The organism is Solwaraspora sp. WMMA2056 (assembly GCF_030345095.1).
Taxonomy (GTDB): Bacteria; Actinomycetota; Actinomycetes; order Mycobacteriales; family Micromonosporaceae; genus Micromonospora_E.
Genome location: NZ_CP128360.1, coordinates 4718350 through 4776020, shown reverse-complemented (window position 1 = coordinate 4776020; position 57671 = coordinate 4718350). Strand labels below are relative to the sequence as shown.

Below are 57671 nucleotides of genomic sequence, written 5' to 3'. Positions count from 1 at the left end.
CGAGACCGTCGTGATCGAGGTGGACGGTCACCAGCTCCGGCTGACCCCGCAGATCTGCCAGACGGCCCGGGACAACGTCCGGCGGGCCGGGCGACTGCACAACCTGGCCCGCCCACTGTTCGACACCGAGATCGTGCACGCCCTGGCCAGCCAGATCGCCGAGGAGATCGGCGTCGATCCGTACGCCGACGATCCACTCGGTGGCGACGACGCGCCCGGCGACCCGCAGGTGCTCGCCGAAGCTGATCTCGCCGAGATCCGCCGGGAGTTGCGGACGGACCCCGCGCTGCGGTCGGCCCTGGACCGGTTCTGGCCGGTGCTGACCCCGCAGCGGCTGCTGACCGACCTGTACGCCTCCGAGGAGCGGCTCGCCGCCGCCGCGCCGCATCTCGACGCCGCCGGCCGGGCGCTGCTGGCGCGCCCACCCGGTGGCGGCTGGACCCCGGCGGACGTGCCGCTGCTCGACGAGGCCGCCGAACTGCTGGGTGAGGACGACAGCGACGCACGGACGGCGGCCGAACTGCGTCGTCGCGCCCGTCTGGAGTACGCCGAAGGTGCCCTGGAGGTGCTGCGCGGGTCGGAGTCGATCGACGTGGAGGACGAGGCCGAACCCGAGATCCTGGCCGCGACGGACCTGCTCGACGCCGAGTCGCTGGCGACCCGCCAGGTGGCGGGCGACCGGCGGACCGCCGCCGAGCGGGCCGCCGCCGATCGTCGCTGGACCTTCGGCCATGTCGTGGTCGACGAGGCGCAGGAACTGTCGGCGATGGCGTGGCGGCTGTTGATGCGTCGCTGCCCGAGCCGGTCGATGACGATCGTCGGGGACGTGGCGCAGACCGGCTTCCTCGGCGGTGCCGCCGCCTGGTCGGACATTCTGGAGCCGTACGTGGCCGACCGGTGGCGGTTGGCGCAGTTGACCGTCAGCTACCGCACGCCGGCCGAGATCCTCGCGGTCGCCGCCCGGGTGCTCGCCGCGATCGATCCCGACGTCAGCGTCCCGCAGGCCGTCCGGGAGTCCGGCGTCGACCCGTGGTGGGAGCAGGTGTCCGGGCCGCAGGAGCTGGCGGATCGGCTGGTCGAGCTGGTCCGCCGGGAACTGCCCCAGGTCGGGTCCGGCCGGTTGGGGGTGATCGTGCCCGCCGGTGGTGCCGGGCCGCTCGGCGAGGCGGTCCGGGCGGCAGGGGCCGGCGAGGTCGCGTTCGGGGAACAACCGGATCTGGCCGCGCCGGTGGTGGTGCTGACCGTGGCACAGGCGAAAGGTCTGGAGTTCGACTCGGTGATCCTGGTGGATCCGGGCGCGATCCTCGCCGAGTCGGCACGGGGACGAAACGACCTGTACGTCGCCCTGACCAGGGCGACGGCCCGGCTCGGCGTGCTCTACCCCGGAACGCTGCCGATGGTGCTGCGCACCGGTGACGAGTAGGCGTCGGCGGCGCGCCTTCACCTGCCGTTGTCGAACTGTTACCCAAGCGGGCGACCGTGCCCCGGGCAGGGTTACCAGCGGGGTGAACCCCGGTGAAAGGCTGTGAAATGCGACAACGTTGCCGAGGGGTGCGGCCACCACGGGCCGCGTGGTGCGTGGGGCTGTCGGTGTGGGTGAGACGGGCGGCGTAGGGTGGTGGACGGCAGTTGTCCGCCAGGTGGCGGGCCGGCGAACCAACGATGACGCCGGCTCGGCCCGTCGGTGGTCGATCGCCCACCCTGTACGGCACGAGACTCGACAGTTGGGAGGTGGCCGGCATGACTGACGTATTGGCATACCTTGACGCCGGATCCGGCAGCTTGATCGTTCAAGCGGTGGTCGCCGGTGCGGCCGGGATGGTCGTCGCGACGAAGCTCTACTGGCGCCGCCTGGTCAGCCGGTTCCGCAAGCAGCCCGCCAAGAAGGACTGAGCGGCACCACTCGATGATCTCCGAACCGACGACCTCGACGTCACACGACGAGCCCGGATCCTTCCGGGATCCCGGGAACCAGGTCTTCTACGCCGGCGACCGGGTCCTGCGGGGGCTGGGTCCGCAGGCCGCGAAGGACTGGTCGGCGGTCGCCGCCAGCACCTTCCTGCCGCCGCTACTCGCCGCCGGCACGGTGATCGGCACCGAAACCGCCGAGGCGGACGAGGTGCCCCCGGAGGCCGCCGGTCGGTGGACGACGGTGCTGCGCCACGAGCGGGTGCCGTTCGTGTCCTACCCGTACGAGTGGTCGTTCGCGATGCTGCGCGACGCCGCCCGCCTGCACCTGGAGATCCTGCAGGCGGCGCTCGCCGACGGGGTGACCATGACCGACGGGTCGGCGTACAACCTGCAGTGGCGTGGCGCGGGTCCGGTCTTCATCGACGTGGGCTCGTTCCAACCCGGTGCCGCCGGCGAACCGTGGGCCGGGTACCGGCAGTTCTGCCAGACCATGCTCTACCCGTTGATGCTCCAGGCCCACCTCGGGCTGGACTTCCAGCCGTTGCTGCGGGCCCGCATCGACGGCATTGAGCCCGGTCAGATGCGCCGGTTGTTCGGCGGTGCGCGACGGTGGCGCGCCGGGGTGTTCAAGCACGTGCACCTGCATGACGCCATCCAGGCCCGGCACGCCGGCACCGCCACCGGCCAGGTCCGCGAGGAGATCCGCGACGCGGGTTTCTCCACCGAACTCGTGCAGGCCACGGTCCGCGCGGTCGCCCGGTTGGTCGACCGCCTGGACTGGGCACCACCGCGCAGCCACTGGGTCAACTACCAGCAGACCTGCACGTACTCCGACGACGACCGGACCGTCAAGACGGCCTTCGTCGATGCGGAGCTGGCCAACCGGCGGCCCGCGACGGTCTTCGATCTCGGCGCCAATGACGGCACCTATTCGCGGGTAGCGGCGAAGCACGCCGACTACGTGGTCGCTGTGGAGAGCGATCCGGCGGTCGTCGACGACCTCTACCGTCGGCTGCGCGGCGAGGGGGAGCGCCGCATCCTGCCGATCCTGATGGATCTCGCCGATCCCTCACCCGGCGGGGGATGGGCCGGCGACGAGCGTGCCCCGTTCCTCGCCCGGGCCAGGGCGGACACCGTGCTGGCGTTGGCCGTCGTGCACCATCTGGCGATCGGACGCAACGTGCCGTTGCCCCGGGTCCTCGACTGGCTGACCGCCATGCTGCCCGGCCAGGGCCGCCCCGGCCAGCTGATCATCGAGTTCGTGCATCCGGACGACCCGATGGCTCAGCAGTTGCTCGCCAACAAGCCGGCCGGGCTGTTCCCCGACTACCACCGCGCCGAGTTCGAACGCCTGTTGGCCGACCGCTACGAGATCACCCGACGGGAGGAGCTCCCGTCCGGGACGCGGACCCTGTACGCCGGGGTGGTCCGTGGCTGACGCCGACCCGAAGCCGGCCAGCCCGGTGACTGGCGACCCGCCGGCCGACCCGCCGGTCGGGGCAGATGCCCGGTCCGGCGGGGAGCTTCGGCGGCTGCTGGAGATCGTCGCGCTCTGCGGACTGGTCGTCGCGCAACCACTGCTCGACGTCGTCGGTCGCAGCCCCGACTTCTTCCTGTTCCACGGGGCCGGGACGGTCGAGATCCTGCTGCTGGTGGCCTTCTACACGGTCGTGCCGCCACTGGTGTGCTGGCTGCCAGGGCTGGCGGCCGGGTTGGCGGGCCCGCAGGCGCGCCGCGTCGCGCACCTGGTGACCCTCGGACTGCTGCTGACCGCGTTCGCCGTACAGATCGGCAAGCAGGTGTCACCGCTGCGCGGTGCGCTGCTGCTGGGTCTCGCCGCGGCGGTCGCGCTGGGTGGCGTGTGGGCGTACCGCCGCTGGAGCGGAGTCGGCCAGTTGCTGCGGCTGGCGTCGGTCGGTCCGATCGTGTTCGTGTCGTTGTTCGTGTTCGCCTCGCCGGCGTCTGCGGTCGTGCTCGCCAGCGGCCAGGAAAGCTCCGGGCCGGGGGCCGCCACCGGTGAGCCACATCCCCCGGTGGTGGTCCTGGTCCTCGACGAGCTGCCGCTGGTGTCGCTGCTCGGCCCGGACGGGCGCGTCGACGCGCAGCGCTTCCCGCATTTCGCGGAGCTGGCGGGCGGATCGACCTGGTACCGCAACTCCACCGCGGTCGGCGGTTGGACGCCGTACGCGTTGCCGGCGATGCTCAGTGGTCGGTACCCGCAGCACGAGGTGGCGCCGCACTACTCCCAGCACCCCGACAACCTGTTCAGCGCTCTGGGCGGCACATACGACATCAAGGCGCAGGAGAGCATCACCGAGCTCTGCGCGCCGCAGGTGTGCCCCGCCACCGACCAGACCGCGACGGACACCCTGCCGGTGCTGCTGCGGGAGACCGGGCAGTTGCTGGGCCAGATCCTCGCGCCGGTGGACAACCATGACGATCCGACCGCCAGCTTCCGGGAGCCGACGGCCCGTGACGCGGGGCTGACCGGGCCGGCGAGCACCGCCGACGAGGCCGTACCGAGCGACCCGAAGTTTCGGTTCCACACCCTCAACGACCACCAGCCGGCCCGGTTCGCCCAGTTCATCGACAGGCTGTCCCGGCCCGACGACGGTCCGACGCTGCACTTTCTGCACCTGCTGATGCCGCACGCGCCGTGGAACTACCTGCCGTCCGGGGTGCGCTACGAGGCCCCCGGTGACTTTCCGAACGAGGGTGCCGGCTGGGTGCAACTGGCCCGGCAACGTCACCTCGCCCAGCTCGGCTACACCGACGGGCTGATCGGTCAGACCCTCGACGCGCTGCGCTCCAGCGGCCGCTACGACGACGCGTTGCTGGTCGTCACCGCCGACCACGGGGTGAGCTTCACCCAGGGGGCGCAGGGGCGTGGCATGGGCGCGGTCGAGGCCGCACCGGCCGAGGTGCTCTGGGTGCCCACGTTCGTCAAGGAGCCGGGTCAGCGCAGCGGCCGGGTGGACGACCGCAACTGGGAACACGTGGACCTGCTGCCGACCATCGCCGCACACGCCGGCATCACGCTGCCCTTCGACGTCGACGGTATCTGCGGCGGGTGCCCGCCCCGGCAGCGGGCGGACAAGGAGTTCCGCGACGTACCTGGCCAGCCGGTGACGGTGCCGGGGCCGGCGACCTTCGACGCGTTGCTCACCGGGCGCGGGGGGCCGCCGTTGCCGGCGCCGATGCTGCCGGAGCTGGTCGGCCGGTCGGTCGGTGACCAACCGGTCACCGACGACGGGGTACGGGCGGAGGTTCTCAACGCCGACGACTTCAGCGGCGTCGACCCGGCCAGCGGCGAGCTGCCGATGCTGGCGTACGGCGAACTGCCCGCCACCGTGCCGACCGGCGCACCGCTCGCGGTCGCGGTCAACGGCGAGATCGCCACCGTGGTGCCGGCGCTGGCCCCCGACGCGAAAGGGCGCCGCTTCGCGGTGCTGCTGGAGGATGAATCGCTGCTGCGCGCCGGCGACAACCGGCTCGAGCTGTTCGAGGTCGTCGGCGGCGGTACGCAGCTCGTCCGACGCTGGTGACCGTACCAAGTCCTGTGGTTTGCCCGACTTCGCGTGGGATGCGCCACTTGATCGGGTGACGCATCCCTCACCCTCGCCCTGTCCCTGTGGCAGCGCCACGCCGCACGATTACGGTAAAAAGTGAGGCACTCGACGAAGATCTGCCGGCGAAGCGAGGGACCATATGACGGATGTGAAGCTCGACCATCCTGGTGGCCAACTGTCGATGCCGGTGCAGCCGGCCGTCGACGGGCCGCCCGGGATCGAGATCGGCGCACTGCTGAAGGAGACCGGCCACGTCACGTTCGACCCCGGGTACGTCAACACGGCGTCGTGCGCGTCGGCGATCACCTACATCGACGGTGACGCCGGCATCCTGCGCTACCGGGGCTACCCGATCGACCAGTTGGCGGGCAAGGCCTCGTTCCTGGAGGTCAGCTACCTGCTGATCTACGGCGAGTTGCCCACCAGTGACCAGTTGGCCGCGTTCAGCGAACGGATCTCCCTGCACACCCTGCTGCACGAGGAGATGCGCCGGTTCTTCGACGGGTTCCCACGCGACGCCCACCCGATGGCGGTGCTCTCCTCGGCGGTGAGCGCCCTGTCGACCTTCTACCAGGACAGCCTGGACCCGTTCGACACCGACCACGTGGAGATCTCCACGGTCCGGCTGATGGCCAAGGTGCCGACGATCGCCTCGTACGCGCACAAGAAGTCGATCGGCCAGCCGCTGCTCTACCCGGACAACTCGCTGGGGTACGTGGAGAACTTCCTGCGGATGACGTTCGGCGTACCGGCGGCCCGGTACGAGGTCGATCCGGTCGCCGCCCAGGTGCTCGACATGCTCTTCGTGCTGCACGCCGACCACGAGCAGAACTGCTCGACGTCGACCGTACGGCTGGTCGGGTCCAGCAACGCGAACCTGTTCGCCTCCGTGTCCGCCGGAGTCAACGCGCTGTTCGGTCCGTTGCACGGCGGTGCCAACCAGGCCGTGCTGGAGATGCTGCAGGAGATCCATGCCTCCGGCGGTGACGTCCAGGACTTCGTCCGGCGGGTCAAGGGCAAGGAACGCGGCGTCAAGCTGATGGGCTTCGGCCACCGGGTGTACAAGAACTACGACCCGCGGGCCGCGATCGTCAAGCAGGCGGCGCAGGACGTGCTCGGCCGGCTGGACAAGCCGGATCCGCTGCTGGACATCGCGATGCAGTTGGAGGAGATCGCGCTCGCTGACGACTTCTTCGTCTCCCGCAAGCTCTACCCGAACGTCGACTTCTACACCGGCCTGATCTACAAGGCCATGGGGTTCCCGCCGAAGATGTTCACGGTGCTGTTCGCGCTGGGCCGGCTGCCCGGCTGGATCGCACAGTGGCGGGAAATGATCGCCGACCCCAGCAACAAGATCGGCCGCCCCCGGCAGTTGTACGTCGGACCGGCCGAACGCGGCTTCGTGCCCATCGCGCAGCGCTGAGCGGTCTGCCGTACCGCGACGTGCCGCTGCGGTGGCCGACCCCCGGATCGGGGCGGCCGCCGCAGCGGCACGTCGCGTTTCAGTCCGGGGCGTCGGCGTCGACCGGCACCGTCGAGGGTGCCGGTTCCGGGCGTAGCCAGACCGCCGCGAACGGTCCGACCGCGACGGTGGCGCTGACCGGCTGGCCGGCCAGCGCAGGACCGTCCGCCGTGACGGCACCGCAGTTGCCGACGTTCGATCCGCCGTAACAGTCGGCGTCGGTGTTGACGACCTCCCGCCACCGGCCCGGCACCGGCAGTCCGATCCGGTGCTGGTGGCGCGCCGCCCCGGAGAAGTTGACCACGCACGCCAGCACACCGCCGTTGGCGTCGTAGCGCAGGAACGAGATCGTGTTGGCGTCCCGGTCGGTGTGGTCGATCCAACGGAATCCCGCCGGCACCGTGTCCTGCTCCCACAGCGCCGGGCAGTCCCGGTAGGCCGCGTTCAGATCCCGCAGCAGGTGCTGCACCCCACCGACACCGGGGTCGTGGGCCAGCGACCAGTCCAGGCCGCGCTGCTCGCTCCACTCCTGCTCGTCGGCGAGCTCGCAGCCCATGAAGAGCAGCTGCTTGCCCGGGAATGCCCACATGTAGGCCAGCAGGCCGCGCAGGCCGGCCAGCCGCTGCCACCGGTCACCGGGCAGTTTCGCGGTCAGCGAGCCCTTGCCGTGCACCACCTCGTCGTGACTGATCGGCAGCAGGAACTGCTCGGTGTGCGCGTACGCCGCCGGCCAGGTCACCTCGTCGTGGTGGTGACTGCGGTGCACCGGGTCCCGCGCCAGGTAGCTCAACGTGTCGTGCATCCAGCCCATGTTCCACTTGAGTCCGAAACCGAGGCCGCCGGTGTCGGTCGGGCGGGTCACGCCGGGCCAGGCGGTGGACTCCTCGGCGATCATGACGATGCCCGGGTGCAACCGGTACGCGGTGGCGTTGAGCTCCTGAAGCAGCTCGATCGCCTCCGTGTGGGAGTTTCCGCCGGAGTGGTTGGGCAGCCACTGACCCGGGCCACGGGAGTAGTCCAGATACAGCATCGACGCTACCGCGTCGACCCGCAGCCCGTCGATGTGGAACTCCTCCAACCAGTACAGCGCGTTGGCCACGAGGAAGTTGCGCACCTCCCGGCGACCGTAGTCGAAGATCAGGCTGCCCCAGTCCGGATGCTCGCCCCGGCGGGGGTCGGGGTGTTCGTACAGCGCGGTACCGTCGAACCGGGCCAAAGCCCAGGCATCACGCGGGAAGTGCGCCGGCACCCAGTCCAGCAGCACCCCGATCCCCGCGCCGTGCAACCGGTCCACCAGGTGCCGGAACTCGTCGGGCGCGCCGAACCGGGAGGTGGGGGCGTAGTAGCCGGTCACCTGGTAGCCCCAGGAGCCGCCGAACGGGTGCTCCATCACCGGCATGAACTCCACATGGGTGAAGCCCAGGTCGGTGACGTGGTCCACCAGCTGATCGGCCAGTTGCCGGTAGCTGAGCCCCGGTCGCCACGACCCCAGGTGCACTTCGTAGATCGCCATCGGGCGGGCGTGGTGGTCGCTGCGGCGGGCGGCCAGCCAGTCGGCGTCCTGCCAGACGTAACCCGACTCGTACACCACCGAGGCCGTCCGGGGCGGCACCTCGGTGGCGGCGGCCATCGGGTCCGCCCGGTCGGACCAGGAACCGTCCGCACCCTGGACGCGGTACTTGTACCGCTGCCCGGCGACGACGCCGGGCACGAAGCCGGCCCAGACGCCACCGGAGCCGAGCCGTTCCAGTTCCTGTCCTTCGTACGGACCCCAGCCGGGTCCGTCACCGATCACGCGGACCCGGCGGGCGTTCGGCGCCCACACCGCGAACCGGCATCCGCCGGGTCGCGGGTGGGCGCCGAGCATCCGCCACAGCTGCTCGTGGCGGCCTTCGGCGAACAGATACAGGTCGAAGTCGCCGATCGTCTCGGTCAGCGGGGCCTCCCGGGTAGGGGTCACCTGCTCCCCGCGCCAGCGAGGAGGTTTCCGTCCGGGATGACGATAGTGGCCCGACCCTGCGCCATCCGAGAGGCTGCCCGTTCCGTGGCGAACGCCGATGCCTGGGCGATGGCGGCGGCGTAGGTGGCGGCGGTGCGGTACGCGATGGCCGCCCACCCGTACTGGTCGGTGACCATTCGCCGGGCCCGCCGGGCGACCTGCCGGGCGAGGTCCGGATCAGCCAGCAGGGCGTCGACCGCCGAGACCAGCCCGTCGGTGTCCTTGGGCTGGAACGTCATCCCGGTGATGCCGGGCTCGACGATCTCGGCGAGGCCGCCGGTGGCCGCGACCGCCAGCGGCGCGCCGGCGGCGGCACCCTCCAACGCGACCATGCCGAACGGTTCGTAGATGCTGGGCACCGCGAAGCAGTCCGAGGCCGCCATCAGCGCCGGCAGGTCGGTGCCACCGAGGAAGCCGGGCAGCGTGACCGCGTCACGCAGACCGAGCCGGTCGATGTCGGCTTCCAGTTCGCCCCGGTACGGGCCGTCGCCGGCGATGACCAGACGTAGCCCGGGGTGGCGTTGGCGCAGCCGGGGCAGGGCGGCGATCAGGTGCTGCACGCCCTTTTCGTAGACCAGCCGGCCGACGAACGACACCAGCGGGCCGTCGCCGGCGAAGCGCGCGCGGGCGTGGGCGACGGCGTCGGCCGGGACCTGCCAGCGTCGGGTGTCGACCCCGTTGGCCACCACGTCGACCCGGTCGGCGCGGGCACCGAAGAGGTCGATCACCTCGTCGCGCATGTAGCCGGAGCAGGTGATCACCCGGCCGGCCTCGTGGCTGAGCCAGTGCTCGATGGAGTGGATTGACTTGTTCATCTCGTCGGGGAGCCAGCCCTGGTGGCGGCCGGCTTCGGTGGCGTGGATGGTGGCGACGAGGGGGATGTCGAGGTGTTCCTTGAGGGTGATGGCGGTGTGGGTGACGAGCCAGTCGTGGGCGTGGATGACGTCGTATTCGGCGGACTGGGTGGCGCGTAGGGCGGCGCGGGTGAGGGTGTGGTTGAAGGCCATGGTCCAGGCGAGGAGGCTGGGGGTGGCCAGGGGGAACAGGGGTGGGTCCTCGGCGGCGCGGATGATGCGGACGCCGTCGGCGTATTCCTCCAGGGGTGCGCCGGGGGCGTGGCGGGTGACGACGGTGACCTCGTGGCCGGCGTTGGCGAGGGCGACGGAGAGGGCGTGGACGTGTCGGCCGAGGCCGCCGACCAGTACCGGCGGGTACTCCCAGGACAGCATCAGGATGCGGCGGCGACCGTCGGCGGAGTCGCCGCCGACGCCGGTCGGCGGGTGCGGGCGTGACGTCGGGACCGGACGGCACGGACCGTCCTGGGTGACCAGTGCGTTGGCGAGCTGGTCGCCGATCCGCAGGGTCATCGCAATCTTCTCCATCCATACGAGGTGGTGCGGGCGCCGGCACCGGCGGCGGCAGGGGCGGGAGGTGCTCCGGGTGTTACTGGGGCGTGGTGTTGCTGGTGCGGCGGTGTCTGCTGCGGGTACGCGCGAAGGGGCGCCGGCCGTTCGGCCGACGAGGTGCGGTAGGGGTGGCCGATCGGCCGGTGGTGGTGGGCTCGCGCTGCGGTGCGCGTCGTCGCCCGTACTCAAGCAAACGGCATGGCGACCGGATTCGCATCCCGGAACGGCCGGAGGTGACCGAAGACACGGCCGGGGCGCGGCGTGCGGGTGCCCTGGCGGCGGCGACGTGTCCGGGAGCGGGCGGTGGCGGTCAGCGCTGGCACAGCGCCGGGGTACGCGGCGGCTGGTCGTCGGCGACCGGTTCGGCCGGTACCGTCGGCGGCGCCGCCGACGGTACCGACGGCGGCGCGAGCAGCAGGATGCCTGCGCCCGCGGTGGCCCCGGCCGCGAGGAGCAGCGTCATCGCGACCGGCCCGGTGGCGAAGCGTTCCTCGAACAGCACCACCCCGATGATCGCCGAGGCGACCGGGTTGGCCAGGGTGACGGTGGCCAGCGGGGCACCGAGGCCGCTGCCCCGGTAGGCGAGCTGGGACAGCAGTACACCGGCGACCGCCATCGCCGCGATCGCCGGCACGGTGGGTGTGAGCAGGGCCGACGGCCCCCCGTCGGCGTACTCCCGGGTGACCGCGTGGGTCAGCGCCGAGGCGATCGCGAACGCCACGCCGGCGGCAGCGGCGTACATCAGGCTGCGGGGCACCGGCCGCCGGACGAGGATGGTCCCGGCGATCGTGGCGACCAGCACGGCGGCGCTGGTCAGCACGAGGAGGTCGGCATCGCCGGCGTCCATGCCGTCGCCACTGCCGGGAACGGTCAGCACCAGCAGCAGTACGAGGCCGACGACGGTGGCCGTGGCTCCGCCCCACTGCCGCCGGGTGATCCGCTGAGCGCTGACGGCGGCACCGATCGGCAGCGCCAGCACGAGGGTGAGTACACCGAGCGGCTGTACCACCGACAGCGGTCCGTAGGCGAGGGCGGCGACGTGCAGCCCGCCGCCGGCGGCGTTCAGTGCCACCGACAGCCACCAGCGACGTGCCCGCAGCAGGGCGCGCAGGATGTCCCGCCACGGGGTCTGTGCGCCGAGGCGCACCGCGAGCCGTTCCTGGGCGATGGCGCCGAGCGCGTAGGCGCCGGCTGAGGCGACGGCGAACGCCACGGAGATCAGCAGCGCGGTCACGGTCCGGCCTGTCGGCGCGGCGGGCGGGTCATGGATCCATGATCCCGTACGGCGGCTGCGGTGGCCTCGGTCCGTCGGCTCGACGTCGTATCCGTCTCACGCAGTACTCCTGGCTGTCGGGTCCTCCGTCAGGTGGAGGGGCGCACCCGGTGGATCACCTAGGTGGTCGGGGCCGGGTCGGGCCGGCTCACCGCAGGGCCAGGACGACGCCGGCGATCGCGGCGACGACGAGTACCCCGAGGAACGCCTGGAACAACAGCGCGGGACCGAGATGTGACCAGACCGTCGGCGTCCTCGGTGTCAGGAACTGGCCGGTGGTCAGGTTGACGATCCGTTCGACCCGGGGCGGCAGTTCGGGGTCCTTCTGCCGGCGGACCGTCACCTGGACGTGGTCGCTGGGGTCCAGTGCGCTCTGCGGTACGTGTCCGTGGATCTCCATTTCGCACAGGACGCCGCTGGTGTCGCGGATGTGCAGCGGCGTGACCAGGAACTCGGGTCCGGTCCGTAGCTGCTTCCACTTGCGGCGGGCGGCGGTGGAGCCGCTGCCCGCCAGTCGCAGTGTCGCCAGGGCAGCGCCGAGGACCCGGGGGACGCCGGCCGCCGCGAGGACGCCGATCAGGATCGGCTGGCCGACTTTGATCGGTCGCGAGTAGCCGCCCTCCAGGCGGACCACGTGCCCGGTGATGATCGGTCCGGGCCGGTGTGCGGCCCGCTCAGGAAAGAGCTCGGGATCCATGTGACACCACCCAAAGTCGCCAACTATTCACAGATTGTATCGATTGTTGAAAGTGAATGCCGTGAATGAATGATGCTCATGGGGTGATTGAGGCTTGATTTGCGGTGATTTGTACGACCAGCTGGGTATGTCGGCCCGGAGAGGAGGGGGTGCGTCATGGACCTGTCGTTTCTGCAACCGCTGTACTCCCGGCCGGGCCCCTGGGCCTCGGTCTACCTGGACGCGTCACGCGACACCGAGGACGCGGTGGAGGCGCTCGAACTGCGCTGGCGGGCGCTGCGACAGCAGCTCGAACAGCAGGGGGCGGACCAGTTGTCGGTCGCCGCGCTCGGCCACGCGGTGCTGCGCCACGTTCCCCGCGCCGGCGAGTACGGCCTGGCGTTGAGCGCCACGGACGGCGAGGTGGTCCTGCAGAACTACTTGCCTGCGCCGCCACGTCACGATCTGGCCGTCGTGGGACCGCTGCCCCACGCGATGCCGCTGGTGGCCCAGCGCGGCGAGGAGATCAGCTGGCTGCGGGTGCTGGTCAGCCGGACCGGTGCCGACATCGACGCGGTCAGCGCCGGCGGCCTGCCCCGGCAGGCGAATGTCACCGGTCCGGCCAGCCACCCGATCCGCAAGGTCAACCCGGGGGCGTGGTCACAGGCGCGGTTCCAGCGGGCGGCCGAGGTCAGTTGGCAGCGCAACGCCGGGCACAGCGCGGCCGCCACCGCGGCCCTCGCCGACCAGGTGGGAGCAGAGGTCCTGGTCGTGGCCGGAGACCCGCAGGCCCGCGAGCTGCTGATCAGCGAACTGCCGCGACGCTGGCAGTCGCGGACGGTGCAGACCGACGTCGGTTCGCGCGCCGTGGGGGCGGACCCGGAACCGTTGACCGAGGTCACCATCCAGGCGATCGCCGAGGTCGCGGCCGCACACACCGGTCAGGCCCTGGACCGGTACGGCGCCCAGCGGGGCCGTGGCGACGGGATCGGTGCCGTGGTCGACGCCCTGCAGCGGGCGCAGGTCGACACCCTGCTGCTGGTCGACGATCCGTCGTCGACGCAGAGGCTGTGGATCGGGCCGGAGCCGACCCACATCGCACTGGATCCGGACGAGTTGACCGCCATGTCGGTGGCCGCGCCGCGCGAGGTGCGCGCCGACGCGGCGTTGCTGCGGGCGTTGGCCGGCACCGACGCGGACCTGGTGCTGGTAGGCCCGGGAGAGGCTGACCTGGACGGCGGCGTCGGTGCGGTGCTGCGCTATCTGGATCCGGCGACCGGATGAGACGCGGCACCGGTGCGACGACCGGGTGGGCGTGGAATTTTCGCGCCAGTTACCGCCTATGGATTGGGTGGCCCCGTCACTGGCAGTAAGGTCCGGCATAGGGATCGGTGTTCCGGCGAGGGGGGCCTGGTCGGTGACCGAGCCCGGATACCGGAACGTGCAGCTCAGAGCCGGATCACCGGGAGGGGCGGAATGTCCGGACAACGACGTACCGCGACTCGTTCGGAACACGCACTGGAAGATCTGGACGGGGCCGCGCTGTCCTATGCGGCCCGTTTCGCGGAGCAGTCCGAAGGCCGGCGACGGGACCACCTGCGGGAGGAACTGGTCCAGTTGGCGTTGCCGTTCGCCGGCCGGCTCGCCCGTCGCTACCGTGGCCGCGGTGAGCCGTTGGAGGACCTGGAGCAGGTGGCGCGGCTCGGCCTGGTCAAGGCGGTGGACCGTTACGACCCCGAACGCGGGTCCTTCACCGCCTACGCCGCCGTCACCATCACCGGCGAGATCAAACGTCACTTCCGTGACCGCACCTGGGGGGTACACGTACCCCGGCGGTTGCAGGACCTGACGATCGAGGTCAGCCAGGCCACCGCCGTCCTGACCAGTGAGCTGTCCCGGTCGCCGACGGTGGCGGAGCTGGCGGCCCGGCTGGAGACCTCCGAGGAGGACATCCTGGCCGCACTCGAGTCGGCCGCCGGCTACACCCCGGCCTCGCTCAACGGGCCGGTCGGTGACGACGGCCCGGCCGAGCTCGGCGACATGTTCGGTGCGCTCGACGCCGACCTGGAATCGGTCGACGACCGGCTCACCGTGAGCGGACTGCTGTACCGGCTGCCCGCCCGGGAACGCCGGATCCTCGCGATGCGGTTCTACGGCAACTACACCCAGTCCGACATCGCCGCGGAGTTCGGCATCTCCCAGATGCATGTCTCCCGGCTGTTGTCGCGCACCCTGACCTGGCTACGCCAGGCGATGCTCACCGACACCCCGCCGAGGTGGGAGTCCACCGGCGCCCCGCCGGAGCCGCCGGACGCGGTGACGGTATCGGTGGACCGGGCCGACGGCCGGGTCCAGGTCGGCATCCGGGGCGAACTGGACCGGTCGGCCGCCGAGCGGATCCGCTGCGCACTCGTCGACGTGGTCTGTGCCGCCGGCACCGACGAGGTGCTCGTCGACCTCGACGGAGTCGGCTTCATCGACGCCGCCGGCATCGCGGCGCTGCTGGCCAGCCACGAAGCCGCCCGCCGGGCCGCCGTCCGGTTGCGGATCACCGACCCGCAGCCGTACGTGCGGCGCAGCCTGGTCGTGGCCGGATTGGCACCGTTGTTCACCTGACCCGTACCCGCCGTTCACCTGACCCGGATCCGCCGGTGACCCCGATCGGGGGACAGCCGGGTCGCACCGGCGGTGCGCAGACAGCACCTTCCGTAACGTGCGCAGGCGTGAAGCAACGTGGACATCGCATGATGGCAGCGGTCGTCGCCGGCGCGGCGACGTTCGCCTTCGGAATCTCCGGCGCCGGGGAGGACACCTCGAACTCCGGGGCGATCGCCCTGATCGGCGTGGTGGTGGGCCTGGTGGTCTTCAGCGCCACCAAACCCAGCAAGAACTAGCGCGGGCCGCGGGCGGGGCCGCCGGTCCGTCGGCGGCCGGTGGTCGGTGCCGGTTCAGCCGGCGGCCACGGCGAGCGCGTTGCGGTGCCGACCCAGCGGCGGACGCTCCTGTACGGACACGTCGCTGACCACGATTTCGCGTTCCAGGCTGCTCAGCGTCACCGCGTCGCCGCGCCGGAACTGGGTGAGCAGACTGCCCGGTGGACGCTGCGAGATCACCCAGCCCTTGCGGTAGAGCCGGGACCACGCGGTCAGCAGGATCTGGGCCGACATCCGCCCCAGCGCCTCGGTGCTCTGGTGACGGTGCCGGCGTTCACCGAGGTCGACCTGGGCGAGGGCGTCCAGGCCGCAGACGTCGAGCAGGTCGATGAGCATGGCGGTCTCCACGCCGTACCCGGAGACGAACGGAATCTGCTCCAGCACGGCGCGTCGGGCGGCGTACTCGCCGGCGAGCGGCTGCACGAAGCCGGCCAGGTCCGGCCAGAAGAGGTTGAACAACGGCCGGGCCATGATCTCGGTGACCCGCCCACCGGCGTCGGCCTCGACGTCGCTCGACCGGACCAGCGGTCGGTGGTAGAAGCCCTTGACGAAGCTCACCGAGTCGTCGGTGAGCAGCGGCCCGAGCAGGCCGGTGACGAACGCCGGCTGGAACTCCCGCAGGTCGGCGTCGACGAACGCGACGAGGTCGCCGTCGCTGGCGGCCAGCCCGGCCCACAGCGCGTCGCCCTTGCCCTCCAGCCGGGGCAGTCCCCGGGTCATCTCGTCCTGACCCACCACCCGGGCACCGGCGGCGGTGGCCACCGCCGCGGTCGCGTCGTGCGAGCGTGAGTCGACCACCACCACGTCGTCGACCAACGGCACCCGGTCGACCAGATGGTCGCGGATCGACCCTACGATCGCGCCGACCGTGGCCTCTTCGTTGCGGGCCGGCAGGACCACGCTCACCCGCCGCCCCTGTTTGGCCATGGCCAGCTCCCAGGGGGTCCAGCGGCCGGCGGACGCGGTCCGGCGGGCCGCCCAGTCCTCGACCGTGGCAGTGATGCCTGTTCGTGCGTCAACCATGATCCACCCCCTGACGACGATCACGACTGTGGGTGGGCTACCCGTGCGCCGACCAGGTATGCCTTGGGTCGGGCCGGTGCGCCGACCGGGCCGCCGCGTCCCGGGTCGCCGTGTCCGGGCCGGGCGGGGCGTCGCATCGCGCACGGGTCGCGTAGCGTTGACCGACATGGGTGTGTCGCAGCGTCTGAAGAGTCGGTTCCGGCGTTTCCTCCAGCGGCCGGGAAGTACGGTCGACCTGGCCCCGTTGGCGAAGTTGCTCCCCGCGATCGCCGACCGGGAGGAGGATCTGAAGGCGCTGGAGGACACCGCGCTGACCGAGGCGGCCGGTCGGGCCAAGGAGTTCGCCGAGATTTGCGCGATCGGCCGGGAGGCCGCGCGGCGGGCGATCGGCGAGCGCCCCTTCGACGAGCAGCTGCTGGGCGCGATGTCGCTGCTCGCCGGCAAGGTGGCGGAGATGGCCACCGGTGAGGGCAAGACCCTGACCGCCACGATCGCCGCGTACGGCCACGTCCGGCGCGGCAACGGCCCGGTGCACGTGCTCACGGTCAACGACTACCTGGCGCGTCGGGACGCCGAGTGGATGGCCCCGGTGTACGAGCTGCTCGGGCTCTCCGTCGGCTGGGTCACCGAGAGCAGCACCCCGCAGCAGCGCCGGCAGGCGTACCAGCGGGACGTGACCTACGTGTCGGTGAGCGAAGCCGGCTTCGACTTCCTGCGCGACCAGTTGGTCACCGACATCGCCGACCGGGTCCAGCCGTCGCTGTCCACCGCGATCGTCGACGAGGCCGACTCCATCCTGATCGACGAGGCCCGGGTGCCGATGGTGCTCGCCGGTGCCGTCACCAGTGAGCAGGATCCGGTGCACACCGCGGCGGCCCTGGTGCGCGGGTTGCGGGCAGACCGCGACTACGAGGTCGCCGAGGACGGCCGTAGCGTGGCGTTCACCTCGGCCGGTCTGGCCGCGGTCGAGGCCAAGCTCGAAGGCATCGACCTGTACGCCGACGACAACGTCGAGCAGTTGTCCGCCGTGCACGTGGCCCTGCACGCCCACGCGCTGCTCAAACGCGACGTCGACTACATCGTGCGCGACGGTGTGGTGGAGTTGGTCGACGAGATGCGCGGCCGGGTGGCGCAGCGCCGCCGGTGGCCCGACGGGCTGCAAGCCGCGGTCGAGGCCAAGGAAGGGCTGGCCGCGACCGCCGAGGGCGAGGTGCTCGGCACCACCACCGTGCAGGCGTTCGTGGCGATGTACCGCACGCTGTGCGGCATGACGGCGACGGCGGTGCTCGTCGGTGACCAGCTGCGGGAGTTCTTCAAGCTCGAGGTGGCGGTGATCCCGCCGCACACGCCGTGCGTGCGGGTCGACGAGCCGGACCGGATCTACGCCACCCGCGCGGAGAAGGACGAGGCGCTGGTCGCGGAGATCAGCTCGGCGCACGCGTCCGGCCGACCGGTGCTGGTCGGCACCCTCGATGTCAAGGAGTCGGAGTCGCTGGCGGCGGCGCTCGGCGAGGCCGGGGTGCGGTGCGTGGTGCTCAACGCCAAGAACGACGACGAGGAAGCGGCGATCATCGCCGAGGCGGGCGCGCTCGGCGCGGTGACGGTCTCCACCCAGATGGCCGGGCGTGGTGTGGACATCCGGCTCGGTGGCAGCGACCAGGCCGACCGCGACCAGGTCGCCGAGCTGGGTGGGTTGTACGTGATCGGCAGCGGCCGGCACGACAGCCGCCGGGTCGACAACCAGCTGCGGGGCCGGGCGGGTCGTCAGGGTGACCCCGGAGGCTCGGTCTTCTTCGTCAGTCTGGAGGACGACCTGGTCGTCCGGCACGCCCCGGACGCGATCCCGCCGTCGCCTCGGATGACCGCAGACGGCATCGTGCAGGACGAGCAGGTGGACTTCGCCATCGAACACGCCCAGCGCATCGCCGAGGGCGTCGACTACGAGATCCACCGCAACACCTGGCGCTACAGCGTCGTCATCGAGCAGCAACGCAAGGCGCTCGCCGAGCGGCGTGAGCGGCTGCTCACCAGTGAGGTCGCCGCTCTGATGCTGATGGAGCGGTTCCCGCAACGGTGCGCGGACATGGACGAGGACCTGTTGTCGCGGGCGGCGCGCGCGATCGCCCTGTACCACCTCGACCGGCTCTGGGCCGAGCACCTCGCCGAACTGTCCGAGGTACGCGAGGGCGTGCACCTGCGGGCACTCGGCCGGCTCGATCCGCTCGACGAGTTCCACCGGGCCGCCGTACCGGCCTTCAACCAGCTGATTCCCGAAATCGAGGCACGCACGGTGGCCACGTTCGAGGAGACGGAGTTCGACGAGGACTGGCAGCCTGACGAGGCGCAGCTGGTGCGGCCGAGCGCGACCTGGACCTACCTGGTGCACGACAACCCGTTCGGCTCGGAACTCGACCGGTTGATCTCCTCGGTCGGTCGCCGACTCGGCGGTGCCCGACGAGGCTGAGTCGGCCGAAGTGCCGGTGCCGGCCGCACGTCGCCGGTACCCTCGCTCGAGGTGTGCCCGGCGGTGGTACCGCTACCGTCCGGCCGCCGCCGACGACGACGGGAGTGACGATGAGCAAGCGGGCCGGTGCGGCAGGTCCGGTCTGGCCGGTACGGGCGCGGTGAGCCGACCGGAGCAGGTCGACCACGGCCGGCTGGCGGTGCTGGAGACCGCAGCTGTGCTGCGCGAACTCACCGCCGGGATGATCCGCTGCGACGATTTCGACCAGGCGTTGGCGCATCTGGCCCGGACCACCCGGTTCGCGCTGCCCGGTGTGACGTACGCCAGCGTCTGTTTCCTGCGTGCCGGGCAGCCCGCCTCGGTGGCCGCCTCCGACCCGTTGATCAAGGACCTCGACGAGTTGCAGTACAGCGCGGACGGACCAGCGATGAGCGCGATCCGTGGCCGGGAGATCGTGCTCGCCGCCACGCTGACCGGGACCACCCGGTGGCCGCGGTGGCGGTCGGCGGCGCTTGACCGTGGCATCCAGGGCGTGCTCTGTGCCCCGGTGGACGTCGACGACGAGGTGATCGGCTCGATCAACCTGTACGCCGACCGGCCCGGCGCGATATCCGACGATGAGCAGTTGACCGCGTTGCTGCTCGCCGAACACGCGGGGCTGCTGCTGGCGGCGGTACGGCACCGCAGCCGCGTCGAGGCCGACCCGGCCGGTACCGGGTGGGACGGCACCGACCTGATCGGTCCGGCGATCGGCATCGTGATGACCCAGCGGCGGTGCCGGGCCGGGGAGGCGTTGGCGGTGCTGCGGGACGCCGCCCAGGCAACCGCGATGCCGTTGCCGCAGGTCGCTGAGCGGCTGGTTGCCTCGGTGCTGCGCGCCGAGGGCTGAGCGGCTGGTTGCCTCGGTGCCGCGCGCCCGGTGGCGGCACCGTTCGTCCACGGTGATACTCGGGTAGGGGCGTGACGCGTGCAGCGTGACCAGGGAGGCGGCAACGATGCGGGGCAGACTGCGGGCGGGCACTGGACCTGTCCAGCCGATGCTGGTCACGCTGCCGCTCGGACTGTTCGTCTGCGCCACCCTGTTCGACGTCTCGGTGCTCGCCGGTGCTCCCGGTCTGTTCGGCGAGGTCGGCTACGCGACGGTGGTCGCCGGTCTGGCCGCCATCGGGCTGACTCTCACCGTCGGCCTGGTCGACCTCTGGGAAGAACCACCAGGCCGGACCCGCGGCGCCCTGGTCCGGTTCAACCTGGTCACCGGCGCGATGGGGTCGGTCTTCCTGATCGCCTGCCTGATCCGAGCCTCCGGCGCGGGCCAGGTGGCGGGAGCCGCGCTGGTGGTCGTCGAACTGGTCGGGCTGGCGGTCGGTGCCGTCGGCCTGCGCTACGGCACGGACCTGCTGCGTCACGCTGCCGACGTCGCCGTAGGCGAGCCGCCGTCCCGCGCCGGGGATCGGATCGTCCGCCAGCGGACGAGCGTCCACCCGCAGTCGAACCCGTCGCCGCTCAGCCGTCGACCAGGTCGCGCATCCGGGTGATCTCCGCAGCCTGTTCGGCGGCGATGGCCGTGGCCAACTCCTCGACAGCAAGATCGGTGCCACCGGTGAGAACCCGGTGGGACATCTCGACCGCGCCCTCATGGTGGTCGGTCATCATCGTGACGAACAGCCGGTCGAAGGCGGTGCCACGGGCCGCCGCGAGGTCCCGGATCGCCGCCTCGGTCTGCATGCCCGGCATCGTGGCGTGGTCGTGGTCGCCATCCGGTAGCCCGCGAACCTGCAACCAGCCCTTCAGGACGTCGATCTCCGCGGCCTGACCGGACCGGATCCGGTCGGCGAAGGCGCGTACCCCTGGGTCCTCCGTCCGGGTCTGCGCGAGCGCGGCCATCTGCACGGCCTGCGTGTGGTGCGGAATCATCATCTGGACGTACCAGGTGTCCACCGTGTTGTACTGCGGCGGGTCGACCACGATGGCGGTCCCCGGCCGGATCTCGGACTCCTCACCGGGGCGTCCCGGAACGATCACCGGTGGAGCGGTGCCGGTCGTCGGCGGCACGCTCGCCACCGTGGAGCTCGTGCCGTCGCCGGGAGAGCCGACCGACCGCACGACGGCGACCAGCACGACAGCACCGGCGACGAGGGCGACGGCCAGCAGCGTGGAGCGTCGGTGGAGCGTCGGTCGCGGCATCAGTCCTCCTTGCCGGCGCCGGCGGGAATGCGGCGATGCTATCCGGACGGTCCGCACCATCGATGTGATGCCTATCACATCGATGGCGGGAACTCGGCGGTATCGTCGCCTCATCATCAATCCCTTTCGAAGGGTGCCGCACATGATCACACGCTCCCCACGAGGGCCGCGGCAACTGCGGGTCGTTGCGGTGACGGCGATCGCCGTCCTGCTCGGCAGTACCGCGATGGCATCCCCTGGTCGGGCCACGACACCATTCGACAGCGACTGCGCCGACACCACCGACGCACTGGCGGTCGAGCTCTGCCTCGCCCGGGCCGCGACGGCCACAACGGACGATCCGGGTCTCGGAGTGGACGAGATCGACAGCAGCCCGAACCTGCGTCAGATCGCCAACCTGCCGAAGCCCGCGCCGTTCGACACGGAGTCGGCCCTCAACTCCGACCTGGCGTTCCAGGGCCGGTACGCCTTCGTCGGCAACTACAACGGCTTCGTCATCTACGACATCTTCAACCCCCGCAAGCCCCGGCTGGTCTCGCAGGTGCTCTGCGTGGGCGCCCAGAACGACATCTCCGTCCACGGTGACCTGCTGTTCCTGTCGACCGACTCGTCCCGTAGCGACGACTCCTGCGCCAGCACCTCCCAGTCCGCAGGGATCAAGGAGTCCTGGGAGGGCATCAAGATCTTCGACATCCGGGACAAGAGCAACCCGCGGTACATCAAGTCGGTCGAGACCAACTGCGGCTCGCACACCCACACCCTGGTGCCGGGCAAGGACCGCCGTACCGTGTACCTCTACGTTTCCTCGTACAGCCCGTCGGCGAGCTTCCCCGACTGCCAGCCGCCGCATGACCTGATCTCGATCGTCAAGGTGCCGGTGAAGAAGCCGACCGACGCCGCGCTGGTCGCCACGCCGGTGCTGTTCCCCGAGGGCGGTAACCCCGGCGGCAATGGCAGCTCCACGACCAGCGGCTGCCACGACATCACGGCCTATCCACAGAAGGACCTCGCGGCTGGGGCCTGCATGGGCGACGGTGTCCTGCTGGACATCGCCGACCGGGAGGCGCCCCGGGTGATCCACCAGGTGAGGGACACGACGAACTTCGCCTTCTGGCACTCGGCGACGTTCAACAACTCGGGCACCAAGGTGGTCTTCACCGATGAGCTCGGTGGCGGTGGCGCTGCGACCTGCAACCCGACCATCGGCCTCGAGCGAGGCGCGAACGCGGTGTACGACATCACCGGCAAGGGTGCGTCGCGTACGTTGGTCTTCCGCAGTTACTTCAAGATTCCCCGGACGAACGGGCCCACCGAGAACTGCGTGGCACACAACGGCTCGCTGATTCCGGTGCTCGGCCGCGACATCATGGTCCAGGCCTGGTATCAGGGCGGCGTCTCGGTCTGGGACTTCACCGACTCGGCCCGCCCGGTCGAGATCGCCTACTGGGAGCGTGGTCCGGTCTCCGACACCCGGATGGTCACCGGTGGGCCGTGGTCCACCTACTACTACAACGGCTACATCTACTCCAGCGACATCCAGAAGGGTCTGGACGTGCTGGAGATCCGGGACTGGCGGACCGCCAGCGCGAAGCTGGTCCGGCTGCCCGAGCTGAACGTGCAGACGCAGTCCTGGTACCTGAGCTGGTGACATCTGCCGCTGGCCGGTAGCTCGCACGCAGGTCCGACGCACCGCCCACCGTGGCGGTGCGTCGGCCGTCGGCTCGTGTCACCCCGGCGGGGACCGCCGCTCCGTCCGGACCGGCGGGGCGGGAAGTGGATCAACCGAGCCAGGCGGCGATCAACGGCAGGGTGACGGCGGTGGCGACGGTGGACAGCACGATGGTGTCGCGGGCCAGTCGCTCAGCGCGCTGGTACTGGCTGGCGAAGATGAAGACGTTCTGGGCGGTCGGCAGTGCGGCCGTCACCACTGCGCTGATCAGTGCCGGCCCGGTCAGGCCGAGGGCGTACCGGCCGATCAGGTAGGCGGCGATCGGCTGCCCGACGACCTTGAGCGCCACCGCCGTGGCGCGCTGACCGGCCTGCGGTCCTGCCGCCAGTGGCCGGGCGCCCGGCAGCGACATGCCCAGCGCCAGCAGGGCCAACGGCACCGCCGCCGCCCCGAGCAGCTCGAATGGACGCAGGAGTTCCATCGGTGGGCGTACGCCAGCGACCGCCACGGCGAGCCCTGCGGCGGAGGCGATCATGATCGGGTTGCGGGTGGGCAGTGACAGTAGCCGGCCGAGCGAGGGCCGCCGGTCGCCGGTGCTGACGTCCAGGACGGCGATGGCGGCGGGGGCGGCGACGAGGACCTGGAACAGCAGGATCGGGGCGACCGCCGACACGTCGCCGAGGACGTAGACGGCGACCGGGATGCCGAGGTTGGCGGCGTTGACGTACGAGGCTCCCAGCGTGCCGACCGCGACGTCACCTGCCGGGTGCCGCCACCACAAGCCGGCTACTGCCAGGTAGCCGAGGGCGACGGCCGCGGTGCTGAGCAGGTAGGCGGCGAAGGCCCCGGTGAAGACCTCCGCCGGGCGAGTGGTCGACAACGTGGTGAACAGCAGCGCTGGCGTGGCGACGTAGAAGGCCAGTCGGGCGAGCACCGTGGTCGCGTCGGATCCCAGCAGTCCGTACCGGCTGATCAGATAGCCGATCGCGGTGACCGACCAGATCGCGGCGAATCCGGCGAGGATGGCGCGCATGTGATCATCTTGCCGGGTCGCCACTAGCATCGAGGGCGGGTATTCAGAGCGAGCAATCGATTACGTTACGTTTGTCAATCATCACATTTCCACAACGCCATCGGGTATTGACCGGCACGTCCCCGGGCGGCAGCATCGGGACGTACGAGGCTCACGACACATCACTGTCTGCTGTGTCCGGTGTCGGTCGTCCTGAGACGACTGGTGACTGTTTCGTACGGATCCCAGACGGTGGCGGGACTTCCCTCCCGGCCCGGTACCTAGGAGGACCATGTCGGTCAGCCCCGCCTCGCCCCGCGCCGGCTGGTCCGGTCCACCACCCGCGGGAGCAGCCCGGCCGCCGGCCGCCCCGCGCCGGGGCGCCGGTCCGGCGACGGCCACCGTCACGGTCACCGTCTCCATTCCCCTGCTGGCTGGTGAGGAGGCGCTGTCCCCGTCCACGCGCCGGCTGCTCGACGCCGCACGTGAGCTGGTGGAACGTGGCGAAGCGACGGTCGAGGTGCCGACCGCCGGCCTGCACCGGGTGGTGCCGGCGGGACCGGGATCGGCGGTCGGGTCCACCGAGCCGGAGCCCACCCCGGCCGCCGGCGGTCGGTCGGTCGACCGGGCCGGTCGGTCCGCCACGGCCACCGCCGCCGCGCTGCATGTGATGGTCGCCTCCCGGACCGTTCTGCTCGACGGGGAGCCGCTGCCGCTGACCCGCCTCGAGTTCGACCTGCTCCTGCACCTGGTGGAGAATCCGCGCCGAGTGTTCACCAGACTGCAGTTGCTGGCCGCCGTCTGGGGGTACGAACACACCGGGGTGCGCACCGTCGACGTGCACATCCGTCGGCTGCGGGTCAAGGTCGGTGAGTCGCCGATCATCACCACCGTCTACGGGGTGGGCTACCGGCTCTCCGACGACGTGCGAATCACCGTCGACCCGGCTGGCTGACCTGCCCTCGCGACCAGGTTTGCCCGCCGTCGACCACGGGTATGAGCGGGATCTTCGCGGCGATCGGCGACGCGGTCCGGTGGGCCGCCACGGATCGCTGCGGTCGATTCCGAAGGGGGATGGGCGCATGCTGATGCACGACGTGAAACGGCGAGCAGGCCTCGACGGCCCGGCGACGGTCGACCGCGACCAGATCAGGGTCGCGCTGACCAGCCGGTACGACGAGCTCACCGCCGAGTACGAGCAGGCGATGGCGCAGAGTCAGGTACTGCGGTTGATCGAGGGCGGTGACACCGCTGGCGACGACCAGGCCGACAGCGGTACCAAGACCGCGGAACGTGACGCCGCGCAGTCGCTGATCCGTACCATCCTGGACCGCCGTACCCAGTTCGAGCACGCGCTCGCCCGACTCGCCGCCGGCGACTACGGACACTGCGAGGGCTGTGCCGAGCCGATTCCCGTCGAGCGTCTGCAGATCTATCCGTCCGCGACGACCTGCGTCACCTGCAAGCAGTCGCGGGAGCGACGGGCGGCCTGAAGCGGTCCGTACCGACAGCGCGGCCCGTTGGTTTCGGCGGCGGTCACTCCGAGGGAGTGACCGCCGCTCACCCCCTCGTCGGCCACGATGAAGCGGCCCCCCGGTCCGTGACCCGACTGCACGAGGGGGATCAGCCATGGCGACCGCACAGCTCACCGCGATCGACTCGACGGTGGACAAGACGAACCGGATGCTCAACGAGATCGAGCACGAATTCGGATGGCCGGCCGAGCGCCGCCACCAGTCCTACTCCGCGCTCGCCGCGGTGCTGCACGCCCTGCGGGACCGGATTCCGCTGGCCGAGGTGGTCCATCTCGGCGCACAGTTGCCGATGCTGGTGCGGGGGCTCTACTACGAAGGTTGGGATCCGACCTCGGCGCCGGCCAAGCTGGACCGGTCCGAGTTCGTCGGTCGGGTCCGGCGCGACTTCCGGTTCGACGTCGACGGCGGTGCCGAACAGGTCATCCGTACCGTCGCCGACGTCCTCCGCCGGCACGTCAGCGCGGGGCAGTGGCAGGACGTGGCCGCGACCGTCCCGGCGGACCTGCGCAACCTGCTCGATCCGTGAGCTGCTGGTCCGTGCCGGCGCGGGCAGCGGGCTCCCGGCAGCACGTGCGGAGCCTGCCGCCTGTGCTCACCCACCCGGCTCAATTCGCACCGTCGAGGTCAGGCGACGTCGGTGGTCGACCTGTCGACCCGGCCCGGTCAGCCGCAACCGCACCTGTGCCCGCACGTCGCGGCTCGACGTGGCCAGCCACAGCAGCAGGTCACCCGGCTCGACGATGCGTCGTCCGTCCCGGCCGGTGAAGCAGGACAGGTCCATCGAGACGTCGAACTCGACGCGGCGGGACTCGCCCGGTGCCAACTCGACGCGGGCGTATCCGATCAGGCGGGCCACCGGCCGGGTCACCTGGGCCACCGGATCGTGCAGGTACAGCTGGACCACATCGGCGCCGGTGCGGGTGCCGGTGTTGGTCACCCGCACCGTGACCCGCACCGCGCCGTCGGTGCCGATCTCTCCAGCGTCGTCGTCGGGGTCGACCCGGGCGCCGTCGACCAGTGGCGTCGACCATTCGAACGTGGTGTAGGACAGCCCGTGCCCGAACGGGAACAGTGGGCTGGGGTCGACGTTGCTGACCTCGCTGCGGTGTGCCAACGCGGGACTGAGGTAGCTGGCGGGCTGCCCGCCCGGTAGTCGGGGCACCCCGATCGGCAGCCGGCCGGAGGGGCAGACCCGGCCGGTGAGGATTCCGGCGACCGCCGGCCCGCCCTCGGCCCCGGGAAAGAAGGCCTGGAGGACCGCGGCGAGCCGGTCGGCGAACTGGCCGAGGGCGTACGGCCGGCCGGTGAGCAGCACCAGGACCACCGGCGTCCCGGTGGCCACCAACGCCTCGATCAACTCGCCCTGCCGACCGGGCAGTTCCAGGTCGGTGGCGTCGCAACCTTCGCCGGAGGTGCCGTTGCCGAACAGTCCGGCCCGGTCGCCGACCACCGCCACGCAGATGTCGGCACGGGCGGCGGCGTCGGCGGCGACCACGATGCTCGGGGTGTCCTGGGCGTCGACCGGTCCGGTGGCGACGTGTTCGAGCGTCGCGTCGGGAAGTTCGGTGCGCAGCGCGGCAAGCACGGTCGTCATCCGGGGGTCGTCGTCGACGCCGGCCGGGGTCGACCCCACGTGGCTGGGGAAGGTGTAGCAGCCGAGCATCCCGGTCAGCGAGTCGGCCAGTGGGCCGACGACGGCGATCCGACCCCTGGGCGGCAACGGCAGGCAGCCGTCGTTGCTCACCAGCACGACCGATTCCTCGGCCAGGCGACGGGCGAGGTCCCGGTTCGACACCGGGTCCAGGTCGATCGGCCTGCCCTCCGTGACATCGGCGATCGCGGGTGGTACCGGGGACCACTCGGGGTCGAGCAGGCCGAGCTCACATTTCTGCCGCAGCACCCGAGTGACCGCGCGGTCGACGACCGATTCCGGTACGCCGCCCCGGCGCACCGCGTCGACCAGCGGAGTTCCGTAGCAGCGGACCCCCGGCAACTCTACGTCCACCCCGGCACCGAGAGCGAGCGCGGCGGCAGCCGCGGGGCTGTCGGCCACCCCGTGCAGCAGCTCCAGGAACGACACGCCGAAGTAGTCGGCGACGACTGTTCCGGTGAATCCCCACCGGCCGCGCAGCAGATCGGTCAGCAGTCCGCTGTCGGCCGCCGCCGGAACGCCGTCGACCTCGGCGTAGGAGTGCATCACCGAGCGGGCGGCACCGTCGCGTACCGCCATCTCGAACGGTAGTAGCAGCACGTCGGCGAACTCCCGGGGGCCGACCGACACCGGAGCGAAGTTCCGTCCGGCCCGCGACGCCGAGTAGCCGGCGAAGTGCTTGAGGGTGGCGACGACGCCGGCTGACTCCAGACCCCGTACGTACGCGGTCCCGATCGTGCCGACCAGGTAGGGATCCTCGCCGATGGTTTCCTCGGTGCGGCCCCAGCGGGGATCCCGGGCGACGTCGAGCACCGGCGCCAGGCCCTGGTGCACACCGACCTGGCGCATGTCCTGCCCGATCCGGGCAGCCATCTGCTCCACCAGGTCCGGATCGAAGCTGGCACCCCAGGCCAGTGGGGTGGGGTAGACCGTCGCACCCCAGGTCATGAAGCCGGTCAGGCACTCCTCATGGACCAGCGCCGGGATGCCGAAGCGGTTGCCGGCGACGATCTCTGCCTGGACCCGGGCCAGGGCCTGGGCCCCGTCTGCGGGTAGCACCGCAGTGGTGCCGAACGGACGGGTCAACTGCCCCAGTCCGCTGTGCAACAGATCGGCCCAGTCGACGGTGTCGTCGACCAGGTCGTGTTGCAGCGGCGCCATGTCGTCGATCGAGGCGTTGGCGCCGCGCCAGAAGCTGGACAGCTGCGCCACCTTCTCGGTCAGCGACATCCGGCTGAGCAGGTCGAAGACCCGATCCTGCACCGCGAGCGTCGGGTCACGCCACGACACCGACTCCTCGACGGGGTCCGTCGGCCGGCTGCCGCCGGCGGTCGTGGCAGCCGGCGACCGGTCAACCTGCCCGGTGCCGACCACCGTGCCGCCCGGGGTGTCGTCCTTGCTGCTCACCCGCAGTCTCCTGTCCGTCCTCGCCGGGACCTGCCCGGTCCTGTTCCCACTGGTTCGTCGCCGCTACTTTTCCGACATGTTTCCGGAAATTTGCGGCTCCGTCGAGGTCTCGTGGTCGGCAACTTGTTGGCACCGGGGCGGGTATGATCGGCCGCGCCGCATGTCCGCCGGTGGTCGCGGTCGGCGGTACGGGGCCCGGCGGAGCGGGCGAGTTCCGGAAACGCGCTCCGCAACAGCCGGTCGCCCTCCGCCCCGCGTTGCCACGATGCCGTCGCCGCGGGGCTGCTGCCAAGCGCTTTCCCAGTGCGGCAAGATGGGTTGCGGACGCGGTGGGCGGTGCCGGACCGACTGGCGGAACGTTCGGCCGTACGCTGAAGTCTCGACGAAGGAGCTGCTGTGACGGTCGACGAAGGACGCAGGATCACCATCACCGCGATCGCCCAGGAGGCAGGTGTCTCGGTGCCGACCGTGTCACGGGTGCTCAACGGCCGCAACGACGTCGCCCCGCAGACCCGCGAGCGGGTGGAGGAGCTGCTGCGTCGGCACGGATACCGGCGACGGGCCACCCGGTCGCGAGCCGGTGCCAGCCTGATCGACCTCGTCTTCAACGACCTGGACAGCCCCTGGGCGGTGGAGATCATCCGGGGCGTCGAGGACGTCGCTCACGCCGCCGGCGTCGGTACGGTCGTCTCGGCGATCCACCGCCGGTCCACCTCGACCCGGCAGTGGCTGCAGAACCTGCGCACCCGGGCGACCGACGGCGTCATCCTGGTCACCAGCGAGTTGGCCCCACCGCTGCACACCGAGCTGCGCCGACTCAACGTACCGATGGTCCTGGTCGACCCGGCCGGCGTGCCCAGCCTGGACATCCCCACCATCGGTGCGACCAACTGGGCCGGTGGGCTCCGGGCCACCGAACACCTGATCTCGCTCGGGCACCGCCGGATCGGCTTCGTCGCCGGGCCACCCCGCCTGCTGTGCAGCCGGGCCCGCCTGGACGGCTACCGGGCCGCGCTGGAGGCGGCCGACATCCCGCTACGGCCGGAGTACATCATGCCGGGCGACTTCTACCACGAGTCAGGGTTCGAAGGCGCCGCCGCGTTGCTGGAGTTGGACGAGCGGCCGACGGCGATCTTCGCCTCCAGCGACCAGATGGCGCTGGGCGCGTACGAGGCGCTGCGGCTGCGTGGCCTGCGGGTCCCCGACGACGTCAGCGTCGTCGGATTCGACGACCTGCCGGAGGTCCGCTGGTCCTCACCGCCGCTGACCACCGTCCGGCAACCACTGGCCGAGATGGGTCTGCTGGCCGCCCGTACGGTCCTGCGGTTGGCTCAGGGCGAGTCCCTGGACACCCCCAGGGTCGAACTGGCCACCGAGCTTGTCGTGCGGGACAGTTGCGCGCCCTATCCCGGTCAGTGAGTCCGATCGGCGTCGCCGGGGCAGGGGCGCGGCGTCGCCGGGCACGGTGCGGTTAGCCTGCCCCCGGGCCGGGTACCACCCGACGGCACGATCACGACGTCCGCGTACCGGCGGGCGTCGGACACGCCGCAGGGGGCAACCATGAAACTCGACGACGACGACATTCGCAGCAGCGGCCCGTCCGCCGGTCACGGCCCGGCCGACGGTGGGGCCAATCCGGCTGGTCACGACGGCGGTGCCGACGGCGGCGCCGCACCGGCCGCCGGAGAGGGCCTCGCCGACGGCGGTGCCGACCCGGGCGGTCACGACGGGGGTGCCGACGGTGGCGCCGGGCCCCGGGCCAAGGAGGGCCTCGCCGACGGCGGGGCCAATCCGGGTGGTCACGACGGGGGTGCCGACGGCGGCGCCAACCGGCGGTGACCAGCGTCGCCACGCGACCGGCCGGTCAGCCGGGCGGGGTAGCACCCCGCCCGGCGCTGGCGCGCTGCGTCGCCGTCGAACCAGCGAAGTTCGCCGCCACCTACTGGGGCCGGGCTCCGCTGCTCTCCCGCGCCGCCGACCTGGCGAATCCGGTCGGCTTCACCGATCTGTTCGATCGGGACACCGCCGACGAGCTGCTGAGCCGGCGCGGGCTGCGCACACCGTTCATCCGGGTGGCCCGCGACGGTGCCGTGCTCGCCGAATCGACGTACACCGGCAGTGGCGGGGCCGGTGCTGAGATCGGCGACCAGGTCCTCGACGAGCGGGTGCTCGGGCTGTACGCCGACGGCGCCACCATCGTGCTGCAGGGGCTGCACCGGCTCTGGCCGCCGATCATCGACTTCACCACCGAACTGTCCGCCGCGCTGTGCCAGCCGTTGCAGGTCAACGCCTACCTGACCCCGGCCGGCAACCAGGGCTTCGCCACCCACTACGACACCCATGACGTGTTCGTGCTGCAGGTACGGGGACGCAAGCGGTGGCGCGTGCACGCTCCGGTGCTGGCCGACCCGCTGCCCCGGCAGACGTGGTCGGGCCGGGCCGACGAGGTCGCCGCCCGCGCCGACGGACCACCGGCGCTCGATGTCGTGCTGGCCCCCGGCGACGCGCTCTACCTGCCCCGGGGCTGGCTGCACAGCGCCACGGCCCAACACGACAGCTCCCTGCATCTCACTGTCGGAGTCCGGTCCCGGACCCGGTTCTCGTTGGTGGAGGCGTTGCTGGAGTTGGCGGTCGACGAACCGGCGCTGCGGGCGTCGGTGCCGATGGGCGTCGACCTGACCGACCCCTCGGGCGTCGCACCGGAACTGACCGCCACGGTCACCGCGCTGCGGGACTGGCTGACCCAGGTGACCCCCACGCAGCTCGCCGCCGAGCTGCGTCGGCGGGGCCGGCACGTCACCCGACCGGCCCCGCTACGGCCGCTGGAGCAGGCCGACCGGCTCCGTACGCTCGACCTCGACGACGTGATCCGCCTACGGCAGGGTCTGTCCTGGCGGCTGGTCCCGCAACCGCCGGACCGGATCGCGGTCGAGGTGTTCGACCGTACCGTCAGTTTCCCGGCACCGTGCGCGCCCGCGTTGCGGGCCGTGCTGCACGCCCGCCGGATCCGGGTCGGTGACCTGCCCGGCCTGGCCGACGACGACCGGGTGGTGCTGGCGAGACGGTTGCTGCGTGAGGCGATCGCCGTGGTCGATTGATCCCCAGCGAGCGGGTGGCACCGTCAGCGCAGCAGGCCGACCAGGGCCACTGTGGTCACCCCTCCGGCGATCAGCACGGTGGCGACGGCACGCAGGTGCAGCACCGCGTGTCGCCGGTCGGCGAGCGCCTTGGCCGGGGCCAACCCGAACAGCGGTCCCAGCAGGGTCACCACCAGGGCGATCACCGGCATGCCGACCGCCAGGTCGCCGCCGTAGCGCAGGCCCACCCAGCGGGCCAGCGTGGCGAGGCCGAACGCCGCCGCCGCGCCGAGTGCGCCGAACAGCGCCAGCACCGGCTGTGCCGCCGGGGTCAGCGCACCGGGTTCGGCCGAGCGTGCAGCGAGGGCCCGGGCGCGGTCCAGCCAGACCTGTGGACCTTCGGGGCCGCCGGCGGCGTCGGGACCAGCCGCCGGCGCCGGCAGCCCACCGAAGCGGTCGGCGACCGGGCCGAGCTGGTATCCGATCTCGGTCCAGATCTGCGCCGCCTCGCGGTCGACCTCCGCTACGTCGTGGGCGGCGTCGGCGTGCGCCTGCAGCAGGTCGTCGACCTCGGCCTGGGCCGCGCTCACCGCGTCCTGCGCGATGGTGCGGCGCTGCGCGTACCAGTGGTGTGCCTCGTCGCGACGGGCCTGCAACGCCGCCGCCAGCTCGGCCAGCCGGCGCATCGCCGCCGGATAGGAATCGTCCATCAGGACAACCCGTACGGGATGATCACCTCGGCAGTGCGGTGCACCGTCCGGTCGAAGAACAGCGCCCGCCACGGCCGGGGGTACCAGGTCGGTCCGCCGGCCTTCGGATACAACGGCGGGGCGAGTTCGGCACCGTGCACGTCGAGCGCGACCCACGCGCCGATCTGGTCGGTCCGCGACCCGATCCCACCGAGGTCGTCGCGCATCCGGGCGACTCCGCGCCACCAGCCCAGCACATGGGTGTGCCGCTCCGGGCCCAGGTGCAGCACCCGGCGGAGCCGGTCGAGGCCGGACCGGCCGGCGAACTTGGCGGCCAGTCGCCCGGCCGCGGCGTCCACCGCGTACAGCACCAGGAAGTGCGGCCGGACCGGGGCGTCCACGGCGTCGACCGCCAGCCGGTCGGCGGTGTCGGCGAGCAGCCCACCGACGGTGTCCAGATCGTACAGGCCGGTCCCGGCCGGCAGTGCGGCGTGCAGTTGCCGGGCGGCGGCCACCGCGTCCGGGTCGAGACAGGCGAGGTCGAACCGGGCCGCGCCGGGTGGGTACTGCCGGGCGAGGGAACGGGCGGCGGCGTCGAGCAGCGCACACGCCTCGTCGACCCGGGTGCCCAGCACCGCCAGGTTGCGGCCCGGCGCCCGGGGCAGCCCCAGCCGCGCCGAGCGGGCCAGGACGTCGATCGTCTCGCCGAGCAGCGCGACCGGCTCGTGCGGGCCGGACCCGTCGCCCGACAGCGCCAGGTAGTCCGGGGCCTGGGCCAACCGGGGTACGGCGTCCCCGTCGAACAGCCTCGGCGGCGCCAGCCCGTCCGGCCGTCGCCGCCACAGCCGGTGCTGCAGCTCCTGCCAGGTGTCCCGGTCGCTGGCGGCGGGCACCCGGACCACCTGGTTCGCCTCCAGCGCTCCGGACTCGGCGTTGACCACGGCGTGGTGACGCGGCAACGCCTCGGCGGCGGTGTTCGTCTCCGGCAGGATGCGCCGCGCCTTCGGTAACGCGATCCGCAGCGCGAACTGGGCGATCAGCGCGGTCCGGCCCCACAGCGCCTGGATGCCGGAGACGTCCTGGGAGGCGAGGATCAGGTGGATGCCCTGTGACCGGCCGCGCCGGGCCAGGTCCTCCAGCAGGGTCGCCGCCTCTGTGGCCAGCGCGTCGTTGCCAGCGAGCAGCACCTGGAACTCGTCGATCACCGCGACGATCCGGGGCCACCGGCCCTGCGGGTCCTCGGCCCGCAACTCGGCCAGCTTGGTGACCTCGTGCCGCTTCGCGGCGTCGGCCCGCCGCCGCAGCTGGGCGCCGAGGAAGTGCAGCATCGCCAACCCGAACTCCCGGTCGGTGTTGACGTTGACGCCGACCAGCCGCACATGCGGCAGGAAACTCGGGTCCCGGCGTCCGGGGGCGAACCGTGCGAAGGACACCCCCTCCTTGAAGTCCAGCAGGTAGAACTCCAGCTCCGTCGGGGAGTAGCGGGCGGCGAGCGCACCGATCCACGCGTAGATCAGGTTGGTCTTGCCGGTACCGGACGGCCCACCGATCAGCGCGTGCGGTGGGTAGTCGCTCAAGGTCACCTCCACTGGGCGACCGTGTGTACTCTCGCCGACCGGAGCGGTGATCCCGCTGGTCGCGTCACCGGTCCATTCCTGCTCGGGCAGCAGGTCCGCGAAGGCTGCCGGCTCCGGGCCGGCCATGATCGCGGACGCGACCTCCCGGCAGGTACGGGTGACCAGCTCGGGTGGTGGCGGCGCATCGAGCCGGACCGGCAACTGGGCGTACCCGCTGATCCTCGCGGTCCCGCCGGAGACCGACACGGTGGTCAGCGCTGGTGTGTCGCCCAATGGCACGTCGCGGACCACCAGGTGGACCCCGCAGGCGGCCCCGGCGCGGGCGATCCGGTCCAGCTGGGCCCGTTCGTGCCGGGACAGTTCCTCACCCGCGCTGCCCAGCAGCACGCCGATGCGCCACGGTTCGGGCCGGCGACCGGTGGCCGCCGCCAGTTCGCGCAGTGAACCGAACTCGCCGGCGAGTACGGTCTCGTTGATCCGCCGGACGTGGTCGACCAGTTCGTCCAGGTGTCGGCCGAGTCCGCCCGGCCCGACGAAGCTCAGCAGGCCCGGACCGGCCAGCGGGGCGAAGCCGGCCAGACCGCCGCCGAGGTGCTCCGGGTCGTATCCGGTCAGCCGCACCCCGCCCGGTGCCGCCCGACCCAGCGCCCGCAGCAACAACGTGCTGATCACGGCGTCGCGGCCGGCCAGGTCGTCGCCGTCGACCAGCACGTGGCCATGGTCCAGCAGCGGTACGAGAGCGGGTACCGGCGGCCCGCCGGTCAGCCCGGTCAACCCGATCCGCAGCATCCCGGGTGGTTCGGTGCGCGGTGCCGGTGCCGGTGTCCAACTGGTCCAGTCGCTCGACGCCGCACCCGGTGCGGCCCGGTTGGCGGCGGCCACCGCCACCCGGGCCGCCGCCGTGATCCGGTCGTGGTAACGATCAGTGAGCTCAGCCAGCCGCTGGTCCCGGTGCGCGCCCGCCCGGGCCGGCACCTGCTCGGCGGCTCGCTGGGCGCGTTTGAGCTGGTGTTCGGCTGCCGCGAGATCGGCTTCGACCAGGTCCAGCTGGTCCCGTGCCGCTGCCCGGGCGTGGCTCAGCGCCCGGCGGACCCTGGCGACCAGCTCGGTCCGCGCGTCAGGCATCGCGCCCCCGCAGGGCCTGCGGCTGCTCCGGCCGCAGGGTCTGCGGATCGCGGTCGAGCAACCGCAGCACCACCCCGGTGAGCACCGCTCCGGCCACGGCGGTGTCAGCGGGGTGCGGTGGCGGTGGCGGCTCGTCGTGCCGGTCCGCCGCCACCTGCTGCTCGACCGGCACCCGGCAGATCCGGGCCAGCAGGGTCTGCAGCACCGGCTCGGGCATCCCGGGTAGCAGTTCGCGCACCCTCGCGGCGGTCGCCGAGGTCAGCGCCGGCAGGTCCTCGGGGCGGGGCTCGTGGTCGAGCAGGTCGCCGGCCAGTCGGTGCAGGACCGGCGGGGTGATCGCGGCCAGACCCAACCCGGTGGGCGCGGCGACGCCGGCCAGGTCCCGGTGCAGTGCCGTGCGGTCGGTCCGCGCGACCGCCGTCGCCACCTGGCGCAACAGGTGCGCAGTGTCGGACACGGTGCCGGCCGGCCCGTCCTGGTCGATCTGTCCGCTGTCGGTCAGCTCGGCGACCCGTACGGCCCACCAGTTGCCCAGCCGTGGTGCGTCGGCGTGCCCCGGCTGCCGCTCGCCGTCGGAGCCCGTCGGCTGATCGCGGTCGGTCAGCGCGGCACGCCAGGATCCGTCGGTGCCCGCTGCCTGGCCGATGCCGATCGACGCCAGGTAGTCGGCTATCGACTGCCGGGTCACCTCCACCGCGTACCCGGCCTGTTCGACGTGTTCGACGGCACCGAGCAGCTGCGGTACGGCGAGTGGATCGGCGGACTGCTGGCGTACCCAGATGAGCAGTTCGGTCGCGGCGCGCAGCCGTTCGACCGCCACGGCGATCTGGCCGATCGGCAGGTCGTCGGCGGTGGCCTGGACCCGGGCGGCGAGATTCTCGACGAGCGACATCGGGCTACAGCGTCGCGGAGTACGTCTGGGCCTGTTCGACGGCGGCGAGGGTGGCGGCCAGACACTCCTCGAGCTCGGAGCTGGCCTGGAAGAGCGCGGCCTGGGCGGCACCCACCGCTTCGTGGCCGCTGCCGTCGAACGCCGCCGCCAGGCTCTGCTGGGCCTCGGCGATCTTCTCGCTGGCCGCCTGCACGGCGGCCTGACCCTCCGACACCTGCATGATCGCGGCTTCGATGGCGGACTTGACCTCGGCGACACTCGCCACGGGTGAAACCTCCTCGGCGCTGGAAGGCTCTATTAGAGCTTACCGCCGGCGGGTGATTGCTGCCCGGCTGTCCGATCCTGCAGATGGGCTGAGCCCTCACGTCCCGGCACCGACCGTTGCAGGCGGCGCGACCTGCTGGTCTGGCGCCGCCGGCGCGGCGGCTTCAGTCTGAATACGGGTCGCCGTCCAGCGGGTCGGCCGGGTGCCGTTCGGCCGGTGCCGGTGACTCGATCTGGCGGCGGTCGAGCTGATCCGTCAGCCAACGGGGGCCGCGGACCGTCGCACCAGCGGCACTCACCCGCTGGCGCAGCCGCCGGTCGGCCGTGACCACCGCGACCGACCCGGTCGCGGCGGCACGCTCGGCGACGAGCGCCACGACGAGGTCGTCACCGGAGCCGGCGGTGGCGGCGACCCGTACCGTCGGGATCCCCGCCAGGGGGCGGGCCGCACCCTCGACGACGAGCACCACCTCGGCCACCGGTCCGAGGCCGGGCAGGTCGCGACCGGCGAGTCCGGTCAACTGGTCGCGTAGCCGGGCCGCCGCGCCGAGCCGGTCGCGCCACCAGCCGTCGGGCCGCGACCCGACCACGTTGGCGCCGTCCACGATCAGCACGTGTGCCATCCGGTCAGCCTGCCAGCCACCGTCCGTGCGCCGCCAGCCGTCATCGCCGGCCCGGTGCCGGCCCAGGTCTCGCCGACCGCCGTCGTCGGTGTTTGTACCGGTCCGCCTCGGGTAGCCACTGCCCGGGCCACCGCCGGGGGTGACCCGGGCAGGGGGCGCGAACCATGAGTGACGGACCGTACGGCCCGGGCGGGCTGGGCACCGATCCCTGGGAGGATCTGCTCGCCCGGTTCCTCACCGGGGGTGAGCCGCGGCTGCCGGTACACCGGGTGGACATCACCCGACTGATGAGCGCCGACGCCCGGGATCTGCTGACCTCGGCCGCCCGGCGGGCCGCCCACTCGGGCACCAGCGACCTGGACACCGACCATCTGCTGTGGGCCGCGTTGCAGCGCCAGCCGCTGCGTGACCTGGTCCGCCGGGCCGGCGCGGACCCGGACGGGTTGCTCAGCGAGCTCGGCGGGCCGGCCGCCGGCCGGGGTGAGGTGCCGGCCAACCTGTCGTTGACCCCGGCCGCCAAACGTGCCCTGCTCGACGCCCACCAGCTGTCCCGGGCCACCGGGGCCACCTACATCGGCCCGGAGCACGTGCTGATGGCCCTGGCGGTCAACCCCGAGTCCGCCGCCGGGCGGATGCTCGCCGCCGGTCACGTCGAGCCAGGCTCGCTGCAGAACGCCAGCGCCGAACGCGGCCGTGCCGGTGCCGCGCGGTCGCGGCCCGCCCGGGGCACGCCCACCCTCGACCAGTACGGCCAGGACCTGACCGACCTGGCCGCGCAGGGCGCGATCGACCCGGTGGTCGGCCGCGACGAGGAGATCGAGCAGGCCGTGGAGATCCTGTCCCGTCGGACGAAGAACAACCCGGTGCTGATCGGCGAGGCCGGGGTCGGCAAGACCGCGATCGTCGAAGGCCTTGCCCAGCGGATCACCGACGGTGACGTACCGCAGACCCTGACCGGCAAGCGGGTGGTGCAGCTCGACCTCGCCGGACTGGTCGCCGGCACCCGGTACCGGGGCGACTTCGAGGAACGGTTGAAGAAGGTCATCGACGAGATCCGGACCCACGGCGACGACCTGATCGTCTTCCTCGACGAACTGCACACATTGGTCGGTGCCGGCGGTGGGGGAGCCGAAGGGTCGATGGACGCCAGCAACATGCTCAAGCCGGCGCTGGCCCGTGGACAGCTGCGGGTGGTGGGGGCCACCACCTTGGACGAGTACCGGCGCAACATCGAAAAGGACGCGGCGCTGGCCCGACGGTTCCAACCGGTGCTGGTGCCCGAGCCGACCGTGGCCGACACCGTGGCGATCCTGCACGGGCTGCGGGACCGCTACGAGGCCCACCACCAGGTCCGGTTCGCCGACGACGCGTTGGTGTCGGCGGCCGAACTCGCCGACCGCTACATCAGCGACCGGTTCCTGCCGGACAAGGCGATCGACCTGATCGACCAGGCCGGTGCCCGGGTGCGGTTGCGCACCAGGACTCCGGCCGCCGACGTCCGCGAGCTGGAACGCGAGCTGGAGCAGTTGCATCGGGACAAGGCCCAGGCGGTCGCCGACGAGCAGTACGAACGAGCCTGCGCGCTCCGTGACCAGCTGGCCGAGGCGCAGCGACGGATCGACGCCGCGCGCAGCCCCGACGGGGCGCGGGTGCCGCAGGTCGGCGTCGAGGAGATCGCCGAGGTGGTGTCGCGGGCGACCGGGATTCCGGTCAATCAGCTGACCGAGGAGGAACGGGAGCGGCTGCTGCGGCTGGAGGGGGAGCTGCACCAGCGGGTGGTGGGGCAGGACGACGCCGTCACTGCGGTCGCCGAGGCGGTCCGCCGATCCCGTGCGGGGCTGGGCGACCCGGACCGGCCAGTCGGCAGCTTCCTGTTCCTCGGACCGACCGGAGTCGGCAAGACCGAGCTCGCCAGGGCACTGGCGGCGGCCCTGTTCGGCGACGCCGACCGGATGATCCGCCTGGACATGAGCGAGTTCCAGGAACGGCACACGGTCAGCCGGCTGGTCGGCGCACCGCCGGGTTACGTCGGCTACGACGAGGCCGGCCAGTTGACCGAGGCGGTCCGCCGTCGGCCGTACGCGGTGCTGCTGCTCGACGAGATCGAGAAGGCCCACCCGGACGTGTTCAACATCCTGCTGCAGTTGATCGACGACGGACGGCTGACCGACAGTCAGGGCCGCACGGTGAACTTCCGCAACGTCGTACTGATCATGACGAGCAACCTCGGCTCGGAGCTGATCACCGGCGGCGGCCGCAGCGTCGGGTTCGGCGGCGTCGACGGCGACGGCCCCGACGACGACCTGCGGGCCCGCCTGCTGCGTCGGCTGCAGGAGGACTTCCGCCCGGAGTTCCTCAACCGGATCGACGAGGTCATCATCTTCCGTCAGTTGGCCGCGCCGCAGCTGCGGCAGATCACCGACCTGCTGCTGGACGAGACGCGGCGGCGGCTGCACGCCCAGGACATCGCCGTGGAGGTCACCGACGCCGCCGCCGACTGGATCGCCCAGGCCGGGTACCAGCCGGAGTTCGGAGCACGCCCGATGCGCCGCACGATCCAGCGCGAGGTCGACAACCAACTGTCGAGAATGCTTCTCGACGGTGCACTGGTCGCCGGCCAGCGGGTCACCATCGACGCCGCCGACGACGGACTGCGCTTCGACGTCGGTGACAGCGCGCGGGCCCAGATGCAGCCGGCCCGGCCGTGAACCCGTCGGCGTCGACCGTGGCCGTTGCCCCGACCACCCGAGTAGGCCGACCACGAGGAGGACGATGATGGCGGCACAGCGGCGTTCCCGGACCGCGACCGACGAGCTGTGGGACGACTTCCACTCCTGTGTGAACCTCAACTCCGAGCAGCTGCGGGACTGGCTGCTCACCGAGTCCTCCGGCGAGGAGGCATTCGGTGCCCGCGACCTGTCGTTGCCCGATCCCGGTCGCGCGGTGCTGGCCGTGCTGGGCAAACGCCGGGGCGACCTGACCGAGACGGACCGTCAGGTGATGGCTGACACGGTGGCGACCATCCGGGACCTGCTCGATCGGCGACCGCCGGCCGGGTCCGCCGACGACCGCTGGCGTCGGGCGTTGCTGGACCTCGGTCACGATCCGCTGCGTGCCGAGCGACAGAGCTGACCGGCACGTCGCCGGTGGGGCCCGGATGACGGGTCACCCACCGGCGACGGGCCGGGAGGTCGGTACTACGGTCGGGTGATTCCCAGCGAGTAGCTGCCCGAGCCGCTGTACGCGTGCACGACGTACCGGTAGTAGCCCGACGATCCGTTGTAGGTCAGGGTCTCGTCCGGGCCGGGGCTGGTGCCACTGGCCACACTCACCCAGCTCGCGCCGCTCCACCGCTGCAGGTAGAGGTCGAAGTCCCGGCTGGTCGGCCCGTCGAGGCAGGCCCGGTGGGTGCCGGCCCCGGCGGTGAAGTACGTGCCGCCTGGCTGAATCTGGGTGGCGCCGGAGGACAACGTGCCCGAGTAGGTGTTCTGGTAGCCGCTGCAGGTGCCACCGCCCGGCGGGGGGGTGGTCGGCGGGGGAGTGCCGCCACCGGTGCCGGTACGCAGCGTCAGGCCGTACACCGACAGGATCTCGTTGACCGGCTGGAAGTAGGTGGTGCCGCCGATGCTGCAGTTGCCCGAGCCGCCCGAGGTGACACCCTGCGCCTGCTGGCCGGACAGCCAGGAGCCGCCGGAGTCACCCGGTTCGGCGCAGGCGGTGGTGCGGGTCAGCCCGGACACACTGCCCTGCGGGTAGTTGACCGTCGAGTTCTTGGCCTGAATGGTGCCGCACCGCCAGCCGGTGGTGGAGCCCGACCGGCAGACCGACGCGCCGACGGCCGCCTCGGCGGAGCCGGCCACGGTCACGTTGCCACCGCTGTAGTTGTTCACCCACGGCTGTGGGGTCCAGTTGGAGTTGGTCTGCACCCAGGCGTAGTCGTTGCCGGGGAACGACGAGCCCCGGAACGTGCCCTGGGAGACCTGGTTGTACCCCTGGGTCGCGGTGCCGACCGAGCCGCAGTGGCCGGCGGTGACGAAGCCACCGGTGACCGAGAAACCGACCGAGCACCGGCCACCCATGTAGTAGGCGTCTCCGCCGCGTACGTCGTACAACGTGGTCGGTGCCTCGTCGCTGCGTACCACCCGTACGGCGGCCGCGTCCGCGCCACTGTCGGCGACGAACGTCCGGGCCCCGGCGGCGTCGCCACGGGCCAGCACCACGACGGTGTTGGTGGCCACGTCGACATACCAGCCGGCGACGGCGTCGGCCGGGGCGTGTGTCGCACCGCGGTCCAGGGTCGCCTTGACCCGGTCCAGTTCCGCCTCGCCTCGAGCGACCACCTTGGCCTTCGCTCCGGCAGCGACGACCGCGGCGGCGTCGGCCGCGTCGGTGACCGCCACGGTCAGCGTCGCCCCGTCCGGTGACAGCCAGGCACCGCCGAAGTCGGCCCCGAGCGTGGCCCGCAGCATCGACTCCTTCTTGCCGGCGCGGGCCTCGTCGGCGATCCGGGTCCTCGCCTGCTCGGCGGTCAGGCCGAGGTCACGCTGCATCGCCGCGAGCATCCCGGCGGACGCCGCGTCGGCGCCGGGCCGGGCCGCTGGGCCGTCGACGGGGGCTGCCGTGGCTGGTAGTGCGGCCAGACCGGCCGCTGCCAGTGGCAGCACCGTGGCGGCGGCTGCTGCGATCAGTGGTCGTCTCATCTGCTCCCCTTGCCATCGTCGGGAGATGTCGTCACGGCCGTCCGGATCCCACGCCGGCACCGTGCCGTCACCTGACACCCGCACCATCGACATCAATCGAATGTCGGGTTCTCGTCAACGTAATGGCGATCTATGTCAGTGGGCAGATATCACCTGGCTCATACCGTCACATCAGCCGCTGCGAGCTGTGTCGATGTCCTAGGGTTCGCCGTCGCCGGCTGGTAGGTCAGCCCGGCGTGGCCGGGCTGCCGGCCAGTCCCTGCGCACCGAACCCGGGGTTGGCGGCCAACCACCCGAGGTACTGCGGATTGCGGGCGAGTGAGTCGGTGTATGCCGACACCGCGTGCGCGAACACCCGCTCCGCCAGCGTCGCGGCCGGCGCGTCCGGATGCCACCCCAGCAACAGCCGCCAGCGCAGCGGCGCATCCGCCAACGGCCGGGTGACCAGGCCACTGATCGGCCGGAACGTCGCCTGGCACAGGGCGACCGCCTCGCCCGACTCGACCAGGTCGACGCAGCCACGGATGTCGGTCTCGTACATCTTGCGGGGGGTGAAGCCGGACCGGGCGCAGGCCGCGGCGAAGCAGTCACCGAAGCAGCCGTCGCCGGGTGCGGCCACCCACTGCTCATCGGCGAGCATCCCCAGCTCGATCTCCCGGTGCTGCGCCATCGGGTGCGACTCCGGCAGCAGTACGAAGATCGCGTCGACCGCGACCGCCCGCCAGGCCAGGCCGAACTCCGACGACGGGGTCGCGTCCCCACAGACTCCGGTGAGCGCGTAGTCGAGCCGCCCACCGAGGACCATCTGGGCGAGTTCGTCGACGTACCAGGACGCGTAGGTGCTGATCTGCGCCTGTGGCTGGTCGGCGGCGAGCCGGTGCACCAGACCGCCGAGAATGGGGCTGTTCACCCCACCGAGCCGGAAGCGGCCCATCACGCTGCCGGTGCCGGCCAGCCGGGCGGCTTCGTCCTGCAGTCCCTTCATCGCCGGCAGCAGCACCCGGGCGCGGGCCAGAACCAGTTCACCGAGCGCGGTGGGCCGGGCGCCCCGGCGGTCTCGCTCGAACAGTGGCCCGCCGAGGGTCCGTTCGATGCGCTGCAGTTGCGCGGTGAGCGCGGGCTGTGCCAGACCTAACATGGAGGCCGCCTTGGTCACGCTACCGGTCTCGGCGATGGCGCAGACCACCCGCAGGTGACGCAGCTCCAGGTTCATAACGTGACGGTAGGACCAAGACGGGATCGACGGGAAGACCTTCGATGTGGGAAACGTCCCACGACATCAATGTGAAACAGAACCCAACGGACATCATCGATCAACCTGGGGTGCGGTCGGCGCTACTTTCGGTGACCGCGCCGGCGTCGTCGGACGGCAGATCCTCCGGGTAGGTGGTGCGTCCACTGGCCAGATCCCGGACCTTGTCCACCACGCCGATGGCCGGCGCCGTGACGCGGTTCCACGGTGGACGTGTCGGCGCGTGCGGATGCGGGCGGGTGGGCGCGGCCTCCTCGGCGATCGCCACCCGGTTGCCCAGGCGGATCAGCTCCTCCGGCGTCGCGGCCGCCCGCAGCCGGGGCAGCAGGGTCGTCTCGACGACCTCACGATGGCCTCGCCATCCGGTGACCACCGCGTCGAGCGCCCGGCCCCGACCGGTGCCCGGCCCGCCCTCGCCGTCCGACGTCGACCCGGCGGGGTCGTCGGTCGACGCGGTCCGCCAGGCGACCAACGCCGCCTGCAGGGACTCGTCGGTGTCGAGTCCGGCCCGGGCCAGCCGCGCCCCGTCGTCGGGCACCGCCGCGCGTACCGCCGGGTACAGGTACTGCTCCTCGGCGGACAGATGCCGGGAGATCATCGCCACCAGCACGTCGGTGCCGTCGTGCCGCCGCGCCGGGTCTGCCTCGTCGGTGAGCGCCGCGCAGAGCCGGTCGATCCGCGCGTGCTCCTCGACCAGCAGGGTGACCAGATCTGTGCCGCCGGGGTCGTGATGTGCGTCCTGCCCGCCCAGCGACGGGATCGGGGGGAGACCTACGGACACGCCTACCTCCTCCGGGCCGTACCGGGTGCCGGTGCATCCGGTGGCGCCCGCGGCGATACCCGGGCCCGCCGGCTGCCAAACACGCGACCACCACCAACGCTGGTCCGGGCCCCGCCACCGGCCACCGGGGCTGGGTCCAGGGCGGGCGGGCTGGTATGAAGAACCGCATGAGTGCACCGCCCGCGTCGCCGGCACCCGCCGAGGAGGTCGTGCGGATCTGCCGCGACCTGCTCCGGATCGACACCACCAACACCGGCGATCCGCTCACTTGCGCCGGTGAACGGCTCGCCGCCGAGTACGTCGCGGCCGAGCTCGCCGAGGTCGGCCTCGACAGCACCATCGTCGAGTCGGCACCGGGCCGGGCCAACGTCGTCGCCCGGATTCCCGGCACCGACCCCGGCCGGGGCGCGCTGCTGGTGCACGGACATCTCGACGTCGTCCCCGCCGATGCCACCGAATGGTCGGTGCCGCCGTTCGCCGGCGAGGTGCGTGACGGCTACCTGTGGGGCCGTGGCGCGATCGACATGAAGGACTTCGACGCGATGATGCTCGCCGTCGTCCGGGACTGGCAGCGGACCGGGGTCCGGCCGCCCCGCGACATCGTGCTGACCTTCACCGCCGACGAGGAGGCCGGCGGCCGGTACGGTGCACACCACCTCGTGCGGGAACGCCCGGATCTGTTCGACGGGTGCACCGAGGCGATCGGCGAGGTCGGCGGCTTCTCCTATACCGTCAGCGACGACCTGCGGTTGTATCTGATCGAGACGGCGGAGAAGGGCATCAACTGGCTGCGCCTGCACACCCGGGGACGTCCCGGGCACGGATCCATGGTGCACGACGACAACGCAGTCACCGCGCTGTGCGAGGCGGTGGCCCGGGTCGGCCGCCACCAGTTCCCGATCGTCGTCACTCCGACCGTGCGGGACTTCCTGACGGAGGTCTCCGACCTGCTCGGCATCGCGTTCGACCCGGACACCCCGGAGCTCACGATCGCCAAACTGGGACCGATCGCCAACATCATCGGGGCCACGATCCGCAACACCGCCAACCCGACCCGGCTGCACGCCGGCTACAAGGAGAACGTCATCCCGGGCCGGGCCAGCGCCACCATCGACTGCCGGGTGCTGCCCGGCCAGGAGGCCCAGTTCCTCGCCGAGCTACGGCAGATCGTCGGCCCCGACGTCGAGATCGAGCACGTCGAGCGGCAGCCGGCGATCGAGACCGGTTTCGACGGCGCGCTGGTCGACGCGATGGCGGCGGCGCTGCGCTGGGCCGATCCCGGTGCCCGGGTGGTGCCGTACATGCTCTCCGGCGGCACCGACGCCAAGGCGTTCCAACAGCTCGGCATCCGCTGCTTCGGGTTCGCGCCGCTGCGGCTGCCGGCCGACCTGAATTTCTCCGCACTGTTCCATGGCATCGACGAGCGGGTGCCGATCGACGGGCTACAGTTCGGCGTGCACGTGCTCGACCGCTTCCTGCGGCAGAGCTGACCGACGGCCCGCACCGGCACCGGCCGGTGGCGGCCAGATCACCCGTGAAGGGAACTCCATCCGCATGACCGACCAGCACACCGCACTCGACGCCGCGTTGGAGCAGGTGTTCCAGGCGGCCCGGGCACACCTGGACACGGTCAAGGCCGCACAGGGCCGCATCGACGACGACGCGGTCTGGCAGGCGTACGTGACCCTCAACAACGCCTCCTACGCCTACGACGAGCTGCTGCTGGACGCGTTCGGCGAGGTGACCCCCTGGGACGTCGAGTCGATCGACCCGCAGGAGGCCGACGAACGGTTCGGTGTCGGTGCCGGCGGTGTCGACGGCGGCGAGCCGGACGATCCGCACCCGCGGTTCGTTTCGGTGCGGCAGCGTCGTGACTACCGGGTGCCATCGGTGGCGGCGCTGATCCGCATCGCCGAGGCGGCCCGTCGCCAGGGCGCCCCGGCCACCGAGGAGACCGAGCCGGTGACCGGGGTCGGTGAGGCGGTCCTGGAGCTGCTGCAGGCCGGCGACGGCTCGCTCGGTGCACTGGACATCCCCGAGCTGGACCCGCTCGACGGGGTGGTGACGGTGCACGAGGTGGGCACGCCGCTGGACCCGGAGGCGCTCGATGTCGACGACGTCGACGCCGCGTTCCGGTCGGCACCGGGCGACGAGATCGTCGGACGCCTCGACGAGCACGCCTACCTGTCGGACGACGACGCGGTCACCGAGGCGGAGCCCATCGGGCGGGGCTGAACCGTCGTCGCTGCCGTGACCCGGTCAGACGGAAAGGCCGGGTTGCGGCAGCGCGGCGACCTTGCGGCGCAGCACCACCTGACGGGTGCCGTCGCGGTACAGACGTACCCGGGCCAGTTCCCAACCGGAGAACTCGGCCTGGATCGCGAGCTGCGCGGCGGCGGTCACCCGGTCGACGTTCGGCGGTAACCGCAGCGGCGCGTATTCGTAGTCCATGGACCCATCCTGCCGGGCCGGCGGCGCACTGTCACCCGAGGCCTGCGGCCGCGCCGCCGCCGGTCACCCGTCGCGCTCGGGGTAGCCGACCGGTGGCGCGGACACGTCGTCGAGGGCCCGGGCTATCTCCGCCGGCAAGGTCATCCGTTCGACCTGCAGCGCCCCCACGAGCTGGCCCGCGGTGCGCGCACCGAGGATCGGCGCGGTGACGCCCGGCCGGTCCCGCACCCAGGCCAGCGCCACCTCCAACGGTGCCACCCCCAGCCCGGCGGCGGCGGTGGCGACCGCCTCGACGATGCTCGAGGACCGCGGCTCCAGATAACCGGCGACGAACCGCTCCAGGTGCGTCGACGCGGCCCGGGAGTCGACCGGCCGGCCGTGCCGGTACTTGCCGGTGAGCACTCCACGACCCAGCGGCGACCAGGCCAGCAGCCCCAACCCGAGGGCGGCGCAGGCCGGCAGCACCTCGCGCTCCACGCCGCGCTGCAGCAGCGAGTACTCGACCTGGACGGCGACCACCGGTGCCCGGCCGGGCACCGCCGTCTGCCAGGCGGCGGCCCGTGCCGTCTGCCAGCCGCTGAAGTTCGACACACCGGCGTAGCGCACCCGTCCGCTGGCGACCGCCAGGTCCACCGCCGCGAGGGTCTCCTCCAACGGGGTCTGCGGGTCGTAGCCGTGCACCTGCCACAGGTCGACGTAGTCGGTGCCGAGCCGGCGCAGCGAGGCGTCGAGGGTACGCAGCAGGTGCCAGCGGGAGGTGTCCCGCCGGCGTGCATCGCCCGGTCGCAACCCGGCCTTGGTGGCGATGACCAGGTCCTCGCGGGGGACCATACTGTCCAGCATCGTCCCGATCACCGCTTCGGCGTCGCCGTCGCCGTACACGTCGGCGGTGTCGACCAGGTTCCCGCCGGCGTCCAGGTAGCTTTTCAGCTGCGCCGCCGCGTCGTCGGCGTCGGTGTCCCGGCCCCAGGTCATGGTGCCGAGCGCGAGCCGGGAAACCGCCAGCCCGCTGCGGCCGAGCGGTCGCTGCTGCATGGGTGCACCTTATGCAGAACCCGGCGGCACGGATATCCTCGCTCCTGTCAACCCCGGTCACCTGCCCGGACATCCGGTCACCGGCGAGTCGCCCCGGCCGGTCGTCCAACGGCGGCGGACGATTGCGTACCCTGATGCGGCCTGCCACCCGGCTCTCGCCGGGTGGACGCGTCGACGCCCCGTGCGCGGGGGATGGGGGATGACGGGAGTGCGACTCGGGCTCAGCCTCGGTTACCTCACGTCCACCGGTTCGCCGGTGGAACACCTGGCCCTGACCCAGGAGGCCGATCGGCTCGGCTACGCGGTGGTCTGGGTGGCCGAATCGTACGGATCCGACTCGCCGAGCGTACTGGCCTGGCTGGCCGGGCAGACCAGCCGGATCGACGTGGGTGCGGCGGTCATGCAGATCCCGGCGCGGACCCCGGCGGCGACCGCGATGACCGCCGCCACCATCGACACCCTTTCCGGCGGTCGGTTCCGGCTCGGCCTGGGGGTGTCCGGGCCGCAGGTCTCCGAGGGCTGGCACGGCGTACGGTTCGGCCAGCCGCTGGCACGGACCCGGGAGTACGTCGAGATCGTCCGTCGCGCGGTCGCCCGCGAGCGCGTCGAGTACGCCGGTGAGCACTATCCGTTGCCGTTGCCGGACGGCCCCGGCAAGGCCCTGCGACTCAATTTCCGTCCGCCACGGTCACGGATCCCGGTCTACCTGGCTGCGGTCGGCCCGCGCAACCTGGAGCTGGCCGGCGAGATCGCCGACGGCTGGCTGGCGGTGTTCTACTCACCGGAGGCGGCAGCCGAGCAGTTGGCGGCGGTCGCCGCCGGCCGGTTCCGCGTCGGGGCGGACCTGGCCGGCTTCGACGTGGTGCCGACCGTACCGGTGGTGGTCGGCGACGACGTGGCCGCCTGCGCCGATCTGGTACGCGGCTACGCCGCGCTCTACATCGGCGGGATGGGCAGCCGGTCCCGCAACTTCTACCACCAGCTGGCCACCCGGATGGGGTTCGGCGCGGCCGCCGACGAGGTCCAGGACCACTATCTGGCCGGCCGGGTCCGCGACGCCGCCGCCGCCGTTCCGCTGGAGTTCATCGACCGTACGTCGTTGCTGGGTCCGCCGAGGCGGATCGCCGAGCGGATCGGTGACTTCGCCGCGGCCGGGGTGACGACGCTGTCGGTGAGCCTGTTCGGCGGCGACGTCGAGGAGAAGAAGGCGACGTTGCGGACGGTGGCGCAGGCCCTCGACACCGCCGGGGTGGGCCAGTGAACCACCGGGAACGGTCCGCGTCGATGGCCGCCGGTGCCCGGCCGGGGGTGCGGCGGTGAGCTGGATCGAAGTCATCGTGCTCGGCGTGGTGCAGGGGCTGACCGAATTCCTGCCGATCAGCTCGTCGGCGCACCTGCGGATCACCTCGGCGCTGTTCTTCGACGCCGACGCCGGGGCGTCGTTCACCGCGGTCACCCAGCTCGGCACCGAGGCCGCCGTGCTGCTGTACTTCGCCAAGGACATCTGGCGGATCTCCAAGACCTGGATCGTGGGCATCTGGGACTCGTCGGTGCGTGGCGACCCCGACTACCGGATGGGCTGGTACGTCATCGTCGGGTCGATCCCGATCGGGGTGATCGGCTTCCTGTTCAAGGACCAGATCCGCAGCGGCCTGCGCAATCTGTGGATCACCGCCACCGTGCTCATCGTGTTCGCCCTGATTCTGGCGTTCGCCGAGTACTGGGGACGGCAGACCCGTACCTTGCAGCGCCTGACCATGCGGGACGGCGTGGTGATGGGTTTCGCCCAGGCGATGGCGCTCATTCCCGGGGTGTCCCGTTCCGGTGGCACGTTGACCGCCGGCCTGTTTCTCAACCTGACCCGGGAGGCCGCCGCCCGGTTCTCCTTCCTGCTGGCGATCCCGGCGGTGGTGATGTCGGGTCTGTTCAGCCTGCCGGACGTGTTCAACCCGGAGGGCCGGGCGCCGACGGTCGCCCAGATGGCGGTGGCGACGGTGATCGCCTTCGCGGTCGGCTACGCGGCGATCGCCTGGCTGTTGCGCTACGTCGCCCATCACACCCTGTACGCCTTCGTTCTCTACCGGGTGGCCCTCGGTTCTCTGGTGATGGCGCTGCTGATGACGGGCACCATTTCGGCGACCTGACCGCCGCCGGTCGACCGGGTGCCGGTGCGCTGGCCGCACCGCGCGGCGGCGTTCGCCGTACGCTGGCCCGATGGCGACAGTGGTGCTTCTGCGACATGGCCGCACGACGGCCAACGCCGAGGGCGGTCTGGCCGGACGCCGGCCGGTCGAGCTCGACGACACCGGCCGGGCCCAGGCCCAGGCGGTCGGTGCCCGACTCGCCCAGGTGGCGTGGGCACAGGTGGTCAGCAGCCCACTGGTGCGCTGCCGGCAGACGCTGGCATTGGCACTGCCCGCGGTGACGCCGGCCCTCGACGAGAGTCTGATCGAGTGCGGGTACGGCGAATGGGAGGGGCAGCCGTTGCGTGCCCTGGCCAAGCAGCCGCTGTGGCGGGTGGTTCAGGAGCACCCGAGCGCTGCGGTGTTCCCCGGTGGCGAGGCGATGGCGGCGGTCGCCGCCCGGGCGGTGGCGGCGGTCCGCCACTGGAACGCCGTCGTCGATGCCGAGCAGGGGCCGGACGCGTTCTGGCTGGCGTGCACCCACGGCGACGTGATCAAGGCCATCGTCGCCGACGCGCTGGGTCTGCACCTCGACCTGTTCCAGCGGATCGTGGCGGATCCGGCGTCGCTGACGGTCATCCGCTACACCGCGACCCGACCGTTCCTGCTGCGGCTCAACGACACCGGGGCCGACCTGACCGGCCCGGTCGTGGCCAAACGGGGCCGGGGCCGGCGTCGGGGTCGTCCGTCGGAGTCGGACGCTCCCGTCGGGGGTGGCGCCGGAGATGGTGAGCCGTCGCGGTGAACCGTCGGTGGGGTGCCGGTCGGGCAATCGGGTCGGTGCGTTACCGGATCGACCCGGGAGCCCGATAGGGTCGACGGCATGACCCACCAGGTGCATGCCTTCGAGCCGCCGGAGCGGTTCGTCGCGGGGACCGTGGGGCCGCCGGGGGAGCGGATGTTCTTCCTGCAGGCCCGGGGCGGCGGCCGCGTGGTCAGCGTGGCCCTGGAGAAGGTCCAGGTGTCGCTGCTGGCGGAGAAGCTGGAGGAGCTGCTGGCCGAGGCGCAGCGGCGGTTCGGCGTCGACGTGCCGGAACTTCCCGGTGGCCAGTCGGACAACGACCCGCTGGAGACGCCGGTCGACGAGGAGTTCCGCGTCGGCACCCTCGGGCTGGCCTTCGACGTCGACACGTCGACCGTGGTGATCGAGGCAATTGCCGTCGGTGAGGCCGAGCCCGAGCCCGAGCCCGACGCCGAGGACGACGCCGACGCGGGTGCCGTCGCGGCGCTGCTCGCCGACGCCGAGGACGACGATGCCGACGATCCGGGCCTGGACCGCCTCCGGGTGCGACTGACCCCCGCCGCCACCCGTGGTTTCATCGACCGCGCCCGTCGGGTGGTTGCGGCCGGTCGTCCTCCCTGCCCGCTCTGCGGCCAGCCGCTGGATCCGCGCGGCCATCTCTGCCCCCGGAACAACGGCTACCACCGCTGAGCGTGATGGAGCCCGGTGGACAGCCCTCGGTGCGCGACGTCGCCGACACGCTGACCCTGTTGCGTACCGGGTCGATCGAGCTGGAGGGGCAGCTGGTCGACGCGTCGAACACCACGCTGCGCGCAGTGGTCAGCGGCGACGGGCAGGCGGCCCGGTGCGTCTACAAGCCGGTCCGTGGCGAACGTCCACTGTCGGATTTTCCGGACGGTACGTTGGCCGCCCGTGAGGCGTCGGCGTACCTGGTGGCCCAGGCGCTGGACTGGCCGCTGGTGCCGCCGACGGTGCTGCGCGACGGACCGTTCGGTCCGGGTGCCTGCCAGCTGTGGATCGACGAGCCCACGTCGGCGGTGCCGCTGATCGGCTTCGTCGCGGCCGATGAGGTGCCGGCGGACTGGTTGCCGATTGCCGCCGCCCGGGATTCGGCCGGCAACGCCTACGCCCTGGCGCACGCCGATGATCCACGGCTGGCCATGATGGCGGTGTTCGACGTGGTGGTCAACAACGCCGACCGCAAGGGCGGCCACGTCCTGACCGGCGACTCCGATCAGGTGTACGGGGTCGACCACGGACTGTGCTTCCACGTGGACGACAAGCTGCGTACCGTGCTGTGGGGGTGGGCCGGGCAGCGGCTGCCGGCGCAGGCTCCACCGGCGTTGCGCCGGCTGCTGACGGCCCTGGACGGTCCGGTGGGTGCGGCGCTGGCCCCGTTGCTGACCTCGGCGGAGATCGCCCAGCTGCGGCGGCGGGCGGCCCACCTGGCGGAGTCCGGTCGGTTTCCTGCGCCGCCGGACGAGCGTAGCGCGATCCCGTGGCCGCCGATGTGATCTCTGTGGCAGCGACCAGCCGTGCGGTGACCGCTGGATAGGCTGACGGCATGGACTCCTGGACCGGCCACGAGGTGCCCCGGCTGCCGGGCACCGGCGCGGCGTTGGCGTTGTTCGATTCGGCGCGACAGGCGGTGGCCCCCACCAGCCCGGGACGCCCGGCGACGATGTATGTCTGCGGGATCACCCCGTACGACGCCACGCATCTCGGCCACGCCGCCACCATGATCACCTTCGACCTGGTGCAGCGGATGTGGCGCGACGCCGGCCATCAGGTGGAGTACGTCCAGAACGTCACCGACATCGACGACCCGCTGCTGGAGCGGGCGGCCCGTGACGGCGAGGACTGGGTGGTCCTGGCGATGCGGGAGACCGCGTTGTTCCGTGAGGACATGGAGGCGCTGCGGATCATTCCACCGGCGCACTACGTCGGCGCGGTCGAGTCGATTCCCGCCATCGCCGGCCAGGTCCGGGTGCTGCTCGACCGGGGCGCGGGGTACCGGCTGGCCGACGGCAGCGGCGACATCTACTTCGATCTGGCGGCGGCGGACCGGTTCGGCTACGAGTCGCACCTGTCGCGGGAGCAGATGCTGGTCTTTGCCGCCGAGCGCGGCGGTGACCCGCAGCGACCGGGCAAGCGCGACCCGCTGGATCCGTTGCTGTGGCGGGGCGCGCGCGACGGCGAGCCGGCGTGGGAGGGCGGTCCACTCGGGCCGGGGCGGCCGGGTTGGCACATCGAGTGCGCGGTGATCGCACTGCGCCTGCTGGGCGAGCGGATCGACGTCCAGGGTGGCGGCAACGACCTGATCTTTCCGCACCACGAGTGTTCCGCGGCGCACGCCGAGGTGCTGACCGGCCAGGCACCGTTCGCGGCCCACTACGTCCATGCCGGGATGATCGGCCTCAACGGCGAGAAGATGTCCAAGTCGCGGGGGAACCTGGTGTTCGTCTCCCGGCTGCGCGGCGACCGGGTCGCCCCGATGGCGGTACGGCTGGCGCTGATGTCCGGGCACTACCGGGCCGACCGGCAGTGGACCGACGACGTACTCAAGGCGGGCCAGCAGCGGTGGCAGCGGTGGCGGGCGGCGGCGGGCGCGGCGGCGGGCCCGTCCGGCGCGGACCTGCTCGCCACGGTACGCGGCCGCCTCGCCGACGACCTCGACACCCCGGGTGCGCTCGCGGTGGTCGACGAGTGGGTCGACGAGGCGCTGGCCGGTGTCGGCGTGGACGCCCACGCGCCGGCGCTGATGGCCGACATGTGCGATGCGCTGCTGGGCGTGCGGGTCCGCGACTGATCGGTGCCCACGGTACCGCCGGGACCGACGCGACGGTGGCGGCCCCGGCGGTGCGTGCGGGTCAGCCGGCCCGGCAGGTCAACGCCGACGCCGACGGCGTTGCGGTGGCCGACCCGATCAGGCCGAAGCTGGTGCTCGCGCCGGCAGCGAGCGCGCCATTGTAGGCGGCGTTGCGGGCGGTCACCGAGGACCCACTGCTCGTGAGGGCGGCGTTCCACGCCTGGGTCACCTGCTGGCCGGTCGGATTGGTCCAGCCCACCGTCCATCCGGTCAGCTCGGAGGCGCCGGCGGTGACCCGTACCTCGGCCTGGAAGCCGCCCTGCCAGCTGGCGACGACCGCGAACGTCGCCGTGCAGTCGCCTGGCGCGCTGGTGGTCGGTACGGCCGTGGTCGGTACGGCCGTGGTCGGCACGGCCGTGGTGGGTACGGGCGCCGGGGTGGTCGGTGCGGGTGCGGGAGTGGTCGGTGCCGGGGTCGCCCCGGTACCGCCGAAGTTCACGTCGCTGCAGAAGTAGTAGGTCTGGTCGGCGTGGCTGGCCTTCCAGATCAGGTAGACGATGTGCCGACCGGTGCGTCCCGGCGCGCTGACCGGGATGTCGACCGAGACGCCGTTGAGGTTGGGGTTGCTGGTCCGGGTGCCGGCGCCGGGGGCCGCGCCGCTGGTGGTCCGGACCAGCTCCAGGTCGCTCCAGCGCAGGCGTTGGGTGAGCGGGTCGAAGCCCTGTCGGGTGACGTAGACCAGGTGGTAGTCGGCACCGTGCAGGGCCTGATCGTGGTACGTGACGGTGAAGTTGGTCCCGACGCTGGCCGCCCGCCAGTTGCCGGGTACGTCGAGCGAGGCGTAGCGGGTACCACCGGTGTTGCCGGCGCTGCACAGCTGTCCGTCGGGGATGTGGGCCTGGTGCTGGCCGTCGACGCCGTCGATGTAGAGGCTGTTCCAGTTCCACATGGCGGTGGAGTCGGCCTGCCAGGCCTGCCAGCACATCGGATCGTCGGTGGCCATCCGAGGGTTCTGGAAGTCGTTGGCCCAGCGCTCGTAGCAGCCGTAGTTGCGCGACGGCGGATCGATCGACGAACCGTGGGCGGTGGCGACCTCGGCGAGGGCACCGCCCAGCAGCAGGGCGGCGGCTGCCGTGACGGTGAGCGCCCGGCGTACGGGCGCCCAGACGGTGACGGAGAGGGAAGGCATGTCTGCTCCCGGACAGGTGGACGGAACGGTCGTGGGGTCACCGGGGACGGCACGCCGCCACCCGGGTCGGGGTCGGCGCTGGATGCCCGGAGATCCCGCTACCGCCGCACGACCCGTGCGGTGGACCCTTGCCGGGAGATTCACATATCTCGATCACACGTGTCAATAGTTGGTATGGAAAACAAAGTACGGCGTAAGAAAACGCCGCTCAGCCGAGTACCAGACCCGGATCCGGGTCCGGATCGGGCACCGGCGCCGGCACCCGGTACTCCTCGGTCAGGGTGGTGACCGGCCCGGGCCAGGTGGCCTGAGCGACCTCGATCGGTCGACGTTCGGCGTCGTAGGCGACATGGAGCAGGTGCAGCACCGGGGTGTCCGGTCTGATCCGCAGGGTCTGCGCCTCGTCGCGGCTGGGCTGGCGCGCGGTGAGTACGTCGCGGGCCCAGGTGTACCGCCGGCCGGTCACCTCCTCGGCCTCCTGGTACAGCGGACGGCCGAACGGCTCGGCCCGGTCCAGGCTGGTGCCGGCCGCGTCGGCGACCCGGAACCAGGAGGCGCCGACCTCGACGGGGGAGTCGTCGGTACGGACCACGTGCCGGCGTACCACCAGTTCGGTGCCGTCCGCCACGCCGAAGGCGTCGGCGACCTCCGCCGGCGCGGGAGCCCGGCCGACCTCGGTCAGCTGTTGGCGGTAGCGGGCCGCCAGATCGGCGTGGTAGCCGCGCTGGCCGCCGTAGCGGCCCCGGGCGAGCCGGTTGAGTCGACGGCGGGTGCCACGGACGAAGGTGCCCGAGCCGGGCTTGGTGATCAGCAGGCCTTCGACGCGGAGCTGGTCCACGGTGCGCTGGACGGTCTGCTTGGCGACCCCGTACATCTCGGCGATGGCGGGAATCGCCGGCAGGCGTTCGCCGGGTGCCCAGTCGCCACGGCGGATGCGTTCGCGCAGTTGGTCGGCGATCTGACGGTGCGGAACCTCGGCGGCACCGGGGTTGACCTGTGGCATCGGCTGCTCCGTTCGACGGGGACCACCTAGCATCCTAGGATGACGAACGGGCTGTGTCCAGCCACACCGGACACCACCGACGAAGGCAACACGCCTCCGCCACCCCCGTCGAGTCCACCTGGGTCGGCACGTCCCGCGCGGCGCGCCCGATCCCGGGCGGGCGCCCGCCGGACGTCCCGGTCAGCGCTTGCGCGCGATGATGGCGCCGTTGGCACCCGGAGCGTCGAACGTCACGGTCCGAATCGACCCGAAGCCGGCGTCGGCCAGCCAGTCGGCGTACTCGGTCTCCGAGTAGTTGCGTCCACCGACTGTCTCCACCAGCATGTTCATCCCCATCAGGGCCGCCTCGGTCGGCCCGGTGCGGTCCGGGTTGAGCAGCAGCTCGGAAATGACGATCACGCCGCCGGACGGCAGCGCCCGGTGACAGCGGGCGAGCAGCGCCCGGTTGGTCGTCTCGTCCCAGTCGTGCAGGACCATGCTGAGCAGCATCACGTCGTGGCCATCCGGCAACGCGGGGTCGGCGAAGAAGTCACCGGCGATGGTGCCGATCCGGTCGCTCATGCCCGCCGCAGCCGCCTTGTCGGCCGCGATCGGCACCACATGGGGCAGGTCGTAGACGCTCGCGCGCAGGTCCGGGTAGCGACGGCACAGTTCGATCGGGTAAGCCCCGGAGCCACCGCCGAGGTCGAGCAACCGGTCGTGGGCACCGAAGTCGTACGCTTCGCCGAGCGCCCGCGCCGTGAAGATCGACGTCGCGTACATCGCCTCCCAGAACAGCTCGAGCATCTGCGGGTCGACATTGGAGAAGACCGACTCCTGGGTCTGCGGATCCCAGGTCAGTGGCCGGTCGGTGCGCAGCGCTTCGCCGATGCGGTGCCACGGCAGGTAGGTGCGCTCGTCGCAGTAGCGTACCTGTCCACCGAAGTAGTACGGCCGCCCGACCACCAGGAACTCCTCGGCGACGGGGGCGTTGCGGTATCCGTCACCACCGGGCTCCTTGACCAGCAGGCCGAGGGAAGCGCAGGCGGCCAGGAGGGTGTCCGCGGGTCGTTCGGCGAGCCCGTACTCGTCGCACAGTTGCGCGACGGTGATGCTCCGGCCATCGGCCAGCCGGGTGAACAGGTCCAGCTCGACTGCGGCGGCGAGGGTCTTGAAGCTCCAGAAACCGGTCACCAGACGCATAAGAGGGAGGGGGGTTAGCATCCGGACATTTTCCGGCAATGGGCCGTCCGGCTGACCGAGGTGTCAGTTAGCCGATAGAACCGGCGTGGTCAGCCGGACGGCCACTCACCTGATCCAGCTGTCGGGCCGGCCGATCCGCCTCGCCGTCGGAGGTACTTTTCGAACTCCTGGGCGATCTCGTCGCCGGTGAGCGGCTGGATCCCGGCGTCCCCGACGCGCTCCTCGAGCTCGCGCACGTACTCGCCCAGCTCGGCGTCCTGCTCGGCGGTGGTCCGCACCCGGGCCTCCCACTTCGCGGCCTCCTCCGCCATGTCGGCCATCGGCACGGGCAGGTCCAGCACCTCCTCGACCCGGTGCAGCAACGCGAGGGTGGCCTTGGGACAGGGCGGGTTGTTGGCGTAGTGCGGCACGTGCACCCAGAACGACACGGCGTCGACCTCGGCCCGACTGCAGGCGTCCTGCAGTACGCCGACGATCCCGGTCGGTCCGTCGTAGCGGGTCGGGATCAGCGCGAGTCGCTCGGCGGCCTCCTTGTCCGAGGCGGTGCCGCTGATCGGCAGCGGGCGGGTGTACGGCACGTCGGCGAGCAGCGCGCCCAGCAGCACCACCCGGTTGACTTCCAGGCTGTGGCACAACTCCAGCACCTGCTCGCAGAAGGTGCGCCAGCGCATGCTCGGCTCGATGCCCCGGATCAGGACGACGTCACGGTCGGTGCCCTGCGGACTGGCGACCATGAACCGGGTGGTGGGCCACTGGATCTGGCGGGTCTCCCCACCGGACATCGCGATGGTCGGCCGGCTGACCTGGAAGTCGTAGAACTCCTCGGGGTCCAGCGCGGCGATCTCGTGTGCCTGCCACACCTGCTCGAGATGCTCGACGGCGGCGGTGGAGGCGTCGGCGGCGTCGTTCCATCCTTCGAAGGCTGCGATCGCCACCGGCGATCGCAGCACCGGCAGGCCGTCGAACTCGGTCACGGTGCCTCCCCGACCCGGCGGCACCGGGGGGTGCCACCGGTGGTACGCACGGGCGGTCGACAGGTACTGGCGGAATCGTTGTCGAGCCTCACCCCGCCAGCCTACGTTGCGGCCGTCGGCTCGGCCCGGCGGCACGCGCCGGGCACCATCGGTGGTGGGTGAATGATCCCCACACCGCCGTGGCCCGTATTGCGCAACTGGGGCAGCATGGTGCTGGACGGGGCCGCGTGTGTCGTCATCTGACCGTGGCGGGAGAAGGAGCCGACGATGGAGCAGCCCGACGGACGTTCCTGGAGTCTTACCCGGGTGGCGGCACTGTGTGCCGCCCTCGTCGCGGCGGCGGCCTGCGCGGTCGCGCCCCTGCCGGACGGTCGGTCGGGGGAGGGGAACCAGCCGGCGGTGCCCGGTGGGGAACCGGCTGGCGACGACGGCCTGCTGGAGGGTACGGACACGGTCGAGGAGTTCGAGCAGGACATCGCGGGTGCCGAGGCGCTCGCCGACCGGTACTGGCAGCAGCGGTTCGCCGGGTTCGGTGCCACGTTCCGGCCGATCGGGCAGACCATCGCCTACTACCGCGACGGCGAGGTGTCCTGCGGCGAACAGTTGATTCCGCGCAACAACGCGGTCTACTGCCTCACCACCGCCTCGGAGTTCATCGCCTACGACGCCAACTGGGCGTACTCGGTGTTCCAGGCGGTAGGCGACTCGTTCCTGTTCTATCTGATCGGCCACGAGTACGCCCATGGCATCCAGGTCAGGCTGGAGCTGGAGTACTCGTTCAGCATCCAGCGGGAGCTCGCGGCGGACTGTCTGGCCGGGGCGTACCTGGGCGACTCGGTGCGCGACGGCACCCTGCAGCTCGACGACGGCGACCTGGACGAGTTCCAACGCGGGCTGGAGGCCGTCGCCGACGACCCGGACCAACCCTGGTTCGAGGAGGGTTCGCACG

At 71.8% G+C, this 57671-nt stretch carries 50 protein-coding genes and 1 pseudogene (2 of these 51 only partly in view); 29 read left to right on the top strand and 22 right to left on the bottom strand.

Translation table 11 applies throughout. The features are described from left to right. The 5 genes from O7608_RS21555 to O7608_RS21535 all read left to right on the top strand — a co-directional run. Positions 1 to 1423: the 3' portion of a HelD family protein gene (locus tag O7608_RS21555; protein WP_289210974.1), read on the top strand. Its footprint begins 926 nt before the window's first position; only the last 1423 of its 2349 coding nucleotides appear in the window; its start codon lies off the left edge, out of view; its stop codon occupies positions 1421 to 1423. Positions 1424 to 1740: 317 nt separating this feature from the next. Next, positions 1741 to 1893: a hypothetical protein gene (locus tag O7608_RS21550; protein ID WP_289206329.1), complete on the top strand. Its 153-nt coding sequence runs from the start codon at positions 1741 to 1743 to the stop codon at positions 1891 to 1893. Between the two features lie 13 nt (positions 1894 to 1906). Further along, positions 1907 to 3349: a class I SAM-dependent methyltransferase gene (locus O7608_RS21545; RefSeq protein ID WP_289206328.1), complete on the top strand. Its 1443-nt coding sequence runs from the start codon at positions 1907 to 1909 to the stop codon at positions 3347 to 3349. Then, on the top strand, positions 3342 to 5456 hold the full coding sequence (locus O7608_RS21540) for a sulfatase-like hydrolase/transferase (protein WP_289206327.1): 2115 nt from the start codon (positions 3342 to 3344) through the stop codon (positions 5454 to 5456). Before O7608_RS21545 ends, O7608_RS21540 begins: the two co-directional genes overlap by 8 nt. A gap of 163 nt (positions 5457 to 5619) precedes the next feature. Next, positions 5620 to 6903, top strand: coding sequence for a citrate synthase (locus O7608_RS21535; protein ID WP_289206326.1), 1284 nt, complete (start codon positions 5620 to 5622; stop codon positions 6901 to 6903). A 79-nt stretch (positions 6904 to 6982) separates the two neighbouring features. Here O7608_RS21535 and glgB read toward each other — a convergent pair whose 3' ends face one another. The 4 genes from glgB to O7608_RS21515 form a co-directional block, all read right to left on the bottom strand. Then, the gene (gene glgB / locus O7608_RS21530; protein ID WP_289206325.1) at positions 6983 to 8902 is read right to left on the bottom strand and encodes a 1,4-alpha-glucan branching protein GlgB; all 1920 of its coding nucleotides are present in this window, start codon (positions 8900 to 8902) and stop codon (positions 6983 to 6985) included. Then, positions 8899 to 10323 carry a glycosyltransferase family 4 protein gene (locus tag O7608_RS21525; protein ID WP_502959134.1) on the bottom strand — a complete coding sequence of 475 codons (1425 nt, stop codon included), beginning with the start codon at positions 10321 to 10323 and terminating at the stop codon, positions 8899 to 8901. Before O7608_RS21525 ends, glgB begins: the two co-directional genes overlap by 4 nt. Positions 10324 to 10657: 334 nt before the next feature. Beyond that, positions 10658 to 11581 carry a DMT family transporter gene (locus O7608_RS21520; RefSeq protein ID WP_289206324.1) on the bottom strand — a complete coding sequence of 308 codons (924 nt, stop codon included), beginning with the start codon at positions 11579 to 11581 and terminating at the stop codon, positions 10658 to 10660. Between the two features lie 187 nt (positions 11582 to 11768). Next, on the bottom strand, positions 11769 to 12317 hold the full coding sequence (locus O7608_RS21515) for a hypothetical protein (protein WP_289206323.1): 549 nt from the start codon (positions 12315 to 12317) through the stop codon (positions 11769 to 11771). Positions 12318 to 12473: 156 nt separating this feature from the next. Here O7608_RS21515 and O7608_RS21510 point away from each other — a divergent pair, with 156 nt between their 5' ends. The 3 genes from O7608_RS21510 to O7608_RS21500 all read left to right on the top strand — a co-directional run bounded on the left by O7608_RS21510 (position 12474) and on the right by O7608_RS21500 (position 15190). Next, positions 12474 to 13580 (top strand): baeRF2 domain-containing protein, encoded by a 1107-nt coding sequence (locus tag O7608_RS21510; protein ID WP_289206322.1) that lies wholly within the window; start codon positions 12474 to 12476, stop codon positions 13578 to 13580. A gap of 192 nt (positions 13581 to 13772) precedes the next feature. Next, positions 13773 to 14912 carry a SigB/SigF/SigG family RNA polymerase sigma factor gene (locus O7608_RS21505; RefSeq protein WP_289206321.1) on the top strand — a complete coding sequence of 380 codons (1140 nt, stop codon included), beginning with the start codon at positions 13773 to 13775 and terminating at the stop codon, positions 14910 to 14912. Positions 14913 to 15040: 128 nt separating this feature from the next. Continuing rightward, complete coding sequence (locus tag O7608_RS21500) at positions 15041 to 15190, top strand: hypothetical protein (protein ID WP_282227457.1); 150 nt, start codon at positions 15041 to 15043, stop codon at positions 15188 to 15190. 54 nt (positions 15191 to 15244) lie between these two features. Here the strand turns inward: O7608_RS21500 and O7608_RS21495 are convergent, their stop codons facing one another. Then, entirely contained in the window at positions 15245 to 16252 is a 1008-nt protein-coding gene (locus tag O7608_RS21495) for a glucosyl-3-phosphoglycerate synthase (protein WP_289206320.1), read from the bottom strand. A gap of 166 nt (positions 16253 to 16418) precedes the next feature. Between O7608_RS21495 and secA2 the strand changes: the two genes are divergently transcribed. From secA2 to O7608_RS21480, 3 genes are all read left to right on the top strand, one after another. Next, a complete protein-coding gene (gene secA2 / locus O7608_RS21490) occupies positions 16419 to 18716 on the top strand; it encodes an accessory Sec system translocase SecA2 (protein WP_289206319.1) in 2298 nt (765 codons plus the stop codon). Between the two features lie 241 nt (positions 18717 to 18957). Further along, the gene (locus tag O7608_RS21485) at positions 18958 to 19605 is read left to right on the top strand and encodes a GAF and ANTAR domain-containing protein (protein WP_421361206.1); all 648 of its coding nucleotides are present in this window, start codon (positions 18958 to 18960) and stop codon (positions 19603 to 19605) included. Between the two features lie 106 nt (positions 19606 to 19711). Then, positions 19712 to 20251: a DUF2231 domain-containing protein gene (locus tag O7608_RS21480; RefSeq protein WP_289206317.1), complete on the top strand. Its 540-nt coding sequence runs from the start codon at positions 19712 to 19714 to the stop codon at positions 20249 to 20251. Here the strand turns inward: O7608_RS21480 and O7608_RS21475 are convergent. Beyond that, positions 20220 to 20900, bottom strand: a complete 681-nt coding sequence (locus O7608_RS21475) for a DUF305 domain-containing protein (protein WP_289206316.1) — start codon at positions 20898 to 20900, stop codon at positions 20220 to 20222. The two genes, O7608_RS21480 and O7608_RS21475, sit on opposite strands and share 32 nt — an antisense overlap. A gap of 145 nt (positions 20901 to 21045) precedes the next feature. Here O7608_RS21475 and O7608_RS21470 point away from each other — a divergent pair, with 145 nt between their 5' ends. Further along, complete coding sequence (locus tag O7608_RS21470) at positions 21046 to 22548, top strand: LVIVD repeat-containing protein (RefSeq protein WP_421361205.1); 1503 nt, start codon at positions 21046 to 21048, stop codon at positions 22546 to 22548. 130 nt (positions 22549 to 22678) lie between these two features. Here the strand turns inward: O7608_RS21470 and O7608_RS21465 are convergent, their stop codons facing one another. Beyond that, entirely contained in the window at positions 22679 to 23602 is a 924-nt protein-coding gene (locus O7608_RS21465) for an AEC family transporter (protein WP_289206314.1), read from the bottom strand. 271 nt (positions 23603 to 23873) lie between these two features. Here O7608_RS21465 and O7608_RS21460 point away from each other — a divergent pair, with 271 nt between their 5' ends. The 3 genes from O7608_RS21460 to O7608_RS21450 all read left to right on the top strand — a co-directional run bounded on the left by O7608_RS21460 (position 23874) and on the right by O7608_RS21450 (position 25642). After that, on the top strand, positions 23874 to 24536 hold the full coding sequence (locus O7608_RS21460) for a winged helix-turn-helix domain-containing protein (RefSeq protein ID WP_289206313.1): 663 nt from the start codon (positions 23874 to 23876) through the stop codon (positions 24534 to 24536). A gap of 133 nt (positions 24537 to 24669) precedes the next feature. Then, positions 24670 to 25074 (top strand): TraR/DksA family transcriptional regulator, encoded by a 405-nt coding sequence (locus O7608_RS21455; RefSeq protein ID WP_421361203.1) that lies wholly within the window; start codon positions 24670 to 24672, stop codon positions 25072 to 25074. A 136-nt stretch (positions 25075 to 25210) separates the two neighbouring features. After that, the gene (locus tag O7608_RS21450; RefSeq protein WP_289206311.1) at positions 25211 to 25642 is read left to right on the top strand and encodes a DUF2267 domain-containing protein; all 432 of its coding nucleotides are present in this window, start codon (positions 25211 to 25213) and stop codon (positions 25640 to 25642) included. 66 nt (positions 25643 to 25708) lie between these two features. On the opposite strand, the gene O7608_RS21445 is transcribed toward O7608_RS21450, so the two are convergent. Then, the gene (locus O7608_RS21445; RefSeq protein WP_289206310.1) at positions 25709 to 28174 is read right to left on the bottom strand and encodes a beta-xylosidase/alpha-l-arabinosidase; all 2466 of its coding nucleotides are present in this window, start codon (positions 28172 to 28174) and stop codon (positions 25709 to 25711) included. A gap of 396 nt (positions 28175 to 28570) precedes the next feature. On the opposite strand from O7608_RS21445, the gene O7608_RS21440 reads away from it, so the two are divergent. The 3 genes from O7608_RS21440 (at position 28571) to O7608_RS21430 (ending at position 31272) form a co-directional block, all read left to right on the top strand. Then, positions 28571 to 29593, top strand: a complete 1023-nt coding sequence (locus tag O7608_RS21440; protein ID WP_289206309.1) for a LacI family DNA-binding transcriptional regulator — start codon at positions 28571 to 28573, stop codon at positions 29591 to 29593. A 141-nt stretch (positions 29594 to 29734) separates the two neighbouring features. After that, positions 29735 to 30013, top strand: coding sequence for a BatC protein (locus O7608_RS21435; protein WP_289206308.1), 279 nt, complete (start codon positions 29735 to 29737; stop codon positions 30011 to 30013). After that, the gene (locus tag O7608_RS21430; protein ID WP_289206307.1) at positions 30010 to 31272 is read left to right on the top strand and encodes a cupin domain-containing protein; all 1263 of its coding nucleotides are present in this window, start codon (positions 30010 to 30012) and stop codon (positions 31270 to 31272) included. The genes O7608_RS21435 and O7608_RS21430 overlap by 4 nt, the downstream gene beginning before the upstream one ends. A gap of 23 nt (positions 31273 to 31295) precedes the next feature. On the opposite strand, the gene O7608_RS21425 is transcribed toward O7608_RS21430, so the two are convergent. The 5 genes and pseudogenes from O7608_RS21425 to O7608_RS21405 all read right to left on the bottom strand — a co-directional run. After that, positions 31296 to 31961: a hypothetical protein gene (locus tag O7608_RS21425; protein WP_289206306.1), complete on the bottom strand. Its 666-nt coding sequence runs from the start codon at positions 31959 to 31961 to the stop codon at positions 31296 to 31298. Then, entirely contained in the window at positions 31961 to 34642 is a 2682-nt protein-coding gene (locus tag O7608_RS21420; RefSeq protein ID WP_289206305.1) for an FtsK/SpoIIIE domain-containing protein, read from the bottom strand. Before O7608_RS21420 ends, O7608_RS21425 begins: the two co-directional genes overlap by 1 nt. After that, on the bottom strand, positions 34635 to 35534 hold the full coding sequence (locus O7608_RS21415) for a hypothetical protein (RefSeq protein WP_289206304.1): 900 nt from the start codon (positions 35532 to 35534) through the stop codon (positions 34635 to 34637). Before O7608_RS21415 ends, O7608_RS21420 begins: the two co-directional genes overlap by 8 nt. 4 nt (positions 35535 to 35538) lie before the next feature. Next, complete coding sequence (locus O7608_RS21410; protein WP_282227441.1) at positions 35539 to 35799, bottom strand: hypothetical protein; 261 nt, start codon at positions 35797 to 35799, stop codon at positions 35539 to 35541. Positions 35800 to 36052: 253 nt separating this feature from the next. Continuing rightward, positions 36053 to 36421, bottom strand: a pseudogene (locus O7608_RS21405) (hypothetical protein); the annotation flags it as partial. A gap of 164 nt (positions 36422 to 36585) precedes the next feature. Between O7608_RS21405 and O7608_RS21400 the strand changes: the two are divergent. Next, positions 36586 to 39129 (top strand): ATP-dependent Clp protease ATP-binding subunit, encoded by a 2544-nt coding sequence (locus tag O7608_RS21400; protein WP_289206303.1) that lies wholly within the window; start codon positions 36586 to 36588, stop codon positions 39127 to 39129. Positions 39130 to 39196: 67 nt separating this feature from the next. Next, a complete protein-coding gene (locus O7608_RS21395) occupies positions 39197 to 39553 on the top strand; it encodes a DUF3140 domain-containing protein (RefSeq protein ID WP_289210972.1) in 357 nt (118 codons plus the stop codon). A 65-nt stretch (positions 39554 to 39618) separates the two neighbouring features. On the opposite strand, the gene O7608_RS21390 is transcribed toward O7608_RS21395, so the two are convergent. From O7608_RS21390 to O7608_RS21380, 3 genes are all read right to left on the bottom strand, one after another. Further along, a complete protein-coding gene (locus O7608_RS21390) occupies positions 39619 to 41121 on the bottom strand; it encodes a S1 family peptidase (protein WP_289206302.1) in 1503 nt (500 codons plus the stop codon). A gap of 226 nt (positions 41122 to 41347) precedes the next feature. After that, entirely contained in the window at positions 41348 to 42334 is a 987-nt protein-coding gene (locus O7608_RS21385; protein ID WP_289206301.1) for a LysR family transcriptional regulator, read from the bottom strand. 100 nt (positions 42335 to 42434) lie between these two features. Continuing rightward, positions 42435 to 43154, bottom strand: a complete 720-nt coding sequence (locus tag O7608_RS21380) for a hemerythrin domain-containing protein (protein WP_289206300.1) — start codon at positions 43152 to 43154, stop codon at positions 42435 to 42437. A 167-nt stretch (positions 43155 to 43321) separates the two neighbouring features. Between O7608_RS21380 and O7608_RS21375 the strand changes: the two genes are divergently transcribed. Together O7608_RS21375 and O7608_RS21370 are read left to right on the top strand one after the other, a co-directional pair. Then, positions 43322 to 44644, top strand: a complete 1323-nt coding sequence (locus tag O7608_RS21375) for a M20/M25/M40 family metallo-hydrolase (protein ID WP_289206299.1) — start codon at positions 43322 to 43324, stop codon at positions 44642 to 44644. Between the two features lie 64 nt (positions 44645 to 44708). Then, positions 44709 to 45389 carry a hypothetical protein gene (locus O7608_RS21370; RefSeq protein WP_289206298.1) on the top strand — a complete coding sequence of 227 codons (681 nt, stop codon included), beginning with the start codon at positions 44709 to 44711 and terminating at the stop codon, positions 45387 to 45389. Between the two features lie 24 nt (positions 45390 to 45413). Here O7608_RS21370 and O7608_RS21365 read toward each other — a convergent pair whose 3' ends face one another. Then, on the bottom strand, positions 45414 to 45605 hold the full coding sequence (locus tag O7608_RS21365) for a DUF5703 family protein (RefSeq protein WP_282227433.1): 192 nt from the start codon (positions 45603 to 45605) through the stop codon (positions 45414 to 45416). A 63-nt stretch (positions 45606 to 45668) separates the two neighbouring features. Continuing rightward, on the bottom strand, positions 45669 to 46640 hold the full coding sequence (locus O7608_RS21360; protein WP_289206297.1) for an aldo/keto reductase: 972 nt from the start codon (positions 46638 to 46640) through the stop codon (positions 45669 to 45671). A gap of 208 nt (positions 46641 to 46848) precedes the next feature. Between O7608_RS21360 and O7608_RS21355 the strand changes: the two genes are divergently transcribed. The 6 genes from O7608_RS21355 (at position 46849) to mshC (ending at position 52374) form a co-directional block, all read left to right on the top strand. Further along, positions 46849 to 47901, top strand: a complete 1053-nt coding sequence (locus O7608_RS21355; RefSeq protein ID WP_289210971.1) for an LLM class F420-dependent oxidoreductase — start codon at positions 46849 to 46851, stop codon at positions 47899 to 47901. 55 nt (positions 47902 to 47956) lie between these two features. Then, a complete protein-coding gene (locus O7608_RS21350; RefSeq protein WP_289206296.1) occupies positions 47957 to 48784 on the top strand; it encodes an undecaprenyl-diphosphate phosphatase in 828 nt (275 codons plus the stop codon). A gap of 70 nt (positions 48785 to 48854) precedes the next feature. Continuing rightward, entirely contained in the window at positions 48855 to 49568 is a 714-nt protein-coding gene (locus tag O7608_RS21345; protein ID WP_289206295.1) for an MSMEG_4193 family putative phosphomutase, read from the top strand. Positions 49569 to 49646: 78 nt separating this feature from the next. Then, a complete protein-coding gene (locus tag O7608_RS21340) occupies positions 49647 to 50255 on the top strand; it encodes a DUF3090 domain-containing protein (protein WP_289206294.1) in 609 nt (202 codons plus the stop codon). A gap of 5 nt (positions 50256 to 50260) precedes the next feature. Next, positions 50261 to 51079 (top strand): SCO1664 family protein, encoded by an 819-nt coding sequence (locus O7608_RS21335; RefSeq protein WP_289210970.1) that lies wholly within the window; start codon positions 50261 to 50263, stop codon positions 51077 to 51079. Between the two features lie 50 nt (positions 51080 to 51129). Next, positions 51130 to 52374 carry a cysteine--1-D-myo-inosityl 2-amino-2-deoxy-alpha-D-glucopyranoside ligase gene (mshC, locus tag O7608_RS21330; RefSeq protein ID WP_289206293.1) on the top strand — a complete coding sequence of 415 codons (1245 nt, stop codon included), beginning with the start codon at positions 51130 to 51132 and terminating at the stop codon, positions 52372 to 52374. Between the two features lie 61 nt (positions 52375 to 52435). On the opposite strand, the gene O7608_RS21325 is transcribed toward mshC, so the two are convergent. The 4 genes from O7608_RS21325 to O7608_RS21310 form a co-directional block, all read right to left on the bottom strand. Beyond that, positions 52436 to 53563: a lytic polysaccharide monooxygenase auxiliary activity family 9 protein gene (locus O7608_RS21325; protein ID WP_289206292.1), complete on the bottom strand. Its 1128-nt coding sequence runs from the start codon at positions 53561 to 53563 to the stop codon at positions 52436 to 52438. 208 nt (positions 53564 to 53771) lie between these two features. Continuing rightward, positions 53772 to 54566, bottom strand: a complete 795-nt coding sequence (locus tag O7608_RS21320) for a GntR family transcriptional regulator (RefSeq protein WP_289206291.1) — start codon at positions 54564 to 54566, stop codon at positions 53772 to 53774. Positions 54567 to 54746: 180 nt separating this feature from the next. Continuing rightward, positions 54747 to 55769, bottom strand: coding sequence for a methyltransferase (locus tag O7608_RS21315; protein ID WP_289206290.1), 1023 nt, complete (start codon positions 55767 to 55769; stop codon positions 54747 to 54749). A gap of 68 nt (positions 55770 to 55837) precedes the next feature. After that, positions 55838 to 56722: a PAC2 family protein gene (locus O7608_RS21310; RefSeq protein ID WP_289206289.1), complete on the bottom strand. Its 885-nt coding sequence runs from the start codon at positions 56720 to 56722 to the stop codon at positions 55838 to 55840. Between the two features lie 267 nt (positions 56723 to 56989). Between O7608_RS21310 and O7608_RS21305 the strand changes: the two genes are divergently transcribed. After that, positions 56990 to 57671 carry the 5' portion of a neutral zinc metallopeptidase gene (locus tag O7608_RS21305; RefSeq protein ID WP_289206288.1) on the top strand. The gene runs 74 nt beyond the window's last position, so the window shows 682 of its 756 coding nt (coding positions 1-682); it begins with the start codon at positions 56990 to 56992; its stop codon lies off the right edge, out of view.

Coding starts and splice junctions, on each gene's coding strand:
- O7608_RS21550 (WP_289206329.1), top strand. CDS start 1,741: ATGACTGACGTATTGGCATACCTTGACGCCGGATCCGGCAGCTTGATC.
- O7608_RS21545 (WP_289206328.1), top strand. CDS start 1,907: ATGATCTCCGAACCGACGACCTCGACGTCACACGACGAGCCCGGATCC.
- O7608_RS21535 (WP_289206326.1), top strand. CDS start 5,620: ATGACGGATGTGAAGCTCGACCATCCTGGTGGCCAACTGTCGATGCCG.
- O7608_RS21525 (WP_502959134.1), bottom strand. CDS start 10,323: ATGGAGAAGATTGCGATGACCCTGCGGATCGGCGACCAGCTCGCCAAC.
- O7608_RS21515 (WP_289206323.1), bottom strand. CDS start 12,317: ATGGATCCCGAGCTCTTTCCTGAGCGGGCCGCACACCGGCCCGGACCG.
- O7608_RS21510 (WP_289206322.1), top strand. CDS start 12,474: ATGGACCTGTCGTTTCTGCAACCGCTGTACTCCCGGCCGGGCCCCTGG.
- O7608_RS21505 (WP_289206321.1), top strand. CDS start 13,773: ATGTCCGGACAACGACGTACCGCGACTCGTTCGGAACACGCACTGGAA.
- O7608_RS21500 (WP_282227457.1), top strand. CDS start 15,041: ATGATGGCAGCGGTCGTCGCCGGCGCGGCGACGTTCGCCTTCGGAATC.
- O7608_RS21495 (WP_289206320.1), bottom strand. CDS start 16,252: ATGGTTGACGCACGAACAGGCATCACTGCCACGGTCGAGGACTGGGCG.
- secA2 (WP_289206319.1), top strand. CDS start 16,419: ATGGGTGTGTCGCAGCGTCTGAAGAGTCGGTTCCGGCGTTTCCTCCAG.
- O7608_RS21485 (WP_421361206.1), top strand. CDS start 18,958: ATGATCCGCTGCGACGATTTCGACCAGGCGTTGGCGCATCTGGCCCGG.
- O7608_RS21480 (WP_289206317.1), top strand. CDS start 19,712: ATGCGGGGCAGACTGCGGGCGGGCACTGGACCTGTCCAGCCGATGCTG.
- O7608_RS21475 (WP_289206316.1), bottom strand. CDS start 20,900: ATGCCGCGACCGACGCTCCACCGACGCTCCACGCTGCTGGCCGTCGCC.
- O7608_RS21465 (WP_289206314.1), bottom strand. CDS start 23,602: ATGCGCGCCATCCTCGCCGGATTCGCCGCGATCTGGTCGGTCACCGCG.
- O7608_RS21460 (WP_289206313.1), top strand. CDS start 23,874: ATGTCGGTCAGCCCCGCCTCGCCCCGCGCCGGCTGGTCCGGTCCACCA.
- O7608_RS21455 (WP_421361203.1), top strand. CDS start 24,670: ATGCACGACGTGAAACGGCGAGCAGGCCTCGACGGCCCGGCGACGGTC.
- O7608_RS21450 (WP_289206311.1), top strand. CDS start 25,211: ATGGCGACCGCACAGCTCACCGCGATCGACTCGACGGTGGACAAGACG.
- O7608_RS21435 (WP_289206308.1), top strand. CDS start 29,735: ATGAAACTCGACGACGACGACATTCGCAGCAGCGGCCCGTCCGCCGGT.
- O7608_RS21425 (WP_289206306.1), bottom strand. CDS start 31,961: ATGGACGATTCCTATCCGGCGGCGATGCGCCGGCTGGCCGAGCTGGCG.
- O7608_RS21420 (WP_289206305.1), bottom strand. CDS start 34,642: ATGCCTGACGCGCGGACCGAGCTGGTCGCCAGGGTCCGCCGGGCGCTG.
- O7608_RS21415 (WP_289206304.1), bottom strand. CDS start 35,534: ATGTCGCTCGTCGAGAATCTCGCCGCCCGGGTCCAGGCCACCGCCGAC.
- O7608_RS21400 (WP_289206303.1), top strand. CDS start 36,586: ATGAGTGACGGACCGTACGGCCCGGGCGGGCTGGGCACCGATCCCTGG.
- O7608_RS21395 (WP_289210972.1), top strand. CDS start 39,197: ATGGCGGCACAGCGGCGTTCCCGGACCGCGACCGACGAGCTGTGGGAC.
- O7608_RS21390 (WP_289206302.1), bottom strand. CDS start 41,121: ATGAGACGACCACTGATCGCAGCAGCCGCCGCCACGGTGCTGCCACTG.
- O7608_RS21385 (WP_289206301.1), bottom strand. CDS start 42,334: ATGAACCTGGAGCTGCGTCACCTGCGGGTGGTCTGCGCCATCGCCGAG.
- O7608_RS21375 (WP_289206299.1), top strand. CDS start 43,322: ATGAGTGCACCGCCCGCGTCGCCGGCACCCGCCGAGGAGGTCGTGCGG.
- O7608_RS21370 (WP_289206298.1), top strand. CDS start 44,709: ATGACCGACCAGCACACCGCACTCGACGCCGCGTTGGAGCAGGTGTTC.
- O7608_RS21365 (WP_282227433.1), bottom strand. CDS start 45,605: ATGGACTACGAATACGCGCCGCTGCGGTTACCGCCGAACGTCGACCGG.
- O7608_RS21360 (WP_289206297.1), bottom strand. CDS start 46,640: ATGCAGCAGCGACCGCTCGGCCGCAGCGGGCTGGCGGTTTCCCGGCTC.
- O7608_RS21345 (WP_289206295.1), top strand. CDS start 48,855: ATGGCGACAGTGGTGCTTCTGCGACATGGCCGCACGACGGCCAACGCC.
- O7608_RS21340 (WP_289206294.1), top strand. CDS start 49,647: ATGACCCACCAGGTGCATGCCTTCGAGCCGCCGGAGCGGTTCGTCGCG.
- O7608_RS21335 (WP_289210970.1), top strand. CDS start 50,261: ATGGAGCCCGGTGGACAGCCCTCGGTGCGCGACGTCGCCGACACGCTG.
- mshC (WP_289206293.1), top strand. CDS start 51,130: ATGGACTCCTGGACCGGCCACGAGGTGCCCCGGCTGCCGGGCACCGGC.
- O7608_RS21325 (WP_289206292.1), bottom strand. CDS start 53,563: ATGCCTTCCCTCTCCGTCACCGTCTGGGCGCCCGTACGCCGGGCGCTC.
- O7608_RS21320 (WP_289206291.1), bottom strand. CDS start 54,566: ATGCCACAGGTCAACCCCGGTGCCGCCGAGGTTCCGCACCGTCAGATC.
- O7608_RS21315 (WP_289206290.1), bottom strand. CDS start 55,769: ATGCTAACCCCCCTCCCTCTTATGCGTCTGGTGACCGGTTTCTGGAGC.